Origin of the sequence: Actinomadura sp. CNU-125 (assembly GCF_001942465.1) — a bacterium.
GTDB lineage: Bacteria > Actinomycetota > Actinomycetes > Streptosporangiales > Streptosporangiaceae > Spirillospora.
The window spans coordinates 1-43,413 of record NZ_MKJY01000554.1 but is presented as its reverse complement, the minus strand read 5'-3'; the positions used below and the strand labels follow the sequence as shown (position 1 = coordinate 43,413).

General features: G+C 72.6%; 33 protein-coding genes and 5 pseudogenes. 18 read left to right on the top strand and 20 right to left on the bottom strand.

The window, feature by feature from the left end:
• Nucleotides 1–1,790 (bottom strand): hypothetical protein (locus BJF79_RS40480; protein WP_075905352.1); only part of this gene is annotated, 1,790 nt, incomplete at its 3' end.
• Between the two features lie 43 nt (nt 1,791–1,833).
• Nucleotides 1,834–2,466 (bottom strand): hypothetical protein, encoded by a 633-nt coding sequence (locus BJF79_RS40475; RefSeq protein WP_075905350.1) that lies wholly within the window; start codon nt 2,464–2,466, stop codon nt 1,834–1,836.
• Between the two features lie 403 nt (nt 2,467–2,869).
• Between BJF79_RS40475 and BJF79_RS40470 the strand changes: the two genes are divergently transcribed.
• From BJF79_RS40470 to BJF79_RS40445, 6 genes are all read left to right on the top strand, one after another.
• Complete coding sequence (locus BJF79_RS40470; protein ID WP_262403296.1) at nt 2,870–3,850, top strand: sulfotransferase family protein; 981 nt, start codon at nt 2,870–2,872, stop codon at nt 3,848–3,850.
• A gap of 102 nt (nt 3,851–3,952) precedes the next feature.
• Nucleotides 3,953–4,630 carry a TetR/AcrR family transcriptional regulator gene (locus BJF79_RS40465; protein WP_083734599.1) on the top strand — a complete coding sequence of 226 codons (678 nt, stop codon included), beginning with the start codon at nt 3,953–3,955 and terminating at the stop codon, nt 4,628–4,630.
• A gap of 324 nt (nt 4,631–4,954) precedes the next feature.
• Complete coding sequence (locus BJF79_RS40460; protein WP_075905348.1) at nt 4,955–5,623, top strand: hypothetical protein; 669 nt, start codon at nt 4,955–4,957, stop codon at nt 5,621–5,623.
• A 178-nt stretch (nt 5,624–5,801) separates the two neighbouring features.
• Nucleotides 5,802–6,302: a hypothetical protein gene (locus tag BJF79_RS40455; protein WP_075905346.1), complete on the top strand. Its 501-nt coding sequence runs from the start codon at nt 5,802–5,804 to the stop codon at nt 6,300–6,302.
• 68 nt (nt 6,303–6,370) lie between these two features.
• Nucleotides 6,371–6,568 carry a hypothetical protein gene (locus BJF79_RS54600; RefSeq protein WP_075905344.1) on the top strand — a complete coding sequence of 66 codons (198 nt, stop codon included), beginning with the start codon at nt 6,371–6,373 and terminating at the stop codon, nt 6,566–6,568.
• Between the two features lie 39 nt (nt 6,569–6,607).
• Entirely contained in the window at nt 6,608–7,414 is an 807-nt protein-coding gene (locus tag BJF79_RS40445) for a hypothetical protein (RefSeq protein ID WP_143220824.1), read from the top strand.
• A gap of 199 nt (nt 7,415–7,613) precedes the next feature.
• Here the strand turns inward: BJF79_RS40445 and BJF79_RS40440 are convergent, their stop codons facing one another.
• Together BJF79_RS40440 and BJF79_RS40435 are read right to left on the bottom strand one after the other, a co-directional pair.
• Nucleotides 7,614–8,678, bottom strand: a complete 1,065-nt coding sequence (locus tag BJF79_RS40440) for an acetate/propionate family kinase (protein ID WP_075905360.1) — start codon at nt 8,676–8,678, stop codon at nt 7,614–7,616.
• The gene (locus BJF79_RS40435) at nt 8,678–11,017 is read right to left on the bottom strand and encodes a phosphoketolase (RefSeq protein ID WP_075905358.1); all 2,340 of its coding nucleotides are present in this window, start codon (nt 11,015–11,017) and stop codon (nt 8,678–8,680) included. The genes BJF79_RS40440 and BJF79_RS40435 overlap by 1 nt, the downstream gene beginning before the upstream one ends.
• Nucleotides 11,018–11,079: 62 nt before the next feature.
• On the opposite strand from BJF79_RS40435, the gene BJF79_RS40430 reads away from it, so the two are divergent.
• Nucleotides 11,080–11,313 (top strand): hypothetical protein, encoded by a 234-nt coding sequence (locus BJF79_RS40430; RefSeq protein WP_262403295.1) that lies wholly within the window; start codon nt 11,080–11,082, stop codon nt 11,311–11,313.
• 738 nt (nt 11,314–12,051) lie between these two features.
• On the opposite strand, the gene BJF79_RS40425 is transcribed toward BJF79_RS40430, so the two are convergent.
• The 4 genes from BJF79_RS40425 to BJF79_RS40415 form a co-directional block, all read right to left on the bottom strand.
• Nucleotides 12,052–14,739: an AAA family ATPase gene (locus tag BJF79_RS40425; RefSeq protein WP_075905340.1), complete on the bottom strand. Its 2,688-nt coding sequence runs from the start codon at nt 14,737–14,739 to the stop codon at nt 12,052–12,054.
• A 120-nt stretch (nt 14,740–14,859) separates the two neighbouring features.
• Nucleotides 14,860–15,750: a serine hydrolase gene (locus BJF79_RS40420; protein WP_075905338.1), complete on the bottom strand. Its 891-nt coding sequence runs from the start codon at nt 15,748–15,750 to the stop codon at nt 14,860–14,862.
• Nucleotides 15,747–15,956, bottom strand: a complete 210-nt coding sequence (locus tag BJF79_RS63985) for a hypothetical protein (RefSeq protein WP_262403294.1) — start codon at nt 15,954–15,956, stop codon at nt 15,747–15,749. The genes BJF79_RS40420 and BJF79_RS63985 overlap by 4 nt, the downstream gene beginning before the upstream one ends.
• Nucleotides 15,926–16,714, bottom strand: a complete 789-nt coding sequence (locus BJF79_RS40415; protein ID WP_262403293.1) for a LysR family transcriptional regulator — start codon at nt 16,712–16,714, stop codon at nt 15,926–15,928. Before BJF79_RS40415 ends, BJF79_RS63985 begins: the two co-directional genes overlap by 31 nt.
• A 206-nt stretch (nt 16,715–16,920) precedes the next feature.
• Between BJF79_RS40415 and BJF79_RS40410 the strand changes: the two genes are divergently transcribed.
• On the top strand, nt 16,921–18,738 hold the full coding sequence (locus tag BJF79_RS40410; protein WP_075905336.1) for a penicillin-binding transpeptidase domain-containing protein: 1,818 nt from the start codon (nt 16,921–16,923) through the stop codon (nt 18,736–18,738).
• On the opposite strand, the gene bla is transcribed toward BJF79_RS40410, so the two are convergent.
• On the bottom strand, nt 18,638–19,432 hold the full coding sequence (gene bla / locus BJF79_RS40405) for a class A beta-lactamase (protein WP_075905334.1): 795 nt from the start codon (nt 19,430–19,432) through the stop codon (nt 18,638–18,640). The genes BJF79_RS40410 and bla overlap by 101 nt on opposite strands.
• A gap of 252 nt (nt 19,433–19,684) precedes the next feature.
• Nucleotides 19,685–20,737, bottom strand: coding sequence for a LacI family DNA-binding transcriptional regulator (locus BJF79_RS40400; protein ID WP_262403292.1), 1,053 nt, complete (start codon nt 20,735–20,737; stop codon nt 19,685–19,687).
• A gap of 155 nt (nt 20,738–20,892) precedes the next feature.
• Between BJF79_RS40400 and BJF79_RS63980 the strand changes: the two are divergent.
• A pseudogene (locus BJF79_RS63980) lies at nt 20,893–21,927 on the top strand (MFS transporter); the annotation flags it as partial.
• A 213-nt stretch (nt 21,928–22,140) separates the two neighbouring features.
• Here the strand turns inward: BJF79_RS63980 and BJF79_RS63975 are convergent.
• Both BJF79_RS63975 and BJF79_RS63970 read right to left on the bottom strand, forming a co-directional pair.
• Nucleotides 22,141–22,842 carry a hypothetical protein gene (locus tag BJF79_RS63975; RefSeq protein WP_262403297.1) on the bottom strand — a complete coding sequence of 234 codons (702 nt, stop codon included), beginning with the start codon at nt 22,840–22,842 and terminating at the stop codon, nt 22,141–22,143.
• A gap of 71 nt (nt 22,843–22,913) precedes the next feature.
• Nucleotides 22,914–23,669, bottom strand: a complete 756-nt coding sequence (locus tag BJF79_RS63970) for a phospholipid carrier-dependent glycosyltransferase (protein WP_262403291.1) — start codon at nt 23,667–23,669, stop codon at nt 22,914–22,916.
• A 206-nt stretch (nt 23,670–23,875) separates the two neighbouring features.
• Here BJF79_RS63970 and rsmI point away from each other — a divergent pair.
• Nucleotides 23,876–24,722, top strand: a pseudogene (gene rsmI, locus BJF79_RS40385) (16S rRNA (cytidine(1402)-2'-O)-methyltransferase).
• A 163-nt stretch (nt 24,723–24,885) separates the two neighbouring features.
• A complete protein-coding gene (locus BJF79_RS40380) occupies nt 24,886–25,194 on the top strand; it encodes a hypothetical protein (RefSeq protein ID WP_143220823.1) in 309 nt (102 codons plus the stop codon).
• A 101-nt stretch (nt 25,195–25,295) separates the two neighbouring features.
• Here the strand turns inward: BJF79_RS40380 and BJF79_RS40375 are convergent, their stop codons facing one another.
• Complete coding sequence (locus tag BJF79_RS40375; protein ID WP_187357130.1) at nt 25,296–27,107, bottom strand: hypothetical protein; 1,812 nt, start codon at nt 27,105–27,107, stop codon at nt 25,296–25,298.
• Nucleotides 27,108–27,417: 310 nt separating this feature from the next.
• On the opposite strand from BJF79_RS40375, the gene BJF79_RS40370 reads away from it, so the two are divergent.
• Nucleotides 27,418–28,767 carry a glycosyltransferase family 2 protein gene (locus BJF79_RS40370; RefSeq protein WP_262403290.1) on the top strand — a complete coding sequence of 450 codons (1,350 nt, stop codon included), beginning with the start codon at nt 27,418–27,420 and terminating at the stop codon, nt 28,765–28,767.
• A 216-nt stretch (nt 28,768–28,983) separates the two neighbouring features.
• Complete coding sequence (locus BJF79_RS40365; protein ID WP_075905328.1) at nt 28,984–30,786, top strand: hypothetical protein; 1,803 nt, start codon at nt 28,984–28,986, stop codon at nt 30,784–30,786.
• On the opposite strand, the gene BJF79_RS63965 is transcribed toward BJF79_RS40365, so the two are convergent.
• Together BJF79_RS63965 and BJF79_RS63960 are read right to left on the bottom strand one after the other, a co-directional pair.
• Nucleotides 30,783–31,610, bottom strand: a complete 828-nt coding sequence (locus BJF79_RS63965; protein ID WP_075905326.1) for a hypothetical protein — start codon at nt 31,608–31,610, stop codon at nt 30,783–30,785. The two genes, BJF79_RS40365 and BJF79_RS63965, sit on opposite strands and share 4 nt — an antisense overlap.
• Nucleotides 31,611–31,692: 82 nt before the next feature.
• Nucleotides 31,693–32,397 (bottom strand): annotated as a pseudogene (locus BJF79_RS63960) (glycosyltransferase family 39 protein); the annotation flags it as partial.
• Nucleotides 32,398–32,510: 113 nt separating this feature from the next.
• Between BJF79_RS63960 and metG the strand changes: the two are divergent.
• A pseudogene (metG, locus tag BJF79_RS40350) lies at nt 32,511–34,306 on the top strand (methionine--tRNA ligase).
• A complete protein-coding gene (locus BJF79_RS40345; protein WP_075905324.1) occupies nt 34,303–35,121 on the top strand; it encodes a TatD family hydrolase in 819 nt (272 codons plus the stop codon). The pseudogene metG and the gene BJF79_RS40345 overlap by 4 nt, the downstream one beginning before the upstream one ends.
• 21 nt (nt 35,122–35,142) lie before the next feature.
• On the opposite strand, the gene BJF79_RS40340 is transcribed toward BJF79_RS40345, so the two are convergent.
• From BJF79_RS40340 to BJF79_RS40320, 5 genes are all read right to left on the bottom strand, one after another.
• Nucleotides 35,143–36,093: a hypothetical protein gene (locus tag BJF79_RS40340; RefSeq protein ID WP_075905322.1), complete on the bottom strand. Its 951-nt coding sequence runs from the start codon at nt 36,091–36,093 to the stop codon at nt 35,143–35,145.
• The gene (locus tag BJF79_RS40335; protein ID WP_143220822.1) at nt 36,048–37,157 is read right to left on the bottom strand and encodes a hypothetical protein; all 1,110 of its coding nucleotides are present in this window, start codon (nt 37,155–37,157) and stop codon (nt 36,048–36,050) included. The genes BJF79_RS40340 and BJF79_RS40335 overlap by 46 nt, the downstream gene beginning before the upstream one ends.
• A gap of 10 nt (nt 37,158–37,167) precedes the next feature.
• A complete protein-coding gene (locus BJF79_RS40330; RefSeq protein ID WP_075905318.1) occupies nt 37,168–38,199 on the bottom strand; it encodes a hypothetical protein in 1,032 nt (343 codons plus the stop codon).
• A gap of 81 nt (nt 38,200–38,280) precedes the next feature.
• Nucleotides 38,281–39,306, bottom strand: coding sequence for a hypothetical protein (locus tag BJF79_RS40325; protein WP_143220821.1), 1,026 nt, complete (start codon nt 39,304–39,306; stop codon nt 38,281–38,283).
• 46 nt (nt 39,307–39,352) lie between these two features.
• Nucleotides 39,353–40,312, bottom strand: coding sequence for a hypothetical protein (locus BJF79_RS40320; protein ID WP_075905314.1), 960 nt, complete (start codon nt 40,310–40,312; stop codon nt 39,353–39,355).
• 91 nt (nt 40,313–40,403) lie between these two features.
• Here BJF79_RS40320 and rsmA point away from each other — a divergent pair.
• The 3 genes and pseudogenes from rsmA to BJF79_RS40305 form a co-directional block, all read left to right on the top strand.
• Nucleotides 40,404–41,252, top strand: a pseudogene (gene rsmA, locus BJF79_RS40315) (16S rRNA (adenine(1518)-N(6)/adenine(1519)-N(6))-dimethyltransferase RsmA); the annotation flags it as partial.
• Nucleotides 41,253–41,382: 130 nt separating this feature from the next.
• Nucleotides 41,383–42,522 carry a glycoside hydrolase family 26 protein gene (locus tag BJF79_RS40310; RefSeq protein WP_262403289.1) on the top strand — a complete coding sequence of 380 codons (1,140 nt, stop codon included), beginning with the start codon at nt 41,383–41,385 and terminating at the stop codon, nt 42,520–42,522.
• A gap of 61 nt (nt 42,523–42,583) precedes the next feature.
• Complete coding sequence (locus BJF79_RS40305) at nt 42,584–43,240, top strand: hypothetical protein (protein WP_187357129.1); 657 nt, start codon at nt 42,584–42,586, stop codon at nt 43,238–43,240.
• Nucleotides 43,241–43,413 lie beyond the last annotated feature (173 nt).

The following is a 43,413-nucleotide window of genomic DNA, read 5'->3' as shown; positions in this document are numbered from 1 at the left end:
GGCTGCGCGACCGACCGGGCGACCTCGGAGTTCTGCACGAAGCCGTCCACGCTCTTGCCGAGCGCGATCGACCCGACCACCCGGTCGAAGAACGTGCTCTCGCCGCCGACGATGCTGATGTCGGCGCGCTCCAGCCCGGTCGCCAGGACGGTCGCCTGCGCCTCGGCGACCTGCCGCTGGACGTCGAGGCCCGCGAGCCGGATCTCCTTCTCGCTCTCCAGCCGCAGCCGGTACTCCTCGTGCTTGCGGGTGACGTCGTCGAGCGCGGCCATCGCGCCCGCCTTCTCGGTGAGGCCCTCCGCCTCGGCCTTGAGGCTCTCGCGGATCCGCTCGGCCTCGACGGCCGCGCGCTCGCGGGCGACGATCATCTCGGCGCGTCCGGCCTTCTCGATGACGTCGGCGTCGGCGTCGCGGACCTGCACCTCGGCGAGGCCCGCCGCCGCGGCCTCCGCCCGCAGCCCCTCGGCCAGCCGGATCTTCGCCTGGGCGTCCAGCTCGGCGGTCTGCTGCCGCGTCTCGGCCAGCACCAGCTCCTCGCGGGCCCGGTGCTGCGCGGCGGCCTCCGCGGCCTCGGCCGCCTTGATGTCCTTGACCAGGCTCTCCTGCGCCTCGGCCTCCGCCTGGATGACGATCGCCTGGCGCGTCCGCTCGGCCTCCTCGACCGCGCGCAGCCGCTTGATCTCCTCCTCCTGCTCGGCGACGGTCCGCTCGACCGCGATCCGCTCCCGGATCACGTTCGCGATGTCGCGCTTCTCGCCCTCGACCTCCTTGTCGGCGGCGATGCGGGTCAGCTCGGTCTCGCGTTCGCGGGCGATGACCTCCAGCAGGCGGTCCTTCTCGATCCGCTCGCTCTCGATGGCGAGGACCCGCTCCCGGTTCTTCGCGGCGACCGCGACCTCCCGGTTGCGGTTCTCGGTCTGGACGCCGAGCTGCTCGTCGGTCCGGATGTGCGCGGTCTGCGCCCGCAGCCGCTCCTCGGCCTTGACCCGCTCGGTCTCCGCCAGCTCACGGGCCCGGACGGTCTCGATCTCGCGTTCCTGCCGCAGTTCGGCGTCCGCCTTGCGGCGCTCCAGCTCCAGGATCGCCTCGCGCGCCTCCACGTTCTGGCGCGTGATCTCCTTCTCCTCGTTGCGGGCGTGCTCGTTGGTGCGGACGTGCTCCAGCGCCGTCAGCTCGGTGATCTTGCGGATGCCCTGCGCGTCGAGGATGTTCGACTTGTCGAGCGACAGCAGCGGCGTCTGCTCCAGGTAGTCGATCGCGGCGTCTTCGAGGCTGTAGCCGTTCAGGTCGGTACCGATGACCTGGATGATGTGGTCGCGGAACTCGTTGCGGCGGGTGTAGAGGTCGGCGAAGTCGAGGTGCTTGCCGACGGTCTTCAGCGCCTCGGAGAACTTCGCGGAGAACAGTTCCTGGAGCGTTTCCTGGCTGGACGCCCGTTCCGTCCCGATCGCCTGCGCGACCTTGATGACGTCCTCGACGGTCTTGTTGACGCGGACGAAGAACGTGATCCGGATGTCGGCGCGGATGTTGTCCCGGCAGATGAGGCCGTCCCGGCCGGTCCGCTCGATGTCGATCGTCTTTACCGAAATGTCCATGAACTCGGCCCGGTGCAGGGCCGGCAGGACGACCGCGCCGGTGAACGTGACGTCCACCTTGCGCATCTTGGAAATGATCAGTGCACGGCCCTGGTCGACCTTCTGGAAAAGTGCTTTGACCAGGAGGATCAGGCCGATTGCGATGAGCAGGACGAGCGCGATGAACACGCCCGCCCCGATGGTGATGGCATCCATCAGTGATCCCTCTCGGGTGGGGGGAATATGGGTGCGGGGGCTTTCAGGGGGCCGGAGGACCGAACGCGGAATCGTGCGGCATGATCCAGAAGAACTGTCCGGCCGCGTCGTAATCGAAGATCAGTGCGGTGGTTCCCGCGGTGATCGCGGTGCCTTCGGCGGCGCCCGCCACGGGGACGTCCGCGGCGGGCAGCCGCACCTGGACGAGCGCCGTGGAGCCGTCGGGCGCGGTCACCTCCGCCTGCCCGAAGTCGGGGCCCACGCGTCCCGTCCGGACGACGCACGGCAGGCCGACGAACTCGCGCAGGGACGTCCCGGGGGCCTCCCGGAACACCCGGCGCAGCGGCAGGACGAGCACGCGCGCGGCGGCCCAGCCGACCGCGAGGGACGCGGGCAGCAGCACCGCCCGTACCGCCGTGGCCTCGGACAACGCCGAACCGGCCAGGCTCGTGAACCAGGTGAGGGCGATCAGGAGGGACAGCACGACCGTGACCGGGACGCCGCCGAGGCCGGCCGCGCCGAGCCACCCGCCGCCGGCGTCGGTGTCGTCGCCGTCGAGGAAGTCGAGGCCCAGGCCGCCGGCCAGGACCAGCGCCCAGTAACCGGCGACGACGAGCAGCGCGAAGCTGAACAGCGCCGTCGGGAAACCGAACGCGGCGTCAAAGAATTCGCTCATGAGAAAGCACGCTTCCGCCTGGAGACATCGGTGAACCGCCGGGGCGTCGAAGGGACGCCCGGTCGTGTGGACTCGAATGCGGGGTGAGCGGGCTCAGCTATCCGGGAACGCGGTCGCCAGCGCGGCGATTCGCAGGCCGGTGCGACCGGCCCGCGGCGGGGTGGCGTACACGAAAAAGTGCCGGGTCATAATTCTCCTGGTCACAAGACTGCCCTTGTCTCGCCGACCAGACTTCCCGGCACACCAATAGTTAGGTTAGCGCACTACTTACCAAAAGGCAAGATTTGAATAATTTTCGTCACGGTGAGTGACTTGATCATCGCGCGCCGCCTACCGGAACTTTCAGGCAACTTTGAGGTTCGTTGGATCTCGCGGTCAGGTCCCCGGCGTAAGTTGGCCCGGCATGACGACTCCGTCCCATCGGCCGATCTTCGTCGTCGGCTGCCCGCGATCGGGTACGACGCTGCTGCAGCAGATGCTCCACTGCCACCCGCGGATCGCGCTGCCGTCGGAGACGAGATTCGTCCACACGTCCTATGACGCCCGGCACGACTTCGGCGACCTGGAGCGGCCGGAGAACCTGCGGGCGCTCGGCGAGTGGATCGCCAAGGACAAGACCACGAAGTTCAAGGCGCTGAAGCTCGACCCGGACGCGACGATCGAGGAGATCGCCGCCGCGCCGCCCACCCTCGGGTCCGCGATCGCGACCGTCTTCCGCGGCTACGCCCGGGAGAACGGCAAGCCGCGCTGGGGCGACAAGCGGCCGAGCTACATCCGCCGGATCGGGGCGCTGCGGCGGATGTTCCCCGACGCGCAGTTCGTCCACCTGATCCGCGACGGCCGCGACGCCGTCAGCTCGCTCAACCGGATGCCGTGGTACGACGGCGACCTGTTCTCGGCCGCGCTGACCTGGCGGGACGCCGTCGACATCGGCCGCCGCCTCGGCACCCGGCTCGGCCCGGAGACCTTCTACGAGTTCCGCTACGAGGACCTGGTCGAGGCCCCCGAGCGGGAACTGACCCGGTTGTGCGCGTTCCTCGGCGAGGAGTACGACCCGGCGATGGCGGCGCCGCAGCACCACGCGCGCGCGACCGTCCCGCAGGAGCGCCGATGGCACCTGCGCACCCACGAGGCGCCGAACGCCGGGTCGTCGGCGCCTGGGCGCAGCGCCTGGAGGAATGGGAGGCCGACCTGGTCGAGCACGTGCTGGCGTCGCGGCTCCAGCGGCACGGGTACGGGCTGTCCGGACGGGCGCGCCCGCCCTCCGCCCATGTCACGCGGTTCCACCGGACGGCCGCGCACCGTGCGCGCGCGCGCCGCACCACGGCCGCGAAGGAAGCGGTGCTCCGCGCCCGCGAACCGAACCCCGTTGTGTCGAAGCTGAGCGGGCCCGCCGTGGAGTCCGTGCAGTCTTGACAACTCTCCGCCCGGGGGGTGCGCCGTAGAATCGGCCGTCAGGAGCGTTGACGAACGCGATGGGCGGAGCATGGGACACGGCGATCGGGGGGACCCGGGGCGGGAGGCCGCGGGCGAGACGGCCGGGGGCACGGCGAAGCTGCCGTCCGGCCGGCACCGGCTGTCCCGCGACTACGTCGCCAGTAACCAGCGCGCCCGCATCCTGCGCGCGGTGACCGAGGTGGCGGGCGGCCGCGGCTACTCGCAGCTGACGATCGACGCCATCGTCGGCGCGTCCGCGATCTCCAAGAAGACGTTCTACGAGCATTTCCGGAACAAGGAGGAGGCGTTCTTCGCGGCGTGCGAATCGGTCGCGTCGCGGATGACGGCGGCGTTCGACGACGCCGCGGCGCGGCGCGCCGAACCGGACGCCCGGCTGCGCGCGGGCCTCGGCGCGCTCCTGGAGTTCCTCGCGGCCGAACCGCTGGGCGCCCGGATGGCGGTGGTGGAGGTGCTGGCGGCCGGGCCGGAGGCCGTCGCCCGCCGGGACCGGGTCAAGCGCCACTTCTGCGCGACCGTGGTCGAGCACCTGCTCGCGATGTACCCCGACTTCCCCGAGCCCGAGCTGGCCGCCGAGGTCATCGTCGGCGGCGTCCACGAGGTGCTCTACAGCCGCATCAGCCGCGGGGAGGCGCACGCGCTGCCCGCGCTGCGCCGCGGATTGGTCAGGATGTACGCGATTCCGGCGCCGCGTCCCGCGGACCACTGACGGCCGGACGCGCCCGGCCGCCGATCGGTTCGTGGCCGTATCAGGACACGTTCCGGTCCTGTCCGCAAGCCCCCCGAGGCTCGCGTCCCAGGAGGTGACCGGCGTCACAGCGTCCGGGGATTTCTTGCCATCGGTCACTGGCTCATCGCGGAGAGGTGACGGCGGAGAGGCCCTAAAAGGACGCCGCCGCCCGTTCTTAGCGCGAATCCGAAAACGGCCCAACGGTCGTACGGGTACGGCGCAGTTCTTGAGAAACCGGGCAGTTTATGTTTCGGTTCGTGCACCGCAGGGATTCGTTCCCACCCCCACCGAAAGGACCGGACCATGCGGAAGCTCAGCAAGGCCGCCATGCCCCTCCTCGGCGCCGCCGCGCTCGTCCTCGGCAGCGCCACCGCCGCCCTGGCCAACCACGCCACGACGATCTCGGACCCCAACGGCCCGTACACCGGTGAGGTCGTCGCGACCAACACCGCCCCCGTGACCCTGACGGGCTTCAGCCCGCTCGGCCAGGTCATCACCATCTGCCAGGACGCGGAACTCACCGCCTACATCCAATCCGACGGCCACAACGGTGAGCTGCGGAACGTCGTCCTCGACAACTGCACCAGCAACTTCGGCGGCACGGTGGACATCGACGCCCTCAACCTGCCGTACACGCAGACCGACAGCGGCGGCGAGGCCGGCATCGTGAACTACGCCCCCAACGCCCACGGCAACGGCGAGACCGGGCACATCCAGATCAATTCCCCGATCTCGGCCGTCGACATCCAGGCGGTCTTCAGCACCCCGGCCATGACGTGCCACTACGGCCTCCCGAGCGGATCGAACCTCGTCATCGACCTGTTCAACGGGACGCCCTCGACGGGCAAGCTGGACGGCCAGACGCTGCCCAAGACCGGCGGCGACCCCAACTGCCCCGTCGCGGCCGCCGCGACCGGCGACTTCACGATCAAGACGAGCCCGGGCGGGCTCGACCTGACCCTCTCCTCCTGATCCGGTTCGGCCGGGCACGGGTCGCCCGACCCGTGCCCGCGCGCACGGTTGACCCGTGCCAGGCACACGGTGCGGCCGGCCCGCTCCGGCTCCTCGCCGGACCGGGCCGGCCCGCCCGGTGCAGGCGGGTCCGCTCCTCGCCGCGACTCTGTAGTCCTCCACCCCCAAGGAGATCGCCGTGAAATCATCCCTCCGGCTGCGCCGCCTGGCGGCCGCCGCCGTCGTCGCCATCGGCACCGCCGTGACCGGGACCGCGCTGGCCGCCCCCGCCACGGCCGAGGAACTCCCCGAGTTCGACTTCTCCGAATGCCCGGCCCTCCCCGACGGCGCCAACCCGCTCTTCTGGGGATGCACCATCGCGGAGGTCACCGGCGGCACGTTCGTGCTCGGCAACATGGAACAGCCGATCGAGAGCCCGATCCGCATGGTCTACGCGAACGGTTTCGACGCCGAGACGCTCGAACAGACCGTCATCCTCGGATCCTTCGAGGCCGACTGGACGATGGCGCAGGAAGGGCTCTGGGGCGACCGATTCCTCACCGCGGTCTACGCCAAGCCCGAAGCCGTCGGCATGGACCTCGACGCCGGGATCATCAAACTCGACCTCAAGCTCCGGGTCTACAACCCGTCCTGGGGAACGACTGCACGATCGGGAACGACGGAAACCCGATCTCCCTGAACCTGACCTTCGGGACCACCGACCCGCCGCCGCCGAACGAGCCGATCAGCGGCTCGCCGTTCGAGGTCGTGCAGACCACCCCGTTCGTGGTGAACAAGGTGACCATGGTCGACAACGCCTTCGCCGTCCCCGGCGCGGACAACTGCGGTATCGGCGACAGCGGCAACTGGCTGGTGAACCTGGTCGCCGGGACGCCCGCGGACGCGGGGCACAACACGGCGATCTTCACGCAGTACGCGGCCACGAAGTCCTACAGCCAACTGTGACCGGTGCCTGACGACCCCCGCCCGACCAATGGAGAGTAGATGAGAGTAACGACAGCACGCCGGGCCGCGGCCGCGGCACTGGGAGGCGTGCTCGGCATGGCCGGGCTCGTGGCCCCGGCCGCGCCCGCCGTGGCCGACGAGGAGGCGATCCCGGAGTTCAGCTTCGAGGATTGCCCGGCTCTCCCGGAAGGTGCCGACCCGCTCTTCTGGGGGTGCACGGTCGCCGAGATCACGGGCGGACGGCTGAAGCTGGGCGGCATCGACCAGGAGATCGAGCAGCCGATCACCATGGTCTACGCGAACGGCTTCGACGTGCACACGTTCGAGCAGACGGTGATCTGGCAGTCGCTGGAGAGCGAGCCGCTTCGGGTGGAGGGCGGCATCCTCGGCATTCCCGGCTCGGACTTCCTGCCGATCATGCAGATCCACGCGCAGCCGCAGATCGCGGGCGAACTCGAACTCAACCCCGACCAGGGCGCCAGCCGCGTTCGGATGCGCCCCCACATGAAGATCAGCGTGCAGAACCCCCTGCTGGGCGACTCGTGCACCATCGGGACGGACGAGAACCCGATCACCATTGATCTGGGGGACGCCCCCACCGACCCGCCGCCGCCGAACGAGCCGATCAGCGGCACCCCGTTCGAGGTCGTGCAGACCACCCCGTTCGTGGTGAACAAGACGACCATGGTCGACAACGCGTTCGCGGTGCCGAAGTCGTCGAACTGCGGCCCGTTCGGCTGGTTCAACGGCATCGTCGACTGGCAGGCCGGTCTCCCGTCCGCGGCGGGGAACAACACCGCCGTCTTCGAGATCTACGCCGCCACCAAGTCGTACTCGCAGATGTAAGACGCGGTGAACGGCCGGTGCCGGGTTCATCCCGGCATCGGCCGTTTACTTTCGATTCCGTGAACTGTCTTGCATGCACCAACAACACCCGCCGTTTCGACGTCCCCCCACGCGAGCACATCGCATCCGAGACCTCACCCCCGTCCACCGGGACGAACTCGCCATGCGGTTGCGGCAGGAGCTGATCCGGCCCCGCCGGTCAACCTAGGACGCGCCTGACCTCGGCGGCGATCTCCAGGTCCTCCCGCGCGGTGACGACCAGGGTGCGGACGGACGCGCCCTCGGCGGACACGTCCGCGTCCCCGTGCGCCTCGTCGTTGGCGTCCGGGTCGACGGCGACGCCGAGGAACGCGAGGTCGGCCGCCAGGCGGAAGCGGACGGACGGGTCGTGCTCGCCGACGCCGCCGGTGAACACCAGGACGTCGAGGCCGCCGAGGGCGGCGGCCATCGCGGCGGCGCAGGCGCGCAGCCGGTGGTGGTAGACGTCGAGCGCGGCGAGCGCGGGGACGTCGTGGTCCTCGGCCAGCCGGCGAAGTTCGCGCATGTCGCCCGTCCCGGCGAGGCCGCGCAGCCCCGAGTCGCGTTCGAGGCCGTCGTTGACCTCGTCCAGCGTGAGGCCGTGCTTCAGCAGCCACAGCGGGATTCCGGGGTCGATGCTGCCCGCCCGGGACGCCATGACGAGCCCTTCGAGCGGCGTGAAACCCATCGTGGTGTCCACCGAGCGGCCTGCGGCGACGGCGGCGAGCGACGCCCCGGAGCCGAGGTGGCAGACGACCATGCGCGGTACCGCCGGGTCGGTGTCGAGGAGCTCGCCTACGCGGCGGACCGCGTAGGCGAACGAGAGGCCGTGGAAACCGAAGCGGCGCAGGCCGAACCGGTCGCGCCAGACGCGGGGGAGCGCGTACGTGGCGGCCTCGTCCGGGAGACCGGCGTGGAACGCGGTGTCGAAGCACGCCACAACGGGCACGCCCGGCAGCGTCCCGGTGATCTCCGCGAGCGCGTGCAGGGACGCGGGCTGGTGCAGCGGCGCGAGGTCGGCGAGCCCGCGCAGCCGTTCGGTGACGGCGGCGTCGACCGGGACGGGCGCGGCGAATTCCGCGCCGCCGTGCACGAACCGGACCCCGGCGGCGTCCGGGCGCGGCAGTTCGGAGATCAGCTCGGGCAGCTCGTCGCGGGAGCCGGACACCTCGGTGACGAGCGCGTCGTCGTCCAGCACGCTCAGCTTCAGGCTGCTCGATCCGGGGTTGACGGTCAGCACGCGCATCAGTACGACCACGTCCATTCGCGGATCTCGGGGGCGTCCTCGCCGTGCTCGCGGGTGTGGGCGCGCAGCGCGAGGCGGCGGTCCGACATCCGCTGCCGGACGTGCGCGACGCGCCCGCCGAGCGACGGGACGCGGTCGATGACGTCCATCACCAGGTGGAACCGGTCGAGGTCGTTCAGCATCACCATGTCGAACGGCGTCGTGGTGGTGCCCTCCTCCTTGTAGCCCCGGACGTGCAGGTTCGGGTGCCCGTGGCGGCGGTAGGCGAGCCGGTGGATCAGGTACGGGTAGCCGTGGAACGCGAAGATGATCGGCTTGTCGGTGGTGAACAGCGCGTCGAACTCGGCGTCCGGGAGCCCGTGCGGGTGCTCGCTCGGCGGCAGCAGCCGCATCAGGTCGACGACGTTCACCACGCGGACGCGCAGCTCGGGGAACGTCTGCCGCAGCTCGTCCACGGCCGCGAGCGTTTCGAGCGTCGGGACGTCCCCGGCGCACGCCATGACGACGTCGGGGTCGGCGCCGCCGTCGCTGGACGCCCACTCCCAGATGCCGATGCCGCGCGCGGCGTGCGCGACGGCCTCGTCCATCGTCAGCCAGTTCAGCGCGGGCTGCTTCCCGGCGACCACCACGTTGACGTAGTCCCGCGACCGGAGACAGTGGTCGGCGACCGACAGCAGCGTGTTCGCGTCCGGAGGCAGGTACACGCGGACGATCTCCGGTTTCTTGTTCATGACGACGTCGAGGAAACCGGGGTCCTGGTGGGTGAAGCCGTTGTGGTCCTGCCGCCATACATGGGACGACAGCAGGTAGTTCAGCGACGCGATCGGACGGCGCCACGGCAGGTGCCGGGTCACCTTCAGCCATTTCGCGTGCTGGTTGAACATCGCGTCGACGATGTGGACGAACGCCTCGTAGGAGTTGAACAGGCCGTGCCGTCCGGTCAGCAGGTACCCCTCCAGCCAGCCCTGGCAGAGGTGCTCCGACAGCACCTCCATGACGCGGCCGTGCGCGGCCTGGTGCTCGTCCGTCGGGAGCCGCTCGGCGGCGAACACCCGGTCGGTCGCCTCGAACACCTCGCCGAGCCGGTTGGACTCCGTCTCGTCCGCGCCCACGATGCGGAAGTTCGACGGGTTCGCCCGGATGACGTCCCGCAGGAAACCGCCCAGCGTCCGGGTGGCCTCGCTCGTCGTCGTGCCCGGTTTCCCGATCTGCACCGCGTAGTCGCGGAAGTCGGGCAGCACGAGCGGCTTGAGCAGCAGCCCCCCGTTGGCGTGCGGGTTCGCGCTCATCCGCCGCCCGCCCACCGGCGCCAGCGCCCGCAGCTCCGCGACCGGGCGGCCGTCGCCGTCGAACAGCTCCTCGGGACGGTACGAGCGCAGCCACCGTTCGAGCTGCTCCAGGTGCGCGGGGTCGTCGGCCGGCAGCGGCACCTGATGCGAACGCCACGTGTTCTCGACCGGCTTCCCGTCGACCTCCTTCGGGCCCGTCCAGCCCTTGGGCGACCGCAGGACGATCAGCGGCCAGCGCCTCCGCTCCGACGCACCGTGTTCGCGGGCCGCGCGCCGGATGCCCTCGATCTCGTCGAGCGCCTGGTCGAGCGCCGCCGCCATCTTGCGGTGCATGGACGCGGGATCGTCCCCCGCGACCAGCAGCGGATGGTAGCCGTAGCCGTCGAGGAGCTGGACGAGCTCCTCCTCGGGGATCCGCGCGAGCACCGCCGGATTCGCGATCTTGTAGCCGTTGAGGTGCAGGATCGGCAGCACCGCCCCGTCCCGCACCGGGTCGACGAACTTGTTCGAGTGCCAGCTCGCGGCCAGCGGCCCCGTCTCGGCCTCGCCGTCCCCGACGATGCACGCGACGACCAGGTCGGGGTTGTCGAACGCGGCCCCGTACGCGTGCGCGAGCGAGTACCCCAGCTCCCCGCCCTCGTGGATGGAACCGGGCGTCTCCGGCGCCACGTGGCTGGGCACGCCGCCGGGGAAGGAGAACTGCCGGAACAATCTCCGCATCCCGCGCTCGTCGAACGACACGTCCGGGTACACCTCGCTGTAGGTGCCCTCCAGCCACGCGTTCGCGACCGCCGCCGGACCCCCGTGCCCCGGACCCATCACGTAGATCATGTCGAGGTCGCGCGCGCGGATCACCCGGTTGAGGTGCGCGTAGCAGAAGTTCAGCCCCGGCGTCGTGCCCCAGTGCCCGAGCAGCCGCGGCTTGATATGACTCCGCCGCAGCGGCTCGCGGAGCAGCGGGTTGTCCAGCAGGTAGATCTGCCCGACCGACAGGTAGTTCGCGGCCCGCCAGTACGCGTCGAGCCGCCGAAGTTCGTCGTCATGTGCCATATCGCCCAGCACGTGCCCCATGCGAGCCGCTTCAACCACCGCCCGCCGCCTACGATCGCCCCGTGGGAACCGACGTGCAGTTCGTGCAGGACCTCGTAGCCGAGTTCCCGTTCTTCGAGGAGACGTACGACGCCCACTGCTACCCCGACGAGGACGTGCTGCCGCACGTCGTCTTCTGGGACATCACCCAAGCCGTGGTCCGCGCCTACCTCGCCCACCGGACCCGCACCCCCTGGACTGGCGAGCCGTCCTCGGTTTCCTGGAAGACCGGCTACAAGACGAAACGCCCGAAGTGACCGTGGTCATCTGCACCTCGTTCCTCTGGAACCTCCCCTTCCCGGCCGACCCGGGCTACGGCATAACCGACCACCTGGGCCCGACCCTCGCCCGCAAATTCAAAGAAGTCCGCCCAAACGGGTGACCGACCTCAGCCCGCCCCCAAACCAGCACTACCCGCCCCGTCCGATCGCAGCTGCCTCAGCCCTCTCCTCAGCCGGAGCGGACGAGAACAACTGCGATCGCGAGTGAACACGGCCCACGGCGGCGGTGCGCGCTTTTCGTCGCCGCCGTGAGCCCTCCCCCGGCTCGATCGCGGGCTTCCGACCGGCCTCGGAGGCGGCGGTCGATCGCGCGGCCGCCGCCCCGCCCCCCAGCGGACCGGTGGAACCCATGCACTCGGGCCCCGATACTCCCCAGGTCGGCGAGCATCGTGCGTTGAACTCTGCCTTCTATCGGCCCGTGAGTTCACACGTTTCCGCGCGCATTCGTCGGACGGCGGAGTCGGTGCGTCCGGCGGGTGACTCTATGCGATGAACGGTATACGATGGGCGACGTGCGGGCCGTGGGGTCCACCCCAGCCATCTCCTCAGCCAGAGCGGACCGGGACCACTGCGATTGCGTGCGAAGCCGGATTCGAGCGAAGCGAGAATCCGATCGCGCAGCGAGCCCCCCGGGCGAGTCGGAGCGATGCAGCAATCGCCGCAAGGCCCGTTGAAGGAAGGCCGCCTCGCGGCCTGACGCCGAGGGTCTTGCAATCAAAGGTAGAGGCCGTAGAACTCTTCCGGGTGTTCGAGGAGGGGCGGCAGGTCGTCGGACGTGAGCGTGACCAGTTCGTCCCGCGACGGGGGGTTCGGCGGGGTGTCGTCGCCGGCCTGGTCGCGGCCGGTGAGGGACGCGGTGGCGACGCGGTCGGCCTGGTTGGCGACGGCGACGTCGAGGAGGTTGCGCATGAGGCGTCCGTTGCCGAAGGACGGTCCGCGCGGTGCGCGCCGCAGCATCGTGCGGAGCACGTCCTGCGTGCCGTCGGCGAGGCGGAAGCCGTCGGCGTCGGCGAGTTGCCCGAACACGTCGATGAGTTCGTCGTCGTCGTAGTCGGGGAAGTGGATCTGCTTGGGGAAGCGGGAGTCCAGGCCGGGGTTGGCGGAGAGGAACTCGGCCATCTCCTGCTGGTATCCGGCCACGACGACGACGAGGTCGTCGCGGTGGTCCTCCATCAGTTTGACCAGTTCGGCGATGGCCTCGTGCCCGTAGTCGCCCTTCAGCGGCGACTGGGTGAGGGTGTAGGCCTCGTCGATGAACAGGACGCCGCCGATCGCACGTTCCACGAGGCGGCGGGTGCGCGGCGCCGTCTGCCCGATGTACTCGCCGACCAGGTGCGCGCGGGACGCCTCCACGAGGTGGCCGGAGGACAGGACGCCGAGCCGCTTGTAGATGCGGCCGAGCAGGCGCGCGACCATCGTCTTGCCGGTGCCCGGGTTGCCGGTGAACACCATGTGCCGGGTCGGCGGCGTCACCCGCAGGCCGGACTCGCTGCGCAGCCGCGCGGCTTCGGTGCCCGCGACGAGGAGCGCGATCTCGTGCTTGACGGTGTCGAGGCCGGTGAGGTCGCGGAGTTCGGCGAGCGGGTCGCCGGTGGTGCGGGACGCGTCGAGGTTCGCGGGGACGTCGCCCTTGCGGACGACGAGGTCGTCGTCGGCGCGGGCGCGGAGGGTCGCGACGATCTCGGCCGCGAGGTAGGGGGCGAGGCGGGCGTTGCGCAGCGACTGCATCGGCGGGGTCACGGCGAGCAGTTCGCCCGCGGCTTCGGCGGCCTGGCGGGTGGCGCGGGCGCCCAGCGGGACGAGCGCGCGGCGGAACAGTTCGGCGTGGCCCGCGGCGGTGAACGGGTGCGTGTGCGCGATGCGGAAGCCCAGCGGGAGCGCCGGGTCGATCTCGCGGATGCGGTCGTCGCCGCCCGCGTCGCACAGCGCCACGAGGTTGAGTTCGGGGTGGACGGCGAGGAGCCGGTGGAGTTCGGCGGAGAGCGCCTCGCCGTTGCCGGGTTCGGTGAGGATCTCGTCGAGGCCCTCGATGATCAGCAGCCGGTCGGACGCGCATTCGCGGGCGTCCGCGTGCAGCCGGGCGACGGCGTCGGACAGGCGCTGCCCGGCGAACAGGTTGTCGGTGAGCCACAGGGGGTCGCGGCCCAGGGCGAGCGCGCGGCCGAGTTCCTGCGCGGCGTCCCGCTTGCCGGTGCCGTCCGGGCCGGCCAGCAGCAGCCGGACGGCGGACGTGCCGCGCGACAGTTCGGCCAGCGCCTCGGTCACTTCGGGCTGTTCGACGAGCGTCGAGGCGAGGTCTTCGCGGCGGGGGCGGCGGACGCCGTCGGGTTCGGCGGGTTCCTTCAGCGTCTCGGTGAGCGGGTTGACGATCCGGCGGCGGGGCGCGAACAGGCGCCGCAGGTCCGTCTGGAACTGCCCGACGGGGATCCACTCCGGCTTGGGGAACCACGGGTCGCCGGGCAGGCCCTGGACGATCGCGATGAACCGCATCGACATGTCGAGCCACGCGCGGCACGCGTCGGCGGCGCCCGCGACGAGCGCCTGCGCGAGCCACGCGCGGGTCCGTTCCTGCCAGGCCCCGGGCTTGAAGCCGCGCCGTTCGCCGGGGAACCGGCCGAGCAGCTCGTGGTAGCGGTCCTCGCCGAGGGCGGCCGCGAGTTCCGCCGGGACGTGCTCCATGCTGCCCTGCAGCAGCAGGTGGACGAGGTGGACTTCGGGCGACTCGTCCCGCGGGGCCGCGGCGAGGAGGGACCGGTGCGCGGCGAGCAGCCCGCCGCACACCCAGTCGAGGTAGCCGACGGGGCCCTGCAGTTCGGGCACCGCGCGCAGGATCGACTCGTCGGCGTGCCAGTGCCAGAGCTCGCGCAGTTCCATCTTCGGCAGGTTGACGTCGTGGACCGGCGGGTCGTCGTAGAGGCGGAGGAGGGCCTGGCGGCGCTCTTCGAGGGGCTCGATGCCCTCCAGGGCGGCCAGGCAGTCGCGGGCGAGTTCCATCGCGAGCTTGCGGTCGGGCGCCTCGATCAGCCAGTCGACGGGCGGGCGCCACCGGCCGCCCGGCGCGTCCCAGCGGGCCATCCGGTTGCTGAGCGGGCCCGGGTTGACCAGGTGCCGGTGCAGCAGCCGCTCGGGGAGCTGCGACCGGGACCCCGCCTTGATCGCGCCGCCGCCCGGCAGGAACGCCAGGATCCCGAAGATCTCTGCGGTGACCAGCGACGCGGGGAGCGTCAGCAGCTTGTGCTCGTCGGTGGTGAGCTCGGCGGCGCGCGGATCGGCGGCGAGCGCGTCGATCCGTCCGGCGATCTCCTCGAACAGCCCGTCCGGAACCCGCCACGGCCCGTGCGCGTAGACGTCGAGAACCGGCTCGTCGGTGAGCAGTAGCTCGAGATGGTCCGGCAGCCGCAACACAGTCTCCCCAAGAGTGATCAAAGCAGAGGTACAGCCTATGTTCAGTCGGCCAGTGCTGGATTAGCGGACGAACCGCTGAACGGTATAGGGACGGCCACGTTCGGACACGCGGTTTCCCTAACCGCGCAAATGCTCGACCGCGATCCGGGCGGCCGTGCCGATCACGGCGTCGCCCTGCGGGTGGACGGCCAGCGGGACGGGCGTCCGGGTGAACACCGCGACCGCGTACCGGCCGCCGTCGGGGTACTCCACGACCCCCACCTCGTTCCGGACGGTCGGCAGCGTCCCGGTCTTGCCGCTGACGACGACGTCCTCGAACGGGAATCCGGACGACAGCCGGTGCGGCCACACCTGCAGTCCGAACATCCGGCGCATCGCCGCGCATTCCCCGGGTCCCGCCGCCTCGTCCCGCCAGACGAGCGACAGCAGCCGGGTCATCTCGCGGGGCGTGCTGCGGCTGGTGCGCAGCGGGTCCAGCGGACGGACGCGCGCGGGCGCCCCGGGTTCGTCCAGCCGCGCGTACACCTCGCCGAGGTCGGCGGCGCCGGTGTCCTGGTAGAGGTGGTCGAGCATCTCCCGGCCGCTGCCCGCCACGAACGTCGCGGGGAGGCCGAGGTCGGCGGCGGCCGCGTTGACGGCGGCCAGCCCGACCCGGTCGAGCAGGAAGTCCGCCGCCGCGTTGTCGCTCACGGTGATCATGAGGGTGGCGAGGTCGCGCAGCGACATCCGCACGTCGTCCAGCAGCGCGGACACGCCGGTGGGCCCGGACGTGCGGTCCGCGGCCGGGAGGGTCGCGCGTTCGGTCGGGTCGAGGGTCCCGGCGGCGACCCGCCGGTGGAACGCCACCAGCAGCGGCACCTTGAACACCGACGCCAGCACGACGGGTTCGTCCGCGCGGACGCCCACGTCGCGTCCCGCGTCGATGTCCACGGCGTGGCAGCAGCCGGTCACCCCGGCGTTCCGGAACGCCGCCTCGATGCGCGCGGGCGCGTCGCGCGCGCCGCTCACGCCAGGAATCCCGAGGACGGGCGCAGCACGCGGCGGGCCGGGGCGGGCGCGGCGTCCAGCGGCGCCATCCCGGCCTCCCGGCGCAGCACCGCGGTGGCGACGGCGGTGAAGTCGGCGATGGCGCGGGCGTGTTCGGGGTCGGCAGCGCGCCGCCACGCGCACGACGTCCGCCAGGTCAGCGGCTCGCCGTGCAGCGGCCGCCACACCGCCCCGCCGCCCGGGTCGGCGTGCGCGGGACGAACGCGACGGCCGTCCCGGCGAGGACGAGCCCGAGCGCGAACTGCGGGTGCCGGGCCTCGTGCACGGCGGGCGGCGCGTACCCGTGCCGGCGGCAGCCGGCGAGGAGGTCGTCGCGGGCGCCGGGCGCCTCGTCGCGGGGGGACGTCACGAGGTCGTGCCCGGCGAGGTCGGACAGGTGCACCTCGGCGGCGGCGGCGAGGTCGGCGCCGCCGGGCAGCAGCACCCCGACCGGCTGGCCGAGCAGCGGGCCGAGGTCCAGGCCGCGGGTGTCGCACGGGTGCCGGACGACGCCCGCGTCGAGCGTCCCGTCGGCGAGCGCGGCGATCTGCTCGGCGGTGGAGATCTCCCGCAGGTCCAGGCGCAGGTCGGGGCGGCGCGCCCGGAACGCGGCGATCAGCGCGGCGACCGGCGGGCCGCCGAGGTCGCTGGGCAGCCCGGCCCGGACGGTGCCGACCTCGCCGAGCCGCGCCCGTTCGGCCAGGTCGTAGACGCGTTCCACGCGCGAGAGGATGTCACGGGCGTCGTCCAGCAGGAGCCGCCCGGCGGCCGTGAGTTCCACCTTCCGGCTCGTCCGGTCGAACAGCCGCACCCCGAGTTCCTTTTCCAGACGCTGGATCCGCTGGCTGAGCGGCGGCTGGGCCATGCCGAGCCGCTCCGCCGCGTGGCCGAAGTGGAGTTCCTCGGCGACGATGACGAAGCAGTGCAAATGCCCCACGACGTTCACGACCGGGAACGATATCAGTTCGGATATGTCTGTGACATCGATATCAATCTTGGACTTTCCGCTGGTCGGCTGCTGTTCTTGGGGCTTCCACGCGCGGCGACGACATACATTCGTCGCCAAGGAAGGAGAGTGACGATGCGCCGAACCCGAGTGATGATCGCCGCCGCGGTCGCGGCCGTGGTCGTGCTCGCGGGGGCGGGTGCGGTGTGGTTCCTCCGGGACGGCGACGATCCCGAGGCGGCCGCGCAGGAGTTCCTCGCCGCCTGGTCCGGTGGCGACCACGCGGCGATGGCCGCGCTCACACCTACCGACCCCCCGCCGATCTCGCCCAGCGCCTCAAGCAGACGCACGACGACCTGGGCGTCACGAAGCAGAGCTACACCGTCGCGTCCGTCGGCGAGCCGGACGACGGGAGCGCCGGGGGTTCGTACACCGCCGAGCTGACGCTGTCCGGCGGCCGCGCCTGGTCCTACACCGGGACGCTCCCCCTCGTCGAGCAGGACGGCGAGTGGCTCGTCCGCTGGTCGCCGCAGCTCCTGCACCCCGAGCTGAAGGACGGGCAGCGGCTGCGCGCCGCCCGCGCGTTCCCGCAGCGCGCCGACGTCCTGGCCGCCGACGGCAGCAGCCTCAGCACGTCGAAGTCCGGGTCCGCGCGGCAGCTCGCCGGGACGGTCGGCGCCGCGTCCGCCGAGGGCGCGAAGGAGATGGGCGCCCCGTACAAGGCGGGCGACCCGGTCGGGACGAGCGGCCTGCAGAAGCAGTACGAGAAGCGGCTCGCCGGGAAGCCCGCGCTCGCCGTCCAGATCGTCGAGGGCGGCGAACAGGGCACCGGGCAGGGCGGCGCGCAGGACGGCCCCGAGGCGAAGGTCGTCAAGACGCTGAAGCGGTTCGGCGGCGAGGACGGGGAGCCGCTGAAGACGACGATCGACCCGGCGATGCAGGCGTCGGCGAGCGCGGCGCTGTCGGAGGGGTCCAAGCCCGCGTCGATGGTCGCGCTGCGCCCGTCCACCGGGGAGATCCTCGCCGTCGCGAACCGGCCCGGCGGCTACAACCGTGCGCTGATGGGCACCTACCCGCCCGGCTCGACGTTCAAGGTCGTCACGGCCGCCGCGCTCGTCGCGGACGGCGTCTCGGCCGACTCGCGCGTCGGCTGCCCCGCCACCACCAACGTCGGCGGCCGCGAGTTCCACAACTACCAGTACGAGGACTTCGGGACGGTCCCGTTCCGCGACGCGTTCGCGCACTCGTGCAACACGACGTTCGCGCGGCTCGCCGTCGACAAGCTGGGGGAGGAGCGGCTCGCCGAGGTCGCCGAGCAGTTCGGGTTCAACGCACCGATCATCGCCGGGCTCCCGGCCGTCCGCGCGTCCTTCCCGAAGAACGCGGACGAGACCGCGTTCGCGTCCGCGTCCTTCGGCCAGGGCAAGGTGCTGACCAGCCCCCTCAACATGGCGGGCGTCGCCGCCGCGGCCGCGGACGGCACGTGGCGGTCCCCGCGCCTGGTCGACGCGGACCTCGCGTCGCAGGCCCTCGACGCCGGGGGCAAGAAGCCCGAGCAGCCGCACAAGCTGGAGCCCGCGGTGAAGAAGGCGCTGCACACGCTGATGCCCGCGGTCGTCAGCGAGGGCACGGCGTCCGGGGTGGACTTCCCGGCCGGGACGGCGGGCAAGACCGGCACCGCCGAGTACGGGTCCGGCAAGAACCCGCCCGCGCACGCCTGGTTCATCGGCTACCACAAGGACGTCGCGTTCGCGGTGGTGGTCGAGGGCGGCGGCGAGGGCGCCCAGGCCGCCGCCCCCATTGCGGCGAAGTTCCTGAAGGGCCTATCCACCCCGGCCGGCTGGCCGGGTTTGTTGATCTGCGGCGTGTTGCCCTTATCGGCGGCCGATAAGGGCAACACGCCGCAAGTCAACGGCGGGACGGCTACTCGCCGAGGCCGCGCGCGAGGATCGCCGCGGTCTCGGCGATCGCCGCGTCGTCGGCCTCGGCGTCCTTCTTCTTCGCGGTCGTCAGGACCACCATGATCAGCGGCGCGTCGCCCGGCTCCGGCCAGGCGACCGCGATGTCGTTGGCGTTGCCGTAGACGCCCGCGGTGCCGGTCTTGTCGCCGATCGTCCAGGAGTCGGGCAGGCCCGCGCGGATCCGTGCGTCGCCCGTCGTGTTCGCCTTCATCCACGCGATGAGCCGCTCGCGATCGGCCGGGGCCAGCGCGTCCCCGGCGGTCAGCGCCCGCAGGTTCCCCGCCCAGGCGGCCGGGACGGTCGTGTCGCGCCGCTCGCCGGGCTTCCACTCGTTGAGCGCGGTCTCCCAGCGGTCGGCGCGGCTGGCGTCGTCGCCGAGGGAGCGGAAGAACCGGGTGAGGCCGGCGGGTCCGCCGAGCTGCTTCATCACCAGGTTCCCGGCGGTGTTGTCGCTCTGGGTGATGGCCGCGTGGCACAGGGCGGAGACGGTCATCCCGGTGCCGACGTGCTTCTCCGTCTCGGGGGAGTAGTCGACGAGGTCGTCCTCGGTGTAGTGGATGACGCGTTCCATCAGCCCCGGGTCGGACGTGCGGGCCTTCTGCAGCACCGCCCCGCAGGCCATCGCCTTGAACGTGGACGCGTACGGGAACCGCTGCCCGGCCCGGTGGGACACGAACCGGCCCGTCCCCGTGTCGATCGCGTACGCCCCGATGCGCAGGTTGCGCTTCGCCTCCAGCTTGCTCAGCCGCCGTCCCACCTCGGCCTGGGACGCGCGGCGCCCGCGGCGTCGCGATCGTGGAGACGGCGCTCTGCGGCGTCGCGGCCCGCAGCCGCGGGCTCTCTGCCGCGCCGCAGCCGGTGCCCGCGACGAGAACGGCGAGCGACAGGGCCGCGGTCCCGGTCGCCTTCCGGAATCGGAATGTCGAAAATCGCATGCGCAGAGAAGATCAAAGGTGCGGGCGCCATGTCCAATATTGATATTGGACGAAAAGCGATACGTATCCCGATATCACGCCTGGTGGGGCGGTGCGGTGGAGCCGCGGACGACCAGCCGGCCCGGCAGCACGCGCGGTCGCGGGCGCGTCCCGCCGAGCAGCTCCAGCAGCGCCGTCATGCCCTGCGCGCCCAGCTCCTCGGCGGGCAGCCGGACGGTCGTCAGCTCCGGCTCCAGCGCCGTCGCGAGCAGCACGTCGTCGAACCCCGTCACCGACAGGTCGTCCGGGATCGCCAGCCCCCGCGCCCGTGCCGCCTTGTAGGCGCCCGCCGCGATGAGGTCGTCGTCGCACACCAGCACGGTCGGCCGCTCGGGGCGGCCCAGCAGCCGCCACGCCGCCTCCTTCGCCGACGCGACGTCGATCTCGCACGCCTCCCGGAGCAGCGCGCCCCCCGGCACGTCCCGTACGACCTCTTCGAGGGCCTGCGCGCGCGCGTGGAACGTCCACTGGTCGAGGCCCGCCGCCACGTGCCCGAACCGGCGGTGGCCGATCGACACCAGATGCCGCGCGATCGCCCGCATGCCGTCCGCGACCCCGAAGTCGACCGTCGGGACGTCCTCGTGCGGGCCGCTGTCGAGCGTCACCGCCGGGGTGCCCGCGAACTCCCCGAGCGCCCCGCCGCGCAGCGACCCGACCCCCAGCGACGAGGCCAGGATCCCGTCGATCGTCTCGTGCGGCGCCGCGAACGGGCCCTCGCCGGACGGCCCGGCGGGACGCGCGGCGGAACGCCCGTCCGTCCGTCCGGTCGTCCGTCCGGTCGTCCGTCCGGTCGGCTCCGCGTCGTCCGGCCACGTCGCCACCACGACCCCGAAGCCGTGGCTCGTCGCGACCCGCGCCGCGCCCGTGTAGACCGGGCCGAAGAACGGCGCGGTCAGCGTCGGCACCATCAGCAGGACGGTGCGGGTGGTGCCCAGGCGCAGGTTCCGCGCGGCCGGATTCGGACGGTAGCCCAGGCGTTCGGCGGCCGCGTGGACGCTGCGCGCGGTGGCGGGGGAGACGCGGCCCGTCCACTTGCCGCCCATCACCAGCGACACCGTGGACTGCGAAACGCCGGCCTCCTGAGCCACGTCCTTACTGGTGGGACGGCTGGTCGCCGGCACTGGGCCTCCCTCGTCGCCGGGAGCGGAAACGCAGAACAGTATTGCCTGTCCGCCCCGCTTCCGGTGGCAAGCAGAACCGAACCCGACGGACACTAGAGACGGCATCGCCGCTAGTGGTACGTATGACGGCACGGGTACTACGTATGACGATCGACGGGGTTACGGGGGCGCGAATGCGCGGCTATGTCCTGTTCCTGCGGCGGCGCCACGCGGCGCGGCTGCTCGGGGGAACGCTGCTGGGGCGGCTGCCGAACGGCATGGGGATGCTGGCGGTGGTCCTGCACGTACGGGCGGACGGCGGGAGCTACCCGCTCGCGGGAACGCTGTCGGCCCTGCTCGGGCTCGCGACGGCCGCGGGCCAGCCCGTCCTCGGCCGCGCCATGGACCGGTACGGGCAGGGGCGGGTGCTGCTCCCGGCCGCCTGCCTGTCCGCCGTGGGGTTCGTGCTCCTCGCCCTCGTCGGCGCCGACCCGCTGCCGCTGTCGGTGGCGACGGTCGTCCTCGCGGGGTTCGCCACCCCGCCGCTGGAGGCCGGGCTGCGCGCGCTCTGGCCCGACGTCCTGGACGGCCCGGAACAGGTCGACGCCGCCTACGCGCTCGACGCGGCGGCACAGGAGATCCTCTTCACCGTGGGGCCGCTGCTCGTCGTCGCGGCGGCCGCGATCGACACCGAGGCCGCGCTCGTCCTGACGGGCGCGCTCGGCATCGCCGGGACGCTCGTCGTCGCCCTCTCCGCCCCCTCCCGCCGCTGGCGCGGGCAGCCCCGCGTCGCCGACTGGGCCGGGCCGCTGCGCTCGTCCGGCCTGCGCGTCCTGCTGACCTCCCTCGCCTGCGCCGGGATCGCCCTCGGCGTCTACGCGGTCGCGGTCGTCGCCTACGCCGAACGCGCCGGCAGCGACGTCGCGTCCGGGCTGCTGCTCGCCTGCATGGCGGGCGGCGCCCTCCTCGGCGGGATCGTCTACGGCGCCCGGCGCTGGGCGGGCGACCCGCGGCGCAGGCTGCCGTGGCTGCTCGCGGCCCTCGCGGTCGGGTACGCGCCGCTCGTCCTCGCGCCCGGCCTCGCCGCCATGTCGGTGCTCGCGTTCCTCAGCGGGCTGTTCCTGGCCCCCGTGCTGGCCTGCAGCTTCTCGCTCGTCGACCGGCTCGCGCCGACCGGCACCGTCACCGAGGCGTTCGCGTGGGTCGTCGCCGCCGTCGGCGCGGGCGGCGCGCTCGGCTCGGCCGTCTCCGGCTTCGGCCAGGACCTCGCCGGAGTCCCCGGCGCGTTCGCCGCGCCGGGATCGGCGGCGTGCTCGCCCTGGCGATCTGCCTGCTCGGCGCCCGGACGCTACGGCCCGCCGAGACCCCGGCGGCCACCGGACCCGTCGAGGTCAGACCCAGCTGCTGAACCAGATGCGGGCGTGCCAGTCGTCGTACGGGAGCGTCTCGGCGGACAGGATCGGGTAGAAGTACGCGAAGTTCGCCAGCACCACGAGGACGAACGCGCCCGCGGCCGCGGCCCCCACCAGCCGTCGCGTCCCCGCCACCGCCGGACGCCCGTCCGGGAACGTCGCGTGCAGGCCGCCCTTGAACAGATCGACCCCGCGGGAATCGGGCAGGCCCGGATCGGGGAAACCCGGCGGACGGGCGGGGCCGATCAGGTAGCCGAGCACCAGGACGATCGCCAGCACCATGAACGGGACCAGCGGCGTCGCGTAGAACAGGAACATCGTCCGGTCGGAGAACGCCGACGGGAACCAGGAGATCCATCCGGCGAGGAACCCCGCCACGATCGCGCCCGCCCGCCAGTCCCGGATCATCAGCCAGACGAACACCAGCGCGACCAGCGCGGCCAGCGCGCCCCACCACAGCGCGGGCGTCCCGATCCCGAGGATCTCCCGGGAGCAGCGCTCGCCGACCCCGCACGCGTTCTGCGGCTCGTTGTAGAAGAACGCCACCGGGCGCTTCAGGATCGGCCAGCCCCACGGCCACGACTGGTACGGGTGCTCGGCGTCCAGCCCGGTATGGAAATTGAAGATCTCGTGGTGGTAGTGCCACAGGTCCGGGATCGCCTCGAACGGCCGCAGCAGCACGTGCGAGGACACCTCGCCGCGTCCCCAGCCGCCCGGCCGGAAGATCCACCCCCACCACGTCGCCACGTACGTCACGAGCGCGACCAGGACGAGCTGAGCGAACGCGGGCACCGACTCCAGCAGCAGCGTCCCCGCCAGCGGCCGCCGCACCCCCGCCTTGCGGCGGCGCCGTAGTCCCACAGCACGACCATGATCCCGAACACGGCGATGTAGAACAGGCCCGTCCACTTCACCGCGACCGCCAGGCCCAGGCAGATGCCCGCACCGAACCGCCACCCGTGCAGCAGGAACGGCCCGAACGGCGACGGATGCCCGCGCTCCAGCTGCGCGGCGAGCCGCCGCCGCGACCGGTCCCGGTCGTTCACCAGGCACGCGAACCCCGCGAGGATCCAGAACATCACGAAGACGTCCAGCAGCGCGGCGCGGCTCGTGACGAAGTGCAGGCCGTCCACCGCCAGCAGCAGCCCGGCGGCGCAGCCCAGCAGCGTCGAACCCGTCATCCGGCGCGCCACCCGGCACAGGATCAGCACCGACAGCGTGCCGAGCAGCGCGGGCATGAACCGCCAGCCGACCGGCGTCGCCCCGAACATCCACTCGCCGACCGCGATCATCCACTTGCCGAACGGCGGATGCGCGACGAACGCGGCCCCGTTCGCCCAGATGTCGGCGTTCGGATCCGCGATCAGCAGCTTGTCGGCGTTCTCGACGGTGTTGTGCTCCCAGCCGAACTCCAGCAGGGCCAGCGCGTCCTTGGCGTAGTACGTCTCGTCGAAGACGATCTGGTCGGGCTGACCCAGCCGGTAGAACCGCAGGACCCCCGCGAACACGGTGATCAGCAGCGGCCCGATCCAGCTCAGCGGCGCGCTGCCCGGGATCGCCGGGGCGAGCCACTCCCGCAGGAGTTCGGCCGCCGCCGGACCGCGCGGGCCGGTGCGGGCGGCAGTTCCGTCGTCGCCATGGCGCCCATCGTACGGGCGGTCGTGATCCGACCGGGCGGAACGGCCGGACGGGGCGACGGTGGGACAATGGACCCGTGACGGGAACCCTGCTGCTCGCCGCCGCGCCCATCGGACGGCCCGAGGACGCCTCCTCCCGGCTCCGCGCGGCGCTCGCCGCCGCGCCGGTGATCGCCGCCGAGGACACCCGGCGGCTGCGCCGCCTCGCGGGCGACCTCGGCGTCGAACCGGGCGGACGCGTCGTGTCGTACTTCGACCAGAACGAGAAGACGCGCGCCGACGAACTGCTGTCGGAACTCCTCGCCGGACGGGACGTCCTGGTGATCACCGACGCGGGGATGCCCGGGGTGTCCGACCCCGGCTACCGGCTGGTCCGCGCGGCCGTCGCCGCGGACGTCCCGGTGTCGGTGCTGCCCGGCCCGTCCGCCGTCACCACCGCGCTCGTCCTGTCCGGGCTGCCCACCGACCGGTTCTGCTTCGAGGGGTTCCCGCCGCGCAAGGACGGCGAGCGGGCCCGGCGGCTCGCCGCGCTCGCGGAAGAGCCGCGCACGATGGTGTTCTTCGAGTCCACGCACCGCATCGAGGCGGCCCTCGACGCGATGGCCGCGGCCTTCGGCGCGGACCGTCCGGCCGCCGTCTGCCGCGAGCTCACCAAGACCTACGAGGAGGTCCGCCGCGGCCCCCTCGGCGACCTCGCCGACTGGGCCCGGGGCGGCGTGCGCGGCGAGATCACCGTCGTCGTCGGCGGCGCCCCCGAACCCGCCGGGCTGACCGACCCCGGCGGACCTCGCCGCCGCCGTCGCGGCCCGCGAGTCGACCGGGACGCGCCGCAACCGGGCCGTCGCGGAGATCGCCAAGGAGAACGGAGTGCCCCGCGCGGTGGTGTACGACGCGGTCGTGCGGGCCCGCGCCGCCGACAGGTGAGCGGTCGCCGGATCAGGGGGCGTCGGGGGAGCGCGGGCGCCAGGTAATCGTCACCGCTGGAACGCTCCAAAACCGTAATTCCGGGTACGGCACACCTATGAGGGGCGTCCGGGGAGAGTCACCATGGACGTGGTGAACATCGTCTCCGGAGGGGGTGAAGGTCGTGCATGATGCATGGTCCAGCCGTGAGGTGTGGACGTTCGAATGTCTGCACTGCTCGACGACCTGGGACGAGCAGATCGAGATCCGTCACTTCGGCGACGGGCACGGCACCGAACTCGTGACGTACGAGCGCGGCGGGCAGCCGTGCACCACGCCCTGGTCCGACCGCGCCTGCCCCAAGTGCCAGAGCCAGAACGTCAAGGCGATCGCCTCCCGCAACCGCCGCGTCGCCGCGATCCCCGAGGCCCGCCCCAACACGGACACGGACGTGGCGCTGGTCTACCACCTCCGCCGCATCCACGCCTGGTAGCCGCGCCCGCCCGCCCTAACGTTGATCTGCGGCGTGTTGCCCTTATAGGCGGCCGAATAAGGGCAACACGCCGCAGGTCAACGGAAGCGGCGGGGCCGGGGCTACTTCGTGGGGTCGGGGGTGCCGGTTCGGCGGACGCGGCGGGTCGCGCCTCGGACGGACTCGCCGACTCGGCGGGCGGAGCCCCGGACGGACTCGCGGACCTCCGGGGTGAAGGCCATTCCGGCGGCGAGGGCGGCGAGCGGCACGGCGGGCAGGACGTACCGGTAGTCGAACTCGGCGGTCGCGGCGGGGGCCAGCAGCAGGCCGGTCGCGAGCGTCCAGGGCAGGAACGCGCGGCCGCCGAGCCGCCGCCACAGCGGGATCAGCCCGGCGAGGCCGATCAGCAGGATGCCGCCGACCATCGTGCCGCGCAGGTAGAAGACGTCCTGGTAGCCGCGGATCGCGCCGGCGAACGGCTCGACCGTGTGGGTCTCGGCGTTGCCGTTCTCGTACTCCTTGGCCTCGGCGGCCGCGATCGAGTCGCCGTCCATCCGCCAGTTCGGCAGCGGGCGCGAGTTGCCGTCGCGCTCGTCCCAGAACTCGTACTGGTCGTAGGTGGCCTTGTCGGGGAAGACGGTCCGGTCCCACTGGAAGACCCGGAAGAAGTCGCCGAGGACGACCTTCACGTAGTCGAACGGCTGGGCGAAGATGACGCGCTTGGCGTAGTCGTTCGCGAGTTCGTTGTTCTCGGGGCTGAACCGCTGGCCGGGGTAGCGGTTCAGCGGCGAGGCGGCGTTCCAGATGCCGTCCTGCGACTTGGCGAGCCGGTTCTCCGGCTCCGTGCACAGCGGGTACTGGCGGACGGGCAGGTCCGGGATCTCGTGGCAGTCGGCGAACTTGTAGACGCGGGCGTAAAGGAAGATGCCCGTGCTCTCGGTCATCGCGAACTTGCCGGTCTCGACCTTGTACCAGGACATGTACGACAGGACGGGCAGCATGCAGGCCGCCGCCGTCACCGCCATGAGCTTCCAGCCGCTCCGCCGGATCAGCATGTACGTGAGCACGCCGATGAGGACGGGCATGCCGACCGTCCGGGTCAGCCAGGAGAACCCGACGATCAGCCCGACCGCCGCGGCGATCTTCCAGCTCGGCCGGTCCCGCCACAGCAGGAGCGTCACCGCCGCCATCACCAGGAACGAGAACATCGTGTCGGACAGCACGAGGTGTTCGAGCTGGATCTGGTAGGCGTCCAGCAGGACGGGCGCCGCGGCGATCGCCGCGCCCCAGCCGGGCAGCCGGAACCGGCGGTGCAGCAGGGCGTAGATCATCACGCCCATGGCCAGCCCCATCAGGTGCTGGACGGCCGACACCAGCGCGAAGCTGTGGAACGGCTTCAGCAGGATCAGCAGGAACCCGTAGCCGTCGGGCCGCAGCGGATGCGGGTGCGGCTCCATCGCGACGTGCAGGTAGTCGAAGCTGTCGTTGAAGAACATCACCGGCCGGTAGCCGGCCATCGCCGTCAGGCGCAGCAGCGCCCCCATGACAATGATCACACCGAACGTCGGGTTCCGGCGGACCCACGCCCACAGCCCGAATCCGCGTTTCGGACGGGCCGAATCGGCGTCGTCCGGCGTGTCGGCGTCTTTCTCCGCCGGATCCGCGGGCGCGTCGATCGTGTCGTCGCGGACCTCGTCCATCTCCAGGACGGACGTCGCGGCCCTCGGCGTGTCGCCCTGCGGGCCGGTCGCCGAACCCGCCCGGGCGGCGCCCGGCGCGTCGCCTGCCGCGGTCCCCGCCACGGCACCGCGCGAACCGCTGTTCCCGCTGGTCACGGGCTCGCCCGCGGTCGTCTGGGAGTCGCCCGCGCGGTCGCGTTCGGCGCCCGGCACGGCCTCGTCCCGTCCGGTGTCGCGCGGCGATCGACCCGCCACTGGCGTACCTCCCCTATGCCGTCGGGCACCCGGTCCGGTCGTCCGGCCGTCTCCGGCGCGCGTCACAGCGGACCCACCCCTTCCCGGCCGTCGTGCCCGTATGCTTGACGTCCTAGCCTGCCGCCCGCGACCGTGGCGGAGAGGGTCGTTCGGTTGCGAACGCGCAACACGATACGGGTGGTCTTGCGCGGACCCGCCCTCATGACCGCCCCCGGCAGGCATCATTCGGGAACGAAAAGGCCGAGCGCGGGAAATCAAGAGGGTAGTCGAACGTACCGCAGACGGTCACCGGGGAAACGAAGGAGATCAGGTGGAACTCTCCGTAGTGATGCCGTGTCTGAACGAAGCCGAGACGATCGAGACCTGCGTCCGTAAGACGGTCGGCTTCCTCGACGAGAACGGCATCGACGGCGAGGTCGTCATCGCCGACAACGGCAGCACCGACGGCAGCCAGCAGCTCGCCCGCGACGCGGGGGCGCGCGTCGTCCCCGTCGTCGACAAGGGGTACGGCAACGCGCTGATGGGCGGCATCGCCGCCGCGCGCGGCCGCTACGTCGCGATGGGCGACGCCGACGACTCCTACGACTTCACGACCCTCGGCCCGTTCCTGGACGAGCTGCGCGAGGGCGCCGACCTCGTCATGGGCAACCGGTTCAAGGGCGGGATCGCGCCCGGCGCCATGCCGCCGCTGCACCGCTACCTGGGCAACCCGGTGCTGAGCTTCATCGGGCGGCTGTTCTTCCGCAGCAAGATCGCCGACTTCCACTGCGGGCTGCGCGCCTTCAACAAGGAATCGATCATGCGGCTCGGCCTGCAGACCGGCGGCATGGAGTTCGCCAGCGAGATGGTCGTCAAGGCGACCCTGCAGGGCTACGACATCCGCGAGGTCCCGACGACGCTGTCGCCGGACGGGCGGACCCGCGCCCCGCACCTCAACACCTGGCGCGACGGTTGGCGTCATCTGCGTTTCCTCACCCTCTACAGCCCCCGCTGGCTCTTCCTGATCCCCGGTCTCGTCTTTATGACGCTCGGATTGATCGCCGGGATCGCGCTTTCCACCGGTCCGGTGACGGTCGGCGACGTCGCGTTCGACGTCGACACCCTCGTCGGCGCGGGCGCCGCCATGGTGATCGGCTTCCAGGCGGTGGTGTTCGCGGTGCTCACGAAGGTCTACGCGATGCAGGAGGGCTTCCTGCCGGACGACCGGCGGGTGAAGCGCCTCATCAACTGGTGGAGCCTCGAACGCGGCCTGATGGTCAGCGGGCTGCTCGCCGTCGCGGGCCTCGCGGGCCTCGTCGCGTCCCTGCTGCACTGGCGCGTCAACGACTTCGGCGAGCTCGACCCGCGCGAGTCGCTGCGCATCGTCGTCCCGGCCGCGACCGCGCTGGTCATGAGCCTCCAGGCCCTGTTCGGGACCGCGTTCATCAGCATCCTCGGGATCCGCCGCCGCCAGCACCCGCCGATGACGGACCCGGCCGAGGAGGCCGCGGGCGTCGTCGACGCCGCCGCCCACCGGGAGGCGCGGGAGCGCAAGGCCGCCGAGGCCGGGGACGCGCCCGAGACCGCCGAGCCCAAGGCCGCCGCCACGTCCGCCACGTCCGGCACGTCCGGCACGTCCGGCAAGGAAGCGGACGGCGCGGACGGCGAGACCTCCGCCTGACGTCGGCCCGGCCGGGCCCGGCCGGGGGGCGATCCTGAAAGGTCGCTCACCGCGGGCAGAGAACTTGCTGAGCGTTTCGCGGACCGGGGCCGAACCCCCGCCCGTACTGTGACAGGCTGGGACGGCCATGGACTTTCCTTACCTGAGCGACCGTTCCCCGGCCGAAGCACCACCGACCGGCACCGTCCGGCGCGACGGCCGGGGGGCGGGACGTCCATGAGCTCGGACGGCGCGTCGGTGACCGTCACGCGCCGCCCGGCGGAGCCCGCGGGCCCGCCGGAGGCGGAGCGGTCCCGCCGCTCCCGCCGCCGCTGGGCCCTGGCGTTCGTCCTCGGCTGGCTCGCGCAGGTCGGCGTCCGGGTGTGGCTCGCGTCCGGGCAGACGCTGCCGGTCGCGACACCGGACGAGTCGGGGTACCTGTTCGCGGCGCGCGTCCTGACCGGCGGCCCCGGCGCCGACATGTCCTACGGGACCGTCTACCGCGCCGGATACCCGCTGCTGCTGCTCCCCGCGCTCTGGATCGGCGACGACCCCGTCACCGTCTACCGGGGCGCGCTCGTCATCAACGCGCTGATCAGCGCGGCGATGCTCCCGCTGGCGTTCCTGCTGCTGCGCAGGCTGGGCGTCGCGGCGCGTCCCGCCTACCTGTTCGCGCACGTCACCGCGCTGCTGCCCGGGGTGCTGTTCTACTCCCTGTTCGTGCTCACCGACGCGATCCTGCCCGTGCTCGTCGTCGGCTGGCTGCTGGTCGCGCACGCGTGGCTGGCGGCCCCGCGGGACCCGGAGGGCCGCGGCCCGTGCGTCCGGCTCGCGCTGTACGGGACGGGCGGGTCGCTGCTCGTCGGGTTCGCCTACGCCTCGCACAGCCGGGGCGCGATCCTGCTCGTCGTCCACGCGGTCGTCCTGCTGGCGGGGGCGCTGCTGCGCCGCCGGTCGTGGCGCGCGACGATCCTCGCCGGGTCCGTCGCCGCCGCCGCGGCGCTCGCGGGGGCGCTGCTGAACCGGGTCGTGATCATCCCGAACCTGTATCCGGCGGGCGACAACGACCTCGGCGGCAACCTCGTCGAGCGGTTCACCACCGTGGACGGCCTGGGCTGGACGCTGTCGCTGGGCACCGGCCAGGTCTGGTACCAGGCCGTCGCGACCGGCGGCGTCGCCGCGATCGGCCTGGCCGCCGCCGGGTACGTCGTCGTCCGCCGGGGCGCGTCCCCGCCGGTGCGGGTCCTGGCGCTCGCGGTGCTCGCGACCGTCGCGGGGACGGCGGTCGCGACGTCCGCCGCGCTCCCCGTCGAGTACCGCATCGGCAACTACGTGTACGGACGCTACCTGGCGTACGTCACCCCGGTCCTGTTCATGGCCGGTGTCGCGGTCCTGCTGCGCGCGCCCCGCCGGAGAACGCTCCCGTGGGCCGTGGCGTCCGCCGCCGCGCTGACGGTGCTCGCCGCGTGCGTCGTCCAGTGGTACGCGGGCGACCTGCTGAGCGAGTACACGTTCACGATCTACGACTTCCCCGAGACGTCCTTCCTCACCTGGGACTGGGACTCCTTCCACCTCTGGCACGCCACCCTCGCGGGCCTGGCGATCCTGGCCGCCGCGGCGGCCGCCGTCCTGCTGCCCAGGCACGGCCCGCCGGTGCTGGCCGCCGTCCTCGCCGCCGTCGCCCTGGCGATGAACGTCACGGCGGTCGACCGGATCGCCCGTCCGCTCGTCGCCGAGCAGACCGCCGAGACCGACCTGCGCGGCAGCGTCGCGCTGCGCCCCCGGGACGCGATCGCCGTCGACTGGAACGTCCCCTGGACGATGCGGCTGTCGCACTACTACTGGGCGTGGTGGAGCGAGGGCACCCTCTTCGACTCCCGCTGGACCCCGCCGCCGCAGGACGCCGACATGATCGTCCTGGCGTGGCGCGGCGACGTCCCCGCCACCGATTCCTGGCCCGGCGGCGCACCGTCCGGCTGGGAGGTCGTCGACAGCCGCCGCACCCCCGAAGGCAACTGGGTCGCCTGGGCCCGCGGCTAGTTCCCCGGCCGGTCCCCGGGCGGGTTCCAGAGCTGGAGGACGCCGTCGCTCGACTTCCACATGAGCCGCCAGCCTTCGGCGGGGGAGGGGCTCCAGCCGTAGCCGATCTGCGACTCCATGCCGCGCCAGCGGGTGTAGAGCATCGGGCCCTCGTAGGCGGTGCGCGGGATCTGCGGGGAGTAGTGGGGCCAGTCGCGGATCTCGCCGTGCCAGGTGCGGTCGCCCCAGACGTCCTTCGTGTAGAAGACGAGGGTCTGGGCGAGGCGGCGGTCGGTGACGATCAGGTCGATGCCGGCGTCGTTGGCGGCGAGGTAGCCGCGCAGCTCCCCCCACGCCTTGTCGCGGGGCAGGCCCGGGACGGCCTGGACGGCGGCGACCGTGTACGCGGCGCCGAGCGCGACCGCGAGGACGGGCGCGGCGACGCGCAGCCGCAGGCGCGCGGTCCACGCGGGCGGGATCGTCCGGTACAGCAGGATCAGGGAGCCGAAGCCGCCCGCGAGCAGGGCGGGCATGACGGCGAACCAGTACCGGACGAGCCACGCGCGGAGCTTGATGTCGTTCGGGTCGAGGACGCCCGCGCAGACCGTGAGCGGGACGGCGAGGGTCGCGAACCAGACGAGGACGAGCGCGAGGCGGCGGTCGCGGGTGACGGCCCAGCCGACGATCGTGAGCGCGAGCGCCACGACGAAGACCGTCCCGAGCGGGTGCCAGTCGTGCATCGCGCGCAGGAACGAGCGGGCCGCGAGTTCGCGCGTCACGTAGTCGCGGGACTTGCCGCCGTGCGTGGCGGCCGACGACAGCCCGGCCAGCGGGGAGCCCCACACGATCAGGTTGTTGGACGAGGTTGAACGCCAGCACCCCGAGCATCGGGATCGCGACCGTGACGTTGCGCCGCCACGGGATCCGCAGCAGCGCCAGGTAGGCGGGGATCGCGAGGAACAGGAACGCCAGGAACTCGCGGACGAGGAACGCCGACGCCATCAGCAGGCCCACGACGATCAGCCAGCGGGTCTGGCGCCGCCCGGCGCGGCGGCTCGCGACGACCAGCGCGGCCATCCCGAGCGCGAACAGCCCGGCGCCCGGCATGTCGGGCAGCACCACGCCGGTCGACCAGGTGATCTCCTGCCCGTACGGGTTCGTCAGCGTGAAGAACGGGTGGACGAGCAGCACCGCGGTGGCGGCGAGGCCCGCGACGTCCCCGAACAGGGAGCGGACGACCAGGTAGGTGCCGGTGAAGAACGCGACGCCGCCGAGGGCCGCGACGGTGAAGTACGCGGCCTGCCCGTCTCCGAGGACCGTGATGACGAGCCGCGCGGGCAGCACGAGACCGATGCGGGTGACCTGGTGCGGGACCTCGTAGAACGGCCACTGGTCCAGCGGGATGTCGGGCCACCGGCGGGCCGCGAGCCACACGTAGTGCGGGTCGAAGTACAGCGGCGGCGTCAGCAGGACGTACTGGACGCCGACGGCGGACGCGGCGACCAGCAGGGCGAGCCAGACGACGCGCCGGGTGCGGCGGACGCGGGCGAGCAGCCGTGCGGCGGGGCGGCGGGACGGTTCGGCGTCGCCCTCGGCCCGTCGATCGGCTTCGCCTGTCGTCGTCTGGGGCATGTCCGTTTTCTGCCTTCGGGTCGTTCGGTTCGTGCGGCGGGAACGCCGAACCAGGCTATAGCCGGGGGATAACCGTGCGATCCCGAGGGCGCACGGCGACTACCCTTGATTTCATGTCCTCGTCAAGCCGACACATCCTGACCGCGCCCGCCTGGCCGTACGCCAACGGGCCCCGTCACATCGGGCACGTCTCCGGTTTCGCGCTGCCCGCCGACATGTTCAGCCGCTACCAGCGGATGGCGGGCAACAAGGTCCTGATGGTGAGCGGCACCGACGAGCACGGCACCCCGATCCAGGTGCAGGCCGACAAGGAGGGCGTGACCGCCCGCGAACTCGCCGACCGGTACAACCGCGTGATCGCCGAGGACCTGCACGGGCTCGGCATGTCCTACGACCTGTTCACCCGGACCTCGACCCGCAACCACTATGCGGTCGTCCAGGAGATCTTCAAGGGCCTGTACGACAACGGGTACATCTTCCCGAAGGAGACGATGGGGGCGATCTCCCCGTCGACCGGACGGACGCTGCCCGACCGGTACATCGAGGGCACCTGCCCGATCTGCGGGTACGACGGCGCGCGCGGCGACCAGTGCGACAACTGCGGCAACCAGCTCGACCCGATCGACCTGATCAACCCGGTCAGCCGGATCAACGGCGAGAAGCCGAAGTTCATCGAGACCGAGCACTTCATGCTCGACCTGCCCGCGTTCACCGACGTCCTCGGCGAGTACCTGCGCGGCAAGCAGGGGCTGTGGCGGCCGAACGTCCTGAAGTTCTCGCTGAACCTGCTGGACGACCTGCAGCCGCGCGCGATCAGCCGCGACCTCGACTGGGGCGTCCCGATCCCGCTGGACGGGTGGCGCGACAACCCGAACAAGAAGCTGTACGTGTGGTTCGACGCGGTCGTCGGCTACTTCTCGGCGTCCGTCGAGTGGGCGCGGCGGCAGGGCGACCCGGACCTGTGGCGCGGCTGGTGGCAGGACCCGGACGCCCTGTCGTACTACTTCATGGGCAAGGACAACATCGTCTTCCACTCCGAGATCTGGCCCGCGATGCTGTACGGCTACAGCGGGCTGGGCGACAAGGGCGGCGAGCCCGGGTCGCTGGGCGCCCTGAACGTCCCGACCGAGGTGGTGTCGTCCGAGTTCCTGACGATGGAGGGGAAGAAGTTCTCCTCGTCCCGCCAGATCGTCATCTACGTGAAGGACTTCATCGAGCGCTACGACGTGGACGCGCTGCGCTACTACGTCGCCGTCGCGGGCCCCGAGAACCAGGACACCGACTTCACCTGGTCGGAGTTCCGCCGCCGCAACAACGACGAACTGGTCGCGGCGTGGGGCAACCTGGTCAACCGGTCGGTGAACATGGCCGCGAAGAACTACGGTGCCGTCCCCGAGCCCGGTGACCTGAACGACGCGGACCGGGCGCTGATGGAGCGCAGCCGGAGCGCCTTCGCGGCCGTCGGCGCCGAACTCGAACGGTCCCGGTTCAAGAACGCGATCACCGAGGCGCTCGACGTCGTCCGCGACGCCAACAAGTACCTGTCCGACCAGGCGCCCTGGAAGCTGAAGGACGACCCGGCGCGCGTCCAGTCGATCCTGCACACCGCCCTCCAGGTGGTGGACGACGCGAAGACGCTGCTCACCCCGTTCCTGCCGAACTCGTCGCAGAAGGTGTACGAGATGCTCGGCGGCGAGGGCGTGTGGAGCGGCATGCCGGAACTGCAGGACGTGTCGGAGGACGGCGGCCCCGACTACCGGGTCCTCACCGGCGACTACGACGCGCGCGGGCCCGCTGGGAGTCGCGGCCGGTGCGTCCGGGCGTCCCGCTGGCCAAGCCGACGCCGCTGTTCAAGAAGCTGGACGAGTCGATGGTCGACGAGGAGCTCGCCCGGCTGGAGGGCGCGTGAGCAGCGGCGGGCAGGCGGCGCGCTCGTACGCGCCGCTGCCCGACCGGCTCCCGGTCGACGTCTTCGACAGCCACTGCCACCTCGACATCGTCGAGACGCCGGTGGACGAGCAGGTCGCCGCCGCGAAGGCGGCGGGCATCGCCCGGATCGTCACGATCGGCTGCGACCTGCCGTCGTCCCGGTTCGCCGTGGAGGCCGCCGGCGAGTTCGACGACGTGTACGCGGGCGTGGCGGTCCACCCGAACGAGACGACGGGGATCTCCGACGCCGTCCTGGCCGACATCGAGGCGATGGCCGCGCACCCGAAGGTGCGCGCCATCGGCGAGACCGGCCTGGACTACTACCGCGACTGGGCGCCCAAGGACGACCAGCACCGCTCGTTCCGCGCGCACATCGGCATCGCCAAGCGCACCGGCAAGGCCCTGGTGATCCACGACCGGGAGGCCCACGACGACGTCCTGGCGGTCCTCAAGGACGAGGGCGCGCCCGAAACGGTCGTGTTCCACTGCTACTCCGGGGACGCCGCGATGGCGGAGGTCTGCACGGAGAACGGGTACCTGATGAGCTTCGCCGGGAACGTCACGTTCAAGAACGCGGAGCCGCTGCGCGAGGCGCTGCGCGTCGCGCCCCTCGACCTGATCCTCGTCGAGACGGACGCGCCGTTCCTCACGCCCGTCCCGCACCGCGGCAAGCCCAACGCGTCCTACCTGATCCCGCACACCGTCCGCGCGATGGCCGAGATCAAGGGCGTCGGCGTCGACGAGTTGTGCAGCGCGATCGCGGCGAACGGGGAGCGCGCGTTCGGCCCCTGGTGACCGGGGCCGGCCGCGTCGCCGTCAGTCGCCGAGGCGGTACTGGAGGAAGGCGACCACGAGGGCCGCGTCCCGCAGGAGCGGATGGGCGGACGGTTCGGAGCGCAGCGCCCACGACCGTCCGCGGCACGCGGCCGTCGCCACGCGCGTCCCCGCGGCGTCGGTGACCTCCAGTACGCCCGGCCCGCGCCCGTCCACCGCCCCGACCTGCACGCCGTCCGGGTCGGTGAGGGTGTAGGCGCGCGGGCTCCAGCGGGTCCGCCGGATCACCAGACGCGTTCTCCCGGACGGGTCGGCCAGCACGTACTCGGGGCTCATGTGCCGGCGGACGTGGTGGTCGACGAACAGCAGCGGGCGGCCGGACGGGTCGTTCAGCGCCGCGATGCCCTGCGGGTCGAGGGCCTTGCCGACGAGCCGCAGGGGCTCCAGGAGGAGCTTCGCCTCCGACATGTGGAGACCGTGCGGCGCCGGACGCGTGTAGCCGTCCGGCGGTTCGGCACGGCGCAGTACGGCGTGCGGGCCGCCGTCCGGAACGGTCGCCTTGCGCCGGGTGACGACGAGCCGCGTCCCGTCCGGCGCGTCCAGCAGTTCGCGGGCGGTGGCCCGGCCGGACGCCGCCCGCCGCACCGTCCGCGCCGTGCCGAGGCCGCAGAGGACGATCAGGACGGCGAGGGGAACGAAGAGCGGGTACTGGTCGGTGATGCCGCCCGCGTAGGGGCCCATCGGGCCGATGTGCAGGGGGACGCGGGCGCCGTCGGGCGTGTCGGCGTCCTGGCCGTAGACGGAGCCCTCGCCGCGCCCGCCGCCCTCGACCGACCAGGTGGCCTTGCAGTACTCCGTCTGGGTCGTGGTCTTGCCCCCGGACGTGATCCTGCCGCAGTCCGTGATCGTCGCGGTGGCCTTCTCTCCGGCGGTGTACGTCCACACCATCATCGCCGGCCAGAAGACTGCGAGAACGACCGCGATCGCGAGCACGCAAAAGAGGAGATACCGCCGCCACACCATGATCGGGAAGCGTAGGGGCGGCGGCCGCCCCGGGCCTCTCGGGGCCGGTTCCGGTCAGGTGAAGTCCCGGGTGCGGTACTGGGCGAGGACGACGACGAGCGCGGCGTCGCGCAGCGGTTCGGGCGCCGTCTCCTCCGCCCGCAGCACCCAGTCGCGCCCGCGCACGCCCGCGGCGGCCACGCGCGTCCCGGCGGCGTCGGCGACCGCGAGCGTCCCGATGCCGGTCGCGTCCGGGCGGAGCCGAGCACGGCGCCCGACGGGTCCAGCAGCCGGTAGACGAGCGGGTGCGGCGCCTCGCGGCGGACGAGCAGCCGCGCCGTCCCGTCCGGGGCGAGCAGGACGATCTCGGGCTCGAACCGCGCGTCGGTGCGATGTTCGCAGAACATCAGCGTCCGCCCGTCCGGGTCCTGCAGGGCCTCGAACTCGACGGACGGCTCGTCCGGCACGGTCCCCGGCATCGGCCGGTGCGCCCGTTCGGGGCGTCCCGGCAGGTCGAGGCGGCGGGCGCCGGGCCCGGGACCGGACGACGCGCGCAGCACGGCGTACGGGGACCCGTCGGGGCGGCGGACCGCGTCGCGGGACACCAGGAGTGCGCCGGGCCCGGCGAGCAGGGAGTCGGCGAGCCTGCGTCCCCGGCGGCCGATGCCGCGCCGCATCCGGACGATCAGCGGCACGGCGAGGAGCAACGGCACCGTGGTGATCAGGGGCGGTATCAGCGCGGGATACGTCCTCGACGACCAGCCGTTCGCGTAGGGGCCGATCGGCCCGATCCGCACCGGGACCGTCGCCCCGTCCGGGGTGTCGGGGTCGAGGCCGCCGATCTTGCCCCCGTCGCGTGCCCCGCCGTCGGTGCGCCAGGCGCCGCGGCAGGTCGTCGCCGTACTGCGCCCGCTGCTCCTGGTCACGCACTCGGAAACCGTCGCGGTGCCCTTCTCGCCGAAGGCGAACGTGTACGCCAGGACGGCGGGCCAGATCGCCGGGCCGACCATGACGACGACGAGCAGCGTGATCGCGACGAGCCGCGCCCGGTTCACGCGCGCCACCTCAGTAGAGGCTGCGGAGCTTGACGAACGCGAGGGCGAGCGCGGCGTCGCGCAGCGGCGGCGCCGCGTCCTCCTCGATGCGCAGCACCCACGTCATGAGCCCGCGCCCGGCGGCCTCGGCGACCATCTTCTCGTCGGCGTCCCACACCTCCAGGCTGAGGATCCGGGCGCTGTCGGCGGGCCGGGCCGACCCGAGTTCGGCACCGGCGGGGTCCAGGATCCGGAACCGGGTCCCGTCGATCCGGCGGAGGAGCAGCCGCGGGTTGCCGGACGGGTCGAGCAGCACGGTCTCCGGCTCCAGCCGCTCGTCCGAGCGGTGCTCCAGCAGCATCAGCGGCCGCTCGTCGGCGTCCACCACCGACTGGTAGAAGGTGCGGCCGCCCTTCGGGACCGCGTCCTTGTCCTGCCGCCGCTCCCGGCCGGGCAGGTCGAGGCGCCGGTGGCCGGGCGGGGCCTCCGGCAGGTTCCGGACGAACGTGTGCGGCGTGCCGTCGGCGTGGCGGGTCTTGTCGTCGGAGACCAGCAGCGCCCCGGGCGCGGCGAGCAGCGAGTCGGCGAGTTTCCGGCCGGGCCGCAGGATGCCCCGGTAGAACATGATCTCGACCGCCACGAAGATCAGCAGCGGCACCGCGCCGAGGAGCGGCCCGAGCCACGCCCGGCCCCACCCGTGCGCGTACGGGCCCAGCGGACCGACCCGCACCTCGAACGTCCGGCCTTCGGCCTTGGTCGGGTCGAGGTTGTAGATCTCGCCGTCGCCGGTCCCGCCGCCCTCGGTGCGCCACGTGCCGCGGCAGATGTCCGGGTCGCCGGTGGCGCGCCCGTATCCCGGGCTGCCCACCTCGCATTCGGTGACGGACGCGGTCGCCTTCTCGCCCAGGTAGAACGTGTACGTGAGGATCACGGGGTAGACGGCCCACCCGCAGAACGCGACGACGGCGAGCGTGGTGAGGATGGTCTTGGCCCTGGACTTGCGGTGCTGCGGCCCGGCGGCCGCCGGTTCGGCGGACGGTGCGGGCCCGGGGGAGGACGGCATCGGGGGTCTCCTCGGTAGACGGGGGTGATTCGAGGCGGGGACGGCGGCGCGGGCCGGGTGCGCGGGTGCCACGGCCCGGAGTCACTCGATGTCGTTGTACCGGGCGAGGAGGAGGGCGATCAGGCCGTCGCGCAGTTCCGGCGACGCGATCGTCTCCGGCTTCAGCACCCAGGCGCCGTGCCGGCGGGCCGCGCTGAGGGCGAGGTCGCCGTCGGCGTCCCGGAGGGTGAGCTGCCGCAGCGACTTCGGCGTGATCGGCTTGACGATCGCGAGTTCGGTGCCCGCGGCGTCGAGCAGCCGGTGGGAGAGCATGTGCTCGCCCTCGCGGCGGGCCAGCAGGTACGGGACGCCCGACGGGTCGCGGAGCACGGTCTCGGGCTGCAGGCCGCGGTCGGAACGGTGCTCCAGGTACATGAGCGGCCGCCCGTCGGCGTCGTTGAGGACCTGGTACAGGCGCTTGCTGTCCTTCTTCTTGCCGAGCGTGACCTGGTCGGCCTCGTTCGGGGGACGGCCGGGCACGTCGAGTTCGCGGTGGCCGGGCGGCGGTCCCGGCAGCTTTTCGACGGAGGCGTGCCGGGTGCCGTCCGGACGGACGACGGCGTCGAGGGCGACGACGAGCGCGCCGGGCGCCGCGAACATCTCCGCGGCGGCCTTCTGCGATGGCAGGTAGACCATCCGGTAGGCGAAGTAGCAGAGGAGCCAGAGGACCAGGAGCGGCCCCGCGGCGACGGCGGGCGCGGGCCACGCCCGCTCCCAGCCGTGCGCGTACGGGCCGAGCGGGCCGATGCGCACCGCGAACGTCCGGCCTTCCGCGTCGGGCGCGTCGAGGTTGTAGATCTCCCCTTCGCCGGTCTTCCCGCCCTCGGTGCGCCACGTGCCGCGGCAGGTGTCCTGGTTGCGGGCGCTGCGGCCCCTGGCGTTGCCGCCCAGGTCGCATTCGGCGACGGTCGCGGTCGCCTTCTCCCCGAAGTGGAACGTGTACGTGAGGATCGCCGGGTAGACCGCCCAGGCGCAGAACAGGACGACGGCGATCCCCGTCAGGACCTTGCGCATGGACGTACGGGGCTTGATGACGGACGTTATGGGCGGCTCGGGTGAGGACGACATGGGGGGTGCTCCTCAGCAGCGGGTCGGCAGGGGGCCGGCGGGCGGTTCAGTAGGCGGTGCGGGTCTGGACGAGGGCGAGGACGAGCGCAGCATCGCGCAGCGGCGCGGGCGCGTCCACCTCGATCCGCAGCAGCCACTCGTTCCGCTTCCCGACGGCCACGGCGACCGGCGTCCCGCCCGCGTCCCGCACCTCCAGCGTCTGGACGCGGGCGCGGCCGGGCGGCCGGGCGGAACCGAGTTCGGCGCCCGCGGGGTCCAGCAGGCGGAACTCCATGTCGCCCACCCGGCGGACGAGCATCGCCGGGGCGCCGGACGTGTCGAGCAGGACGGTCTCGGGGTGCAGCTTCCGGTCCGAACGGTGTTCGAGGATCATCAGCGGGCGCTCGTCCGCGTCGAGGACGGACTGGAAGACGGTGCGTCCGGGCCCGGCCAGTTCGTCGTGACGTTCCGTCCGGCCGGGCAGGTCGAGGCGCTCGTGGCCGGGCGGCGGGCCCTCCAGGCGCCGGACGAGCGCGTGCGGCGTCCCGTCGGGGCGGCGCACCCCGGCGTCCGTGACGATCAGGCCGTCCGGCTCGTCGGTGATCGACTCGGCGAGCTTCAGGCGGTGGAAGACCTTCTTCCAGCGGAGTATCACGATGTAGGCGATCAGGGCGAGCAGGATGAATCCGCCGGAGACGACCGGCATGATCCAGGCCCGCTCCCACCCGTTCGCGTACGGTCCGAGCGGCCCGATCCGCACCTGGACGGTCTCGCCCGCGGCCTCGCGGACGTTCAGGTTGTAGATCTGGCCCCGGCCGGTCTCGCCGCCCTCGGTGCGCCAGGTGCCGTGGCAGCTTCCGGAACTCCGGCGGCCGTTGGTCGTCCCGCCGACGCCGCACGACTCGACCGAAGCGGTCGCTTTCTCCCCGGCCGCGAACGTGTACGCGATGACGCCCGTGTAGGCGCCCCACAGGGCGATGATCAGGACGGGGATGCCGATGAGCACGAGGCGGAGGCTGCGGCGCATGGTCGTCTGACGCCGTCCGGTGCGGGAGCGTTCCCACCGATCGTGGCCGCGGGCGGCCGGGGGAGGGCGCGGCTGCTGAGACAATCGTGGGATGGGGGAGACGCGGGGACTGCTCGGGCCGGCCGACGTCCGGGAGCTGGCGGGACGGCTCGGCGTGCGGCCGACGAAGACGCTCGGCCAGAACTTCGTGATCGACGCCAACACCGTGCGCCGGATCGTCCGCGCGGCGCGGCTCGACCCCGGCGACGTCGTGATCGAGGTCGGGCCGGGGCTCGGCTCGCTGACGCTGGCGCTGCTGCCGGAGGTCCGGCGGGTCGTCGCGGTGGAGATCGACCCCGTCCTGGCGGGCGAGCTGCCCGCGACGGCGGCGGCGCGCGCGCCCGAACTCGCGGACCGGCTGGAGGTCGTCCGGGCCGACGCGATGAAGATCACAGCGGTGCCCGGCCCGGCCCCCACGGCGCTGGTCGCGAACCTCCCGTACAACGTGGCGGTGCCGGTCGTGCTGAACCTGCTGGCGGCGCTGCCGTCCCTGGAGAAGGCGCTGGTCATGGTGCAGGCCGAGGTCGCCGACCGGATGGTCGCCGAGCCCGGCGGCAAGATCTACGGGGTGCCGTCGGTGAAGCTCGCCTGGTACGGGGACGCGCGCCGCGCTGGCCCCGTCGGGCGCGCGGTGTTCTGGCCCGTCCCGAACGTCGATTCCGGTCTCGTCGCGTTCACCCGGCGGGAGCCGCCGCCCGCGAACGCCACCCGTGAGCAGGTGTTCGCCGTGGTGGACGCCGCGTTCGCGCAGCGGCGCAAGACGCTGCGGGCGGCCCTCGCGGGCTGGGCGGGGTCGGCCGCGGCGGCCGAGGAGGCGCTGCGGGCGGCGGGCGTCGATCCGCGGGCGCGGGGCGAAGCTCTGGACGTGGCCTCCTTTGCCCGGATTGCCGAGTATGGTCCTTCAGGGCGGGGCGGAGCCCCCCAAGATCACGATCCCCCGGCGGCGGCCCCCGGGGACGCAGCGGACCCGGATGAGTCGGAGGACGATGGTGAAGGCGCGTTCGCGGACGGCGCGGGCGAGGATCCCGGTCGTGGCGACGGCCCTGATCGCGGTGGCGGGACTCACCGGGACGGTCGCGGCGGGATGCTCTGACGGCGCGGGCGCGGCCCCCGACATCACGACGACGGCGCGGGCCGGCGTCGCGCCCGTCCCCCCGGAGCAGGGCGCGTACTTCGGCGCCTGGCTGCCCGGCACCCCGGTCTCCGGCGGCGACGAGGGCGACGAGGGCGACGGCGGAGACGGCGGAGACGGGAGCGCGAGCCCCGAACCGTCCGAGAGTCCGTCCGCGAGCCCGTCCGCGAGTGTGAGCCCGAGCCCGAGTTCGTCCGGAAGCGGGAGCGGAGCGCCGGACGCCGACAAGCCCGAGATGTCGGACGTCACGGGGTTCGAGGGCGACCTCGGCCGCCGCCTCGACATCGTGCAGACCTACCACGGCTGGCAGGACGGCTTCCCCGGCGGCCTCGCCGCCGAGGTCGCCCGGTCCGACCGCCACCTGCTGCTGACCTGGGACGGCGGCGACACCCGCGAGATCGTCCAGGGCCGCTTCGACGAACTGGTCCGCGACCGCGCCCGCGCGATCAAGAAGCTCGGCAAGCCGGTGTTCCTGCGCTGGTCCCGCGACATGGACGAGCTCACCGAGGAGGAACGCGTCCACTCCCCGGCCGACTTCATCGCCGCCTGGAAGCACATGCGGAAGGTGTTCGCCGAGGAGAAGGTCGACAACGTCGCCTGGGTCTGGTGCCCCACCGCCCGCGGTTTCGGGACGCGCGACGCGGGCGCCTACTACCCGGGCGACGCGCACGTCGACTGGATCTGCGCCGACGCCCGTCCGAGCGGCGACTTCGACTACCAGGACCTGTCCGACTCGCTCAAGCCGTTCATGGACTGGGCCGACGACCGCGCCAAGCCCATCATGATCGCCGAGTTCGGGGTGCCCCGCTCCTACGGCGAGCGCCGCGCCGAATGGCTCCGCTCCGCCGCCGAGACCCTCCAGAACCCGCAGGTCAAGGCCGTCGTCTACTTCAACTCCGACGAACGCGCCGACGGCCCCCGCGACGAGCGGCACCGCTACGCGGTCACCGGCGACGAGCACGCGGTGTCCGCGCTGCGCGAGCTCGCCACCGCCCCGTACTTCAACCCCCGCAACCTCCCCGTCACCAGCGGGGGCTGACACGCCCGGCGGAGTGCGCGCACGCACCGGACGTCCCATAGGGTTCGGTGACGTGAATCCGGTGAGCGTGCGCGTCCCCGCCAAGGTCAACCTCCAGCTCGGCGTCGGCCCGCTGCGCGACGACGGCTACCACGACCTCGTCAACGTCTTCCACGCCGTGTCGCTGTTCGACGAGGTCACCGCCGAACCCGCGGACGACCTGCGGATCGCCGTCGAGGCCGCGCCCGGCTCCCGCGTCGCGATCGACGGCGTCCCGACCGGCGACGGCAACCTCGCCGCCCGCGCCGCCCGGCTCGGTCGCCGACGGCTCGGCGCGGCGCCCCGCGTCGCCCTGCGGATCCGCAAGGCGATCCCGGTCGCGGGCGGGATGGCGGGCGGCAGCGCCGACACGCCGCCGCCGCGCTGTCGCCTGCGCCCGCCTCTGGGACGACCCCGCCGCGCCCGCCCTCACCCGCGCGACCTGCTCGAACTCGCCGCGGACCTCGGCAGCGACGTCCCGTTCGCGCTGCTGGGCGGCACCGCCGTCGGCACCGGACGCGGCGAGCGCCTCGCCCCCGCCGCAGCCCGCGGCACCTTCCACTGGGTGTTCGCGACCGCCGACGGCGGCCTGTCCACCCCCGCCCGTCTACGCCGAATGCGCGGCTCCGCGCCGAGCGAGGCGTCGACGTCCCGTGGCCGGCGGCGCCCGGGGAACCGCCTGCGGCGTCGGCGGAACTGATGGCCGCGCTCGCCGCCGGGGACGCCAAGGCGCTCGGCGCCGCGCTCACCGCCGACCTGCAGCCCGCCGCGGTCGCGCTGCGCCGCGTCCCTGCGCGCCGCCCTGGCCGCCGGACGCGACCTCGGCGCCGTCGGCGCGCTCGTCTCCGGATCCGTCCTACCTGCGCGTTCCTC

Excerpts from the sequence above, each read along its gene's own strand:
- BJF79_RS40475 (WP_075905350.1), bottom strand. The coding sequence starts at position 2,466 with ATGAGCGAATTCTTTGACGCCGCGTTCGGTTTCCCGACGGCGCTGTTC.
- BJF79_RS40470 (WP_262403296.1), top strand. The coding sequence starts at position 2,870 with ATGACGACTCCGTCCCATCGGCCGATCTTCGTCGTCGGCTGCCCGCGA.
- BJF79_RS40465 (WP_083734599.1), top strand. The coding sequence starts at position 3,953 with ATGGGACACGGCGATCGGGGGGACCCGGGGCGGGAGGCCGCGGGCGAG.
- BJF79_RS40460 (WP_075905348.1), top strand. The coding sequence starts at position 4,955 with ATGCGGAAGCTCAGCAAGGCCGCCATGCCCCTCCTCGGCGCCGCCGCG.
- BJF79_RS40445 (WP_143220824.1), top strand. The coding sequence starts at position 6,608 with ATGAGAGTAACGACAGCACGCCGGGCCGCGGCCGCGGCACTGGGAGGC.
- BJF79_RS40440 (WP_075905360.1), bottom strand. The coding sequence starts at position 8,678 with ATGCGCGTGCTGACCGTCAACCCCGGATCGAGCAGCCTGAAGCTGAGC.
- BJF79_RS40435 (WP_075905358.1), bottom strand. The coding sequence starts at position 11,017 with ATGGCACATGACGACGAACTTCGGCGGCTCGACGCGTACTGGCGGGCC.
- BJF79_RS40365 (WP_075905328.1), top strand. The coding sequence starts at position 28,984 with ATGAGCTCGGACGGCGCGTCGGTGACCGTCACGCGCCGCCCGGCGGAG.
- BJF79_RS40330 (WP_075905318.1), bottom strand. The coding sequence starts at position 38,199 with ATGCCGTCCTCCCCCGGGCCCGCACCGTCCGCCGAACCGGCGGCCGCC.
- BJF79_RS40325 (WP_143220821.1), bottom strand. The coding sequence starts at position 39,306 with ATGTCGTCCTCACCCGAGCCGCCCATAACGTCCGTCATCAAGCCCCGT.
- BJF79_RS40320 (WP_075905314.1), bottom strand. The coding sequence starts at position 40,312 with ATGCGCCGCAGCCTCCGCCTCGTGCTCATCGGCATCCCCGTCCTGATC.